At 68.8% G+C, this 55,437-nt stretch carries 52 protein-coding genes, 2 tRNA genes, 1 pseudogene and 1 riboswitch (2 of these 56 only partly in view); of the genes and pseudogenes, 30 read left to right on the top strand and 25 right to left on the bottom strand.

Features of this window, described 5'->3' with window-relative positions:
• A protein-coding gene (locus tag C8263_RS09215) for a phospholipase A2 (protein WP_107137817.1) crosses the window boundary here: on the top strand, window positions 1-149 show its 3' end. The gene continues 496 nt to the left of window position 1, outside the view; 149 of the gene's 645 nt are visible here — the last part of the coding sequence; the start codon falls outside the window, past its left edge; it ends in the stop codon at window positions 147-149.
• Between the two features lie 337 nt (window positions 150-486).
• On the opposite strand, the gene C8263_RS09210 is transcribed toward C8263_RS09215, so the two are convergent.
• A complete protein-coding gene (locus tag C8263_RS09210; protein ID WP_107137816.1) occupies window positions 487-1,251 on the bottom strand; it encodes a DUF4253 domain-containing protein in 765 nt (254 codons plus the stop codon).
• A gap of 47 nt (window positions 1,252-1,298) precedes the next feature.
• Here C8263_RS09210 and C8263_RS09205 point away from each other — a divergent pair, with 47 nt between their 5' ends.
• Complete coding sequence (locus C8263_RS09205; protein WP_107137815.1) at window positions 1,299-1,682, top strand: hypothetical protein; 384 nt, start codon at window positions 1,299-1,301, stop codon at window positions 1,680-1,682.
• Between the two features lie 295 nt (window positions 1,683-1,977).
• On the opposite strand, the gene C8263_RS09200 is transcribed toward C8263_RS09205, so the two are convergent.
• Window positions 1,978-2,391: a hypothetical protein gene (locus C8263_RS09200; protein WP_107137814.1), complete on the bottom strand. Its 414-nt coding sequence runs from the start codon at window positions 2,389-2,391 to the stop codon at window positions 1,978-1,980.
• Between the two features lie 165 nt (window positions 2,392-2,556).
• On the opposite strand from C8263_RS09200, the gene C8263_RS09195 reads away from it, so the two are divergent.
• Window positions 2,557-3,078, top strand: coding sequence for a hypothetical protein (locus C8263_RS09195; protein WP_146160642.1), 522 nt, complete (start codon window positions 2,557-2,559; stop codon window positions 3,076-3,078).
• A gap of 66 nt (window positions 3,079-3,144) precedes the next feature.
• Here the strand turns inward: C8263_RS09195 and lysA are convergent, their stop codons facing one another.
• Window positions 3,145-4,290 (bottom strand): diaminopimelate decarboxylase, encoded by a 1,146-nt coding sequence (lysA, locus tag C8263_RS09190; RefSeq protein WP_107137812.1) that lies wholly within the window; start codon window positions 4,288-4,290, stop codon window positions 3,145-3,147.
• 92 nt (window positions 4,291-4,382) lie between these two features.
• On the opposite strand from lysA, the gene C8263_RS09185 reads away from it, so the two are divergent.
• From C8263_RS09185 to mnmA, 6 genes are all read left to right on the top strand, one after another.
• Window positions 4,383-5,060, top strand: coding sequence for a GntR family transcriptional regulator (locus C8263_RS09185; RefSeq protein ID WP_107137811.1), 678 nt, complete (start codon window positions 4,383-4,385; stop codon window positions 5,058-5,060).
• Entirely contained in the window at window positions 5,057-5,905 is an 849-nt protein-coding gene (locus C8263_RS09180; RefSeq protein WP_107137858.1) for a sterol desaturase family protein, read from the top strand. The genes C8263_RS09185 and C8263_RS09180 overlap by 4 nt, the downstream gene beginning before the upstream one ends.
• A 481-nt stretch (window positions 5,906-6,386) precedes the next feature.
• Window positions 6,387-6,471, top strand: a riboswitch (cyclic di-GMP riboswitch).
• A 56-nt stretch (window positions 6,472-6,527) separates the two neighbouring features.
• On the top strand, window positions 6,528-7,055 hold the full coding sequence (locus tag C8263_RS09175) for a hypothetical protein (protein WP_107137810.1): 528 nt from the start codon (window positions 6,528-6,530) through the stop codon (window positions 7,053-7,055).
• Between the two features lie 68 nt (window positions 7,056-7,123).
• Window positions 7,124-7,906, top strand: a complete 783-nt coding sequence (locus C8263_RS09170; RefSeq protein WP_107137809.1) for a hypothetical protein — start codon at window positions 7,124-7,126, stop codon at window positions 7,904-7,906.
• Window positions 7,907-10,399 carry a hypothetical protein gene (locus tag C8263_RS09165; protein WP_107137808.1) on the top strand — a complete coding sequence of 831 codons (2,493 nt, stop codon included), beginning with the start codon at window positions 7,907-7,909 and terminating at the stop codon, window positions 10,397-10,399.
• Between the two features lie 223 nt (window positions 10,400-10,622).
• Window positions 10,623-11,801: a tRNA 2-thiouridine(34) synthase MnmA gene (gene mnmA, locus C8263_RS09160; protein ID WP_199188359.1), complete on the top strand. Its 1,179-nt coding sequence runs from the start codon at window positions 10,623-10,625 to the stop codon at window positions 11,799-11,801.
• Window positions 11,802-12,293: 492 nt separating this feature from the next.
• Here the strand turns inward: mnmA and C8263_RS09155 are convergent, their stop codons facing one another.
• From C8263_RS09155 to C8263_RS09130, 6 genes are all read right to left on the bottom strand, one after another.
• Entirely contained in the window at window positions 12,294-12,620 is a 327-nt protein-coding gene (locus C8263_RS09155; RefSeq protein ID WP_107137806.1) for a hypothetical protein, read from the bottom strand.
• Window positions 12,621-12,832: 212 nt separating this feature from the next.
• Window positions 12,833-13,756 (bottom strand): D-2-hydroxyacid dehydrogenase, encoded by a 924-nt coding sequence (locus C8263_RS09150; RefSeq protein ID WP_107137805.1) that lies wholly within the window; start codon window positions 13,754-13,756, stop codon window positions 12,833-12,835.
• Window positions 13,757-13,761: 5 nt separating this feature from the next.
• Entirely contained in the window at window positions 13,762-14,337 is a 576-nt protein-coding gene (locus tag C8263_RS09145; protein ID WP_107137804.1) for a GNAT family N-acetyltransferase, read from the bottom strand.
• On the bottom strand, window positions 14,334-15,407 hold the full coding sequence (locus C8263_RS09140; protein ID WP_107137803.1) for a 3'(2'),5'-bisphosphate nucleotidase CysQ family protein: 1,074 nt from the start codon (window positions 15,405-15,407) through the stop codon (window positions 14,334-14,336). The genes C8263_RS09145 and C8263_RS09140 overlap by 4 nt, the downstream gene beginning before the upstream one ends.
• Window positions 15,404-16,165, bottom strand: coding sequence for an endonuclease III domain-containing protein (locus C8263_RS09135; RefSeq protein WP_107137802.1), 762 nt, complete (start codon window positions 16,163-16,165; stop codon window positions 15,404-15,406). The genes C8263_RS09140 and C8263_RS09135 overlap by 4 nt, the downstream gene beginning before the upstream one ends.
• Before the next feature lie 51 nt (window positions 16,166-16,216).
• A complete protein-coding gene (locus C8263_RS09130; protein ID WP_107137801.1) occupies window positions 16,217-16,786 on the bottom strand; it encodes a hypothetical protein in 570 nt (189 codons plus the stop codon).
• Between the two features lie 222 nt (window positions 16,787-17,008).
• Here C8263_RS09130 and hisZ point away from each other — a divergent pair, with 222 nt between their 5' ends.
• Window positions 17,009-18,190 (top strand): ATP phosphoribosyltransferase regulatory subunit, encoded by a 1,182-nt coding sequence (gene hisZ, locus C8263_RS09125; protein ID WP_107137800.1) that lies wholly within the window; start codon window positions 17,009-17,011, stop codon window positions 18,188-18,190.
• Window positions 18,187-18,828, top strand: coding sequence for an ATP phosphoribosyltransferase (hisG, locus tag C8263_RS09120; protein WP_107137799.1), 642 nt, complete (start codon window positions 18,187-18,189; stop codon window positions 18,826-18,828). Before hisZ ends, hisG begins: the two co-directional genes overlap by 4 nt.
• Before the next feature lie 21 nt (window positions 18,829-18,849).
• On the opposite strand, the gene C8263_RS09115 is transcribed toward hisG, so the two are convergent.
• Window positions 18,850-20,046: a MalY/PatB family protein gene (locus tag C8263_RS09115; RefSeq protein ID WP_233218740.1), complete on the bottom strand. Its 1,197-nt coding sequence runs from the start codon at window positions 20,044-20,046 to the stop codon at window positions 18,850-18,852.
• Window positions 20,047-20,113: 67 nt separating this feature from the next.
• Here C8263_RS09115 and C8263_RS09110 point away from each other — a divergent pair, with 67 nt between their 5' ends.
• From C8263_RS09110 to C8263_RS09095, 4 genes are read left to right on the top strand one after another with little or no spacing between them, the layout of a single operon-like run.
• Window positions 20,114-20,815 carry a 5'-methylthioadenosine/adenosylhomocysteine nucleosidase gene (locus C8263_RS09110; protein WP_199188358.1) on the top strand — a complete coding sequence of 234 codons (702 nt, stop codon included), beginning with the start codon at window positions 20,114-20,116 and terminating at the stop codon, window positions 20,813-20,815.
• A 1-nt stretch (window position 20,816) separates the two neighbouring features.
• On the top strand, window positions 20,817-21,203 hold the full coding sequence (locus tag C8263_RS09105; RefSeq protein ID WP_107137796.1) for a CidA/LrgA family protein: 387 nt from the start codon (window positions 20,817-20,819) through the stop codon (window positions 21,201-21,203).
• A 3-nt stretch (window positions 21,204-21,206) separates the two neighbouring features.
• Window positions 21,207-21,878: an LrgB family protein gene (locus C8263_RS09100; protein ID WP_107137795.1), complete on the top strand. Its 672-nt coding sequence runs from the start codon at window positions 21,207-21,209 to the stop codon at window positions 21,876-21,878.
• 57 nt (window positions 21,879-21,935) lie between these two features.
• Window positions 21,936-22,544, top strand: a complete 609-nt coding sequence (locus tag C8263_RS09095) for a TetR/AcrR family transcriptional regulator (RefSeq protein ID WP_107137794.1) — start codon at window positions 21,936-21,938, stop codon at window positions 22,542-22,544.
• Between the two features lie 30 nt (window positions 22,545-22,574).
• Here the strand turns inward: C8263_RS09095 and C8263_RS09090 are convergent, their stop codons facing one another.
• The gene (locus tag C8263_RS09090) at window positions 22,575-23,366 is read right to left on the bottom strand and encodes a helical backbone metal receptor (RefSeq protein WP_107137793.1); all 792 of its coding nucleotides are present in this window, start codon (window positions 23,364-23,366) and stop codon (window positions 22,575-22,577) included.
• 197 nt (window positions 23,367-23,563) lie between these two features.
• On the opposite strand from C8263_RS09090, the gene C8263_RS09085 reads away from it, so the two are divergent.
• The 3 genes from C8263_RS09085 (at window position 23,564) to sppA (ending at window position 26,859) form a co-directional block, all read left to right on the top strand.
• Window positions 23,564-24,310: a c-type cytochrome gene (locus C8263_RS09085; RefSeq protein WP_107137792.1), complete on the top strand. Its 747-nt coding sequence runs from the start codon at window positions 23,564-23,566 to the stop codon at window positions 24,308-24,310.
• Window positions 24,311-24,382: 72 nt separating this feature from the next.
• Window positions 24,383-25,249 (top strand): group III truncated hemoglobin, encoded by an 867-nt coding sequence (locus tag C8263_RS09080; RefSeq protein WP_107137791.1) that lies wholly within the window; start codon window positions 24,383-24,385, stop codon window positions 25,247-25,249.
• Between the two features lie 8 nt (window positions 25,250-25,257).
• Window positions 25,258-26,859: a signal peptide peptidase SppA gene (gene sppA / locus C8263_RS09075; RefSeq protein ID WP_107137790.1), complete on the top strand. Its 1,602-nt coding sequence runs from the start codon at window positions 25,258-25,260 to the stop codon at window positions 26,857-26,859.
• 65 nt (window positions 26,860-26,924) lie between these two features.
• Here the strand turns inward: sppA and C8263_RS09070 are convergent, their stop codons facing one another.
• Entirely contained in the window at window positions 26,925-28,706 is a 1,782-nt protein-coding gene (locus C8263_RS09070) for a M3 family oligoendopeptidase (protein ID WP_332888936.1), read from the bottom strand.
• 411 nt (window positions 28,707-29,117) lie between these two features.
• On the opposite strand from C8263_RS09070, the gene C8263_RS09065 reads away from it, so the two are divergent.
• Window positions 29,118-30,245, top strand: coding sequence for an LLM class flavin-dependent oxidoreductase (locus C8263_RS09065; protein ID WP_107137788.1), 1,128 nt, complete (start codon window positions 29,118-29,120; stop codon window positions 30,243-30,245).
• 166 nt (window positions 30,246-30,411) lie between these two features.
• Here C8263_RS09065 and C8263_RS09060 read toward each other — a convergent pair whose 3' ends face one another.
• The gene (locus C8263_RS09060; protein ID WP_107137857.1) at window positions 30,412-31,002 is read right to left on the bottom strand and encodes a phosphate signaling complex PhoU family protein; all 591 of its coding nucleotides are present in this window, start codon (window positions 31,000-31,002) and stop codon (window positions 30,412-30,414) included.
• A 255-nt stretch (window positions 31,003-31,257) separates the two neighbouring features.
• Window positions 31,258-31,560, bottom strand: coding sequence for a hypothetical protein (locus tag C8263_RS09055; protein WP_146160641.1), 303 nt, complete (start codon window positions 31,558-31,560; stop codon window positions 31,258-31,260).
• Between C8263_RS09055 and C8263_RS09050 the strand changes: the two genes are divergently transcribed.
• The 4 genes from C8263_RS09050 (at window position 31,559) to C8263_RS09035 (ending at window position 35,683) form a co-directional block, all read left to right on the top strand.
• On the top strand, window positions 31,559-32,641 hold the full coding sequence (locus C8263_RS09050) for a LysR family transcriptional regulator (protein WP_233218739.1): 1,083 nt from the start codon (window positions 31,559-31,561) through the stop codon (window positions 32,639-32,641). The genes C8263_RS09055 and C8263_RS09050 overlap by 2 nt on opposite strands.
• A gap of 117 nt (window positions 32,642-32,758) precedes the next feature.
• Window positions 32,759-34,228: a cysteine--tRNA ligase gene (cysS, locus tag C8263_RS09045; protein ID WP_107137785.1), complete on the top strand. Its 1,470-nt coding sequence runs from the start codon at window positions 32,759-32,761 to the stop codon at window positions 34,226-34,228.
• Window positions 34,229-34,510: 282 nt separating this feature from the next.
• Entirely contained in the window at window positions 34,511-35,086 is a 576-nt protein-coding gene (locus tag C8263_RS09040) for a YcjF family protein (protein ID WP_199188357.1), read from the top strand.
• A gap of 330 nt (window positions 35,087-35,416) precedes the next feature.
• Window positions 35,417-35,683, top strand: a complete 267-nt coding sequence (locus C8263_RS09035; protein WP_107137855.1) for a hypothetical protein — start codon at window positions 35,417-35,419, stop codon at window positions 35,681-35,683.
• An 18-nt stretch (window positions 35,684-35,701) separates the two neighbouring features.
• On the opposite strand, the gene mqnC is transcribed toward C8263_RS09035, so the two are convergent.
• On the bottom strand, window positions 35,702-36,871 hold the full coding sequence (mqnC, locus tag C8263_RS09030; protein WP_107137784.1) for a cyclic dehypoxanthinyl futalosine synthase: 1,170 nt from the start codon (window positions 36,869-36,871) through the stop codon (window positions 35,702-35,704).
• Window positions 36,872-37,026: 155 nt separating this feature from the next.
• On the opposite strand from mqnC, the gene gnd reads away from it, so the two are divergent.
• The 6 genes from gnd (at window position 37,027) to C8263_RS09000 (ending at window position 44,630) form a co-directional block, all read left to right on the top strand.
• A complete protein-coding gene (gnd, locus tag C8263_RS09025; RefSeq protein WP_107137783.1) occupies window positions 37,027-38,094 on the top strand; it encodes a phosphogluconate dehydrogenase (NAD(+)-dependent, decarboxylating) in 1,068 nt (355 codons plus the stop codon).
• 101 nt (window positions 38,095-38,195) lie between these two features.
• Complete coding sequence (gene zwf, locus C8263_RS09020) at window positions 38,196-39,776, top strand: glucose-6-phosphate dehydrogenase (RefSeq protein ID WP_233218738.1); 1,581 nt, start codon at window positions 38,196-38,198, stop codon at window positions 39,774-39,776.
• A 25-nt stretch (window positions 39,777-39,801) separates the two neighbouring features.
• Window positions 39,802-40,743 carry a glucose-6-phosphate dehydrogenase assembly protein OpcA gene (locus C8263_RS09015; RefSeq protein ID WP_107137854.1) on the top strand — a complete coding sequence of 314 codons (942 nt, stop codon included), beginning with the start codon at window positions 39,802-39,804 and terminating at the stop codon, window positions 40,741-40,743.
• 176 nt (window positions 40,744-40,919) lie between these two features.
• Entirely contained in the window at window positions 40,920-42,380 is a 1,461-nt protein-coding gene (locus C8263_RS09010; RefSeq protein WP_233218737.1) for an arabinan endo-1,5-alpha-L-arabinosidase, read from the top strand.
• Window positions 42,381-42,597: 217 nt separating this feature from the next.
• Window positions 42,598-43,734 carry a tRNA epoxyqueuosine(34) reductase QueG gene (queG, locus tag C8263_RS09005; RefSeq protein ID WP_233218736.1) on the top strand — a complete coding sequence of 379 codons (1,137 nt, stop codon included), beginning with the start codon at window positions 42,598-42,600 and terminating at the stop codon, window positions 43,732-43,734.
• Window positions 43,735-43,790: 56 nt separating this feature from the next.
• Window positions 43,791-44,630, top strand: coding sequence for a glutaminyl-peptide cyclotransferase (locus C8263_RS09000; RefSeq protein WP_199188356.1), 840 nt, complete (start codon window positions 43,791-43,793; stop codon window positions 44,628-44,630).
• A 239-nt stretch (window positions 44,631-44,869) separates the two neighbouring features.
• Here the strand turns inward: C8263_RS09000 and tmk are convergent, their stop codons facing one another.
• From tmk to C8263_RS08985, 3 genes are all read right to left on the bottom strand, one after another.
• The gene (gene tmk / locus C8263_RS08995; protein ID WP_233218735.1) at window positions 44,870-45,493 is read right to left on the bottom strand and encodes a dTMP kinase; all 624 of its coding nucleotides are present in this window, start codon (window positions 45,491-45,493) and stop codon (window positions 44,870-44,872) included.
• Window positions 45,494-45,497: 4 nt separating this feature from the next.
• Complete coding sequence (locus C8263_RS08990; RefSeq protein ID WP_408608047.1) at window positions 45,498-46,286, bottom strand: Nif3-like dinuclear metal center hexameric protein; 789 nt, start codon at window positions 46,284-46,286, stop codon at window positions 45,498-45,500.
• Between the two features lie 474 nt (window positions 46,287-46,760).
• Entirely contained in the window at window positions 46,761-49,760 is a 3,000-nt protein-coding gene (locus C8263_RS08985) for a PAS domain S-box protein (RefSeq protein WP_107137777.1), read from the bottom strand.
• Between the two features lie 408 nt (window positions 49,761-50,168).
• Here C8263_RS08985 and C8263_RS08980 point away from each other — a divergent pair, with 408 nt between their 5' ends.
• Window positions 50,169-50,504 (top strand): DUF6301 family protein, encoded by a 336-nt coding sequence (locus C8263_RS08980; protein ID WP_146160640.1) that lies wholly within the window; start codon window positions 50,169-50,171, stop codon window positions 50,502-50,504.
• Window positions 50,505-50,618: 114 nt separating this feature from the next.
• Here C8263_RS08980 and C8263_RS08975 read toward each other — a convergent pair.
• The 7 genes and pseudogenes from C8263_RS08975 to C8263_RS08945 all read right to left on the bottom strand — a co-directional run.
• Window positions 50,619-51,172 (bottom strand): annotated as a pseudogene (locus C8263_RS08975) (IS5 family transposase); the annotation flags it as partial.
• A 173-nt stretch (window positions 51,173-51,345) separates the two neighbouring features.
• A tRNA-Met gene (locus C8263_RS08970) sits at window positions 51,346-51,422 on the bottom strand.
• A gap of 34 nt (window positions 51,423-51,456) precedes the next feature.
• Window positions 51,457-51,532, bottom strand: a tRNA-Ala gene (locus C8263_RS08965).
• Window positions 51,533-51,605: 73 nt separating this feature from the next.
• On the bottom strand, window positions 51,606-52,277 hold the full coding sequence (locus tag C8263_RS08960) for a TrmB family transcriptional regulator (protein WP_107137775.1): 672 nt from the start codon (window positions 52,275-52,277) through the stop codon (window positions 51,606-51,608).
• Between the two features lie 323 nt (window positions 52,278-52,600).
• Window positions 52,601-54,313, bottom strand: coding sequence for a GAF domain-containing sensor histidine kinase (locus C8263_RS08955; protein WP_408608049.1), 1,713 nt, complete (start codon window positions 54,311-54,313; stop codon window positions 52,601-52,603).
• A 62-nt stretch (window positions 54,314-54,375) separates the two neighbouring features.
• On the bottom strand, window positions 54,376-55,161 hold the full coding sequence (locus C8263_RS08950) for an RNA methyltransferase (protein ID WP_107137774.1): 786 nt from the start codon (window positions 55,159-55,161) through the stop codon (window positions 54,376-54,378).
• Window positions 55,158-55,437, bottom strand: the end of a protein-coding gene (locus tag C8263_RS08945) for a hypothetical protein (RefSeq protein ID WP_146160639.1). The gene runs 668 nt beyond the window's last position; 280 of the gene's 948 nt are visible here — the last part of the coding sequence; its start codon lies beyond the right edge, outside the window — the gene reads right to left on this strand; it ends in the stop codon at window positions 55,158-55,160. The genes C8263_RS08950 and C8263_RS08945 overlap by 4 nt, the downstream gene beginning before the upstream one ends.

Here is a 55,437-nt window from a genome sequence, read left to right as displayed (position 1 = left end):
ACGCCAACCGCAAAACCAGCGACGAGGTGTTCCACACGAACATGAAGGCCATCTGCGCCGCCAAGAGCTGGTACGCGCGCCCGGCGTGTTACAGCGCGGCTTACGCCTATTACCAGGGCGTGCGCGTGGGCGGCAGCAGCAGCTTCTAAGCAGGTCACTGCCAAGCCCCGGACCAACCGAGCAGAGCGAGTCTCGAAAAAAGGACGTTGCACCGGGCGTGGAGACTTTTCGGTACCCTCCTGAAAAGTCGCACCGTGAGGTGCAACGTCCTTCAGCAGGAGCGCTTTCAGGAGAGCGGGCGAGTCGAAAGTGACTCGCCCGCGGCCTGAGGAAGAGAGACGGCAAAAAATCTGTTGAGTCCCACCGTCTATAGCCACCATGAACGGACCTGGAGCCAAGAGCTTGAACGGGACAACCGGTACACCTGAAGACCAGTCACAACTCGGCAGACGGCGCTTAAGGGCGACACGAAGAAGGTGAACGCTCTCAATCCCACCAGAACGACCATGTGGGACTGCGCAGTAACCCTCCCGCCAGTTCAGTCACGCTCCCACAGCCTTGATGAACGAGGTCAGGGCAGTACGCAAACTGCTCGGTGGCGAGCACAAGCGCCTGGGCCGCTTCGGTCGGTGGGCGCTCCACCCGACATTCCACCATGTCTTCTGTGACGCACATGACCTGCAGGCTGTACTGGTCGTGCCAGTACTTCAGCACGGCGTGATGCTCGGCCGGGAGCGGACAGCCATTGAACCGCCCAAACCCCAACCAGGTGGGGGCGTCCCAGGTCGCCTGCGTGGGCACCAACGCCAGAAACACCTGGGGGTAAGGCTGCCGGGTCCGCCAGTCCTGGTTGCTGACGACCCCCTCCTGCCAGGACGCGGGGACCAGCGCGTCCTGCGCCACGCTGCCAGCATGCTGCTGCGCTTCCTCCAGGCTGAGGACCAGAGGTCCAATCTCCGTCACGAGCTCGGGATCCTCCTGTTCTCCCACGAGCCAATGGGCGATGAGGTCAGGACCCTGGAGGTTACCTGCAAAGGACACTGGCGTAACCCGGCTTGGAGCGAACGGCCGGGGTCCAGTGATGACGGGCCACAGCCCCGTGTCACCATGCTGCTCGGTCAGCTGCTGCCACACGGGCAGTGCTTCCTGACCCGCGACGCTGAACGTGAGCACGATGTGGCTCTGAAAGACGACCTCCTGCACGTTGCCAAGCGTCGGTTGGCCAGCGAGGACGGAAGGAAGCGGCTGCATACGTCAGCATAAATGGCACAAGAGGAGGCGCCTTATACACTGGCCATGTGAACGTCAGGCGACTTCTGGGGCTGCATCCTGAACAGCACGCCTACACTGGCTTTACAGCCCACGCCGCGGTGGCCGGCCTTCAGGGTGATGGCGAGGTCTTCGTGTCCCTGTGCGACGATCCCGGGAAAACCACCAGCCTGATTGAGCTCAGGAGCGTGCCCGCACTCCCGGGCCACGTGATCTACCGCCATACCAGCAGCGTCGAGTTTCTGGATGTGATTCAGTCCTACGAACTCAGCGGCACGGCGCTGTATCTGAACTACAGGCCTGCCATGGCCTCACTGATGCGGGCGAAAGGCTGCGCGGTGTCCTTTGGGCATTCTGAGCTCCCTTTGCCTGAGCTTGCCCGTGCATTGAGCGTCCTGTTCCCCACCCAGTGAGGTGGAGGGCTGCTACAGGTGGCCCTCTGCTCTGCCTGGCTCACGATCGCTTCAGGTGTTTATAACGCTCTCATACGAGTTCCGAACAATTCCGTCATGTGTTACGGAATTGTTCCGACCGGAGGAAGCAGGAAAAGAGACGAAGTTCCGGAAATTGGAGGAACATCCGGCTCTTTCCCGGATGTTACGGAAATGGACGGCACTCCGTATCAGACCCAGTGGGTCAGCGGCGAGACTTTCCCAGGTGGGACCTGACTCCCTTTCACGGTGCGCGGGTCAAGTCCACCATGTCATCTCACGGCGTCGTGTCAGGCCTTTCAAAAAGGCAGATGGTGGCGTCCTCGTCCGTGAACTGAGGCGCCACCAAGCGCACCACGTACCGCTGGTCTCCTCGGGTCCAGTCGGCTTCTTCTCCAGAGAGCGTGCCCAACGCCTGGGCTGGACGCCACACCGACAAAGTGGCCTGAAAGCGGGCCGCATTCTGGATCATGGCGCGCTTGATGTCAGCTGAAAAGCGAGATTGGGACGTCCCGGAGAACACCAGAGGGCCGGGGCCGTTGCTGCAGAGGACTTCACTTCCGCCGCGTTCAATCCCTAGGTCGTACAGGACAGAGTTCTGCTCACCTGATCGGAATGTCAGGAAGCCGCCAAGGATAACAGCAAGAAGAATCAGCCCAAGAATCCACAAGACCTTCTTCCGACCCGCCATGCCTCAGTGTAAGCGGCCCTTGAAGCTTGGCACCGCATGTGTGTCACAGAAACACCCTACAGGAGCTAACTTTTTCATGGGTACCAGAAGTTTTGACTGGTAGTCACCCGATACACATAACAAAATGTGCAGCGCAGACCGCACAGACTCATTACACTCTTTTCTGTGCGAACTCTTTTTTCCGTGGGGTTACTGACCCTTGGTTCTCTTGCATCGGCAGAGATTGTCCGTATTCCTGGAACTAATGTCTACTACTCCAGGTCCTTTGATGCCATGACTGACCAGAACCAGAGCCGAATTTTTGTGACTGAAGTGAATGATACAGCCGCAGAAACAATGATGATTTTCTACTGCCGTTCAGGACGTATTGATGCGTTTCTGGACACCAAAAACGTGCTGCTCAGCGATGATCAACTGGACACCGGCAAAGGCCCCAATCTGATGTACCGGGTGGACAGCCAGCAAGCCAAAACCATTCCAACCCAGGGCACGCTGGTAGATGACGAGCCCGATGCAACTGCCCTTGCTTTCGACATTGCCCGTGACGACATTGTGTTCGCCGCGTTCAAAAACGCCTCCTCAAAGATCGTGATGCGCGTGCTGCGTCGGGAAGCATCTTCGCTGGATTACACCTTTTCAACACGCGGCTTTAAAGACGCGCTGCGCGCAGTCAATAACTGTCAGTGAACGTGCGACGTTCAGCGGACGATGGCGCAGGAGTGACAGCACATCATTCGCTCGCTTCGCCGCGTTCTACTCTGCCTCCTCCAGCGCCCAGATCGCCTGCGGGGTCTCGCGGCGGCGAATGACGGTCCATTCGCCGGCCGCATACAGCACCTCGGCCGGGCGGGCGCGCGTGAGGTAGGTGCTGCTCATGGCGGCGCCGTAGGCCCCGGCTTCGCCAATGGCCAGCAGGTCGCCGCTCTGGGGCGCGGGCAACGGCACGTTCCGCGCCAGGATGTCGCCGCTTTCACACGCGGGCCCGGCCAGATCCCAGGGGCCCACGCCGGGGCGCTCCCACAGCGGTCGCACCGGGTGCTGCGCGCTGTAGAGCATGGGGCGCAGCAGTTCGGTCATGCCGGCGTCCACCAGCGCAAAGGGGCGGCCGGTGACCTTGGTGCCCACCACGCGCGTGAGCAGCGTGCCGGCCCCGGCCACCAGATAGCGGCCCGGTTCCACCCACAGCTGGGCGCCGTACGCCGCCGCTGCCGCGTGGGCTTCGCGCGCAATGCCGTGCAGATCGGCGTCCAGGCTCCAGCCGCCCCCAGCATCCAGCACGGCCAGGGGGCCAGTGTGCGCGCGCAGGTCGCGCAGCCGGGCAAAGGCGGCCGTGAAGTCCCCGGCGTTGCGGATGGCACTGCCGATATGCACGTGCAGGCCCAGCGCAGTGTGCCCCGCGCCGCGCAGCGCCGCCAGAATCCTGGGCGTCTGGTCGGGCGTGACTCCAAATTTGCTGCTGGCCGACCCGGTGGCAAGGTGGTCGTGGGTGCTGACCTTCAGGGCCGGATTGACCCGCACCAGCACGCGGGCGGCAGGCGGCAGCAACCCCACCTCCTCTTCGCGGTCCAGGATAAAGGTGGCGCCCAGTTCGCCGCCCAGCCGGTATTCAGCCTCGGTTTTGGCCGGACCATTGACCAGCACGTGCTCGCCCCGCGCCCCAATGTGGGCGGCGCGCGCCAGTTCGCCGGTGCTCACGCACTCGAAGCCTACCCCCGCCGCCTGCAGGCGCCGCAGCAGGGTCAGGTTGGGGTTGGCCTTCATGGCGTAGTGCACCCGGGCGTTCCCAAAGGCGGCGCGCACTCGGGCCAGCGCGGCGTCCAGTTCGGCGGCGTCGTAGACATACAGCGGCGTGCCGTAGGTTTGGGCGGCGGCGTGCAGGGCGGCGTCAGGCAGACTCATGGGGGCGAGTGTAGCGGGGCTTGACAGCCACGCGCCCACCACCCAAACTGGTCAGACCACTGACCACTTTGCCCGTCCCCCGGAGGCCCCGCATGACCCAGCCGCTGCGCCCCGCCCTGCACGCCGAAGAAACCCTGCTTTCGCGCTTGCTGGACGGCACCTACCCTCCCGGCAGCCTGCTGCCCGCCGAACGCGAACTGGCCGCCGGACTGGGCGTGACCCGCCCCACCCTGCGCGAGGCGCTGCAACGCCTGGCCCGCGACGGCCTGCTGGAGATTCGCCAGGGCAAGCCCACGCGCGTGTGCCACCCCGAGGAGGGCGGCCTGCGGGTGCTGGCGCACCTGTCACGTGCCGGACACCTGAGCGGGCTGGTGCCGCAACTGCTGGACCTGCGCGCGGCGCTGCTGCCGCACTGGATGGCGGCCTCGGCGCGCCTGGACCCGGGGCCGCTGCGCGCGCACCTGGGGGCCCCGCCCACGCCCGGCACCCCGGACGCCCCGCAGGCCTTTACCGCCTTTGACTGGACAGTGCAGATGCTGGCCGCCCAGGGCAGCGGCAACGCCCTGGCGCCGCTGCTGCTGGGCGCCTTTCACGAGGTCTATACCCAGGCCGGGCCCCTGTACTTCCAGGACACCGCGCGCCAGGCCCGCGCCCTGGAGCACTACCGCGCCCTGCACGCCGCGCTGGCCCTGGGCCCCGATACTGCCCGGCAGGCCGCGCTGACCACCGCCCTGGACAGCCTGCGCCTGTGGCCGGGGGCCCAGCCATGATGGACCTGCTGCAACGCGCCATTCCGGTGTTCGCGCTGTCGCTGCTGATTGAGTGGGCCGCCTACCGCTTTCTGGGCGACCACGATGAACGCGGTGAGCCGAAAATGGGCTACGCCGTGCGCGACACCCTGACCAGCCTGAGCATGGGCCTGGGCAACGTGCTGATCAACGTGTTCTGGAAGGCGGCGGTGCTGGGCATCTACACCGCCCTGTACCTGTGGACACCGCTGCGCCTGCCCTCCAGCGCGTGGTGGGTGTGGGTGCTGCTGTTCTTTCTGGACGACTTTGCGTATTACTGGTTTCACCGGATCAGCCACGAGGTGCGCCTGTTCTGGGCCAGCCATGTGGTGCACCATTCCAGCCAGCACTACAACCTGTCCACTGCCCTGCGCCAGACCTGGGTGCCCATGACGGCGCTGCCCTTCTGGCTGCCGCTGCCGCTGCTGGGCTTTGAACCCTGGACAGTGCTGCTGGCGCAGTCGTGGAACCTGCTGTACCAGTTTTTTGTGCACACCGAGCGCATTGGGCGCCTGCCCCGGCCCATTGAGTACGTGTTCAATACCCCCAGCCACCACCGCGCCCACCACGGCAGCAACGACGTGTACCTGGACAAGAATTATGCGGGCATCCTGATGATCTGGGACCGCCTGCTGGGCACCTTTCAGCCCGAAACCGAGCGGGTGCGCTACGGGCTGGTGCACAACATCAACACCCATCACCCTGTCGGCGTGGCCTTTCACGAATTCGCCGCCCTGTGGCGCGACGTGAAGGCGGCCCGCACCTGGCGCGAGCGGCTGAATTATCTGCTCCGGCCCCCAGGCTGGCGGCCCGGACAGGACGGCTAGGCCGTGAACGGTGGCGGCCAGGCCACCGTTTTTCCCGTCTCCCTGCGCGTGCCCGGGGGGCAGATCCAGCTTCCTGCCCTCTGGAGCCCTGCGCCGCATCAGGGCAGCGGCGCGCAGTCAGACGCCCCCCGCACCGGGTGCCGCCACAACGCAGAGGGTGCTCTTCGCTGCCCAGAGGCCCGCGGTGACTGGGCCCTGACAAAGCGCCTGTCAGACCCGGGGCACCTTCATGCAGCACCTTCAGGGGGAGCGCCATGGGAGTGTGTGACGCCTGCCACCGCCAGCTTTCCGTGAAGATTGGTCCGCCCAGAGCGCGTTCTGGCCGCAAAGCGGCTCAACGGGGCGCGGGGCCTGCCCCGGTGTGCTCCCACCCGGGGCTCTGGCCAGTCCAGGCCGACTTCATCCTCACCCAATCTGTCTCATGTCAGAGCGCTGTGAGCGCCCAGACGCCATCTTTCAGGCACTTCGTTCAGAGATGACTCAAACGAAGAGATGCGCTGATCTCTGTCCTGTAATCCGGGCACCTCGGGCAGAGGGAGCAAGTGGTGCGACCGACTCGGCGCGTTCTGGGTGGACCCTCCGTCCATCACGGACACCTTGTCTGCAAGAAAGGGAGATCATCATGAAAAAGATCAACGTGATTCTGGCGGCTCTGGCCCTGTGCTCCACCTCTCCTGTGCTGGCTGCCGCGACGGCAGCGACGCAGCAGACCACCGTGACCGCCACCAACAGCGGCACCGACACCCTGACAGTGACCGGGAACCTCTCGGTGGACTTCGTGAACGCCGAATTCGGCACCACCCCGCAGGCGGCCGGGACCGCCACCGTGGCCTATGAAACCCAGAACAACACCGCCGACGGTGACCGGTCCATCACGGTGTCGCTGGCGCTGGCCGCCAACGCCACCACCCTCCCCGATGGCCTGACCATCCGCCTGACGCCCACAGTGGGCACGGCCGCTGCGGGCAACGGCGGCACGGGCGCCACCGTGAACTTCACAGGCAACGATCTGGCCGCCAAGAACCTGATCACCGGGATTGCGCAGTTCACCACGGGCGGCAACGCGTCGGTGGCGTACTCGGTGATCGCCACGCGCGGCTTCGAGAACTTCACCGGCACGCTGACCTACACCATCGGCACGGGCCTGTAAACCCGGTTCAGCTCCAGCTTTGGGGAAAGAGTCTGTGGGCCCTTTCCCCTTCTTCTTGAGGTTCATCCATGAGACAGCTTGCCGTGATAGCCGCCTTCCTGAGCCTGGGCGTGGCCCGTGCCCAGGTTCAGGTGACCAGCTCCCTGGTGATGGAACATGCCGCTGCGGGCAGCGCCGTTCTGGAAGGCTCGGTGACCCTGAGCAACCCGGGCAGCGCCCCCGTTCAGACCCAGCTGTCGCTGGGTGACGTGCGTTCGGACGCCAAGGTGGGCACGGCGTATCTGAAACCCGGCACCCTGGAGCGCAGCAACACCAGCTGGATCAAATTCCCCAGCACCCTGGTCACGGTGCCGGCCCGGGGCAAACTGACGGTGCCCTACCGCGTGCAGGTGCCGCAGAACGCGGCAGCCGGCAGCCACTGGGGCGTCATCTTCGTGACCCCGGTGCCGGCCAGCACGGGCGCGGCGCCGGCCCGGCCCAACAGCCTGAGCCTGCAACAGGTCACCCGCTACGCCGTGCAGGTGGTGGTGCAGGTGCCCGGTGGACAGGCGCGGCTGAAGTTTCAGGACCCGCAACTGGGCCGGGGCACAGGTGGCCTGCAGCTGAGCGTGACCCTGGGCAACACAGGCACCCGGCTGGCGGTGCCCACCACCCGCGCCGAGATCTACGACGCCCGGGGCAAACTGGTGCAGAAACTGGCCGGCCGCCCGCGCCGCGTGTACCCCGGTATGAGCGTGCTGGAAACCTACGCCCTGACCGGGCTGCCCGCCGGCAAATACCAGATTCTGGTGCTGGCCGATGACCGGGGCGCAGACCTGATCGGCGCGCGCTACGCCTTCACGGTGGACTGAATGAACCGGCGAGGCGCGCTGGTGCTGACGGGTCTGTTGCTGGGCGCGGGCGCGCAGGCCGTGACCGTCACGGCCTCGCCCACCCCCCTGAGCGCCGAGGCACGCACGCCGCTGACCTTTGCCGTGGAGCTGCAGAACCCTTCCGCGCAGCCCCAGCGCGGCACCCTGACCCTGGCGTTGCCGCCCGGCTGGACCCTGCTGGCGGGCGACCCCAGCTATGAGCTGGCGCCCGGCGAAAGCCGCCTGGAACTGCTGACCCTTCTGCCGCCCGCCCGCCTGAACGCCGGGGCCCTGACCCTGCGCGTGGCCAGCCCGGAATCGGCTGTGAATGTGCAGGTGCAGGTGCCCGCCGCCCCCCGCCTGGAGATAGAGGTGCTGGACGCTCCGGTCGCCAGCGCCAGCGCCCAATACAGCGTGACGTGGCGAGTCACGAACACTGGAAATGTGGATCAGGAGCTGCAGCTTTCCGGCCAGGGCGACGGGACCCAGGTGCAGCTCAGCCGCACCCGCCTTCCGCTCGCTCCCGGTGAGGCGGCCGAGGTGCAGGCCCGGGTGCAGGTGCCGCCCGGGGGCCGGGCGCAGCCGCTGCAGGTGACCCTGAAGGTTCAGGGCCAGGGGGCCGCCGCGACCAGCCGGGCCAGCACCGACCGGGTGCTGCGCCGCCCTGCGCCCGCCCAGCTTTCACACGTCTTTCCGCTGCAGCTGACCGTGGGGGGGGGCACGGCTGCGCCGGGTCAGGTGGACTTTACCCTGACCGGGCAGGGCGCGCCGGTGCAGGGCGACCCGGGCACCCTGCACCTCTCGGCCAGCCGCACAGCCTTCCAGGTCACCTACGCCCGCCCGGACGCCGCCTGGAGCGCGGGGCACCTGAGCCCCCAGCAGCACCCGCTGCTGGCCGCGCCGCTGCTGGGCGCGGCGGGCACGCGGCGCCTGGGTCCAGTCACCTTCAGCGCCTACGCCGGGCAGCGCCAGGGGCAATTCAGTGTGGGCGGCGGCCTGCTGGCCCAGGGCGCGCAGGGCCAGCTGGGCCTGGAACTGGACCGCACCGGCCCCCACCTGAAGGCTGGGCTGTACGGTCAGGTGCAGGGTGGACTGGGCGCGGGGCGGGTGCAGGCCAGCGGCGCCCTGGCCCTGAACCTGAGCACCGGCGGCGCCGCTGCCGAGGCGAAGGGCCTCTACCAGATGGGCGGGGCCGAGCTGAGCCTGCAGTATGCCGGGGCCACGGCTGGGTGGAAAGGTGCGGCGGCCCCCACCCAGACACTGAGCGCCGGCCTGAACCTGCGGCCCCAGGCGGACCTGACGCTGGGTGTGCAACTGGGCCTTCAGGGCAGCGGGCCGCTGACCCCGCGCCTGAGTGCCTCGGCCTCGGTGCGGCGGCACTTTGGGCAACTCGGCGTGAGCGCCCTGCTAAGCCCCGCCGCCCAGAGCGTGGCAGGTACGCTGAACCACACCTGGGGAAGCACGCCCCTGCGCCATCAGGTCACCTGGACCGCCCCCACGGTGGACGCTGGCCCGCAGCTGAGTTATCAGGTGGGGGCCACCCGCCGCCAGGACACCCTGCAGCTGCTGCCCACCGCCGGCTTCAGCCACGACCTGCGCAGCGGGCAAACCGTGCTGTCGGGGGGCCTGCGCGCCGATTACCGGGCCAGCCCCCAGACCACCTACAGCGCCGCCGTGAACACCACGAACCTGCGCGCCGGGCAGTTCAGCGCCGAATTGAACGCCACCCATGCGCGCGCGGGCGGCGCCACTTCGGCCCTCAGCGCCAGGGTCTCGCACCAGGACGCCCGGTGGCGGGGCGAGCTGCGCGCGGCGGTGACTCTGGCTGTGGAGGTGCCGGTCCACCGCCGTGCGGACCTCGCGCGTGTGGAGGGCCGGATTCTGCTGCCCGGCGGCGCGGGGGCAGCGGGGCTGCTGCTGCGCGCAGGCGACCTGGCCACCGAAACCGACGCCGAGGGCCGGTTCGTGTTTGAGGCGCTGCCCGCCGGGAGCGTCACCCTCAGCCTGCTGGGCGGCACGCTGCCCCCAGGCACCCAGCTGGAACCTGCCCTGCCGCTGCTGCTGGACCTGCGGCCCCAGGAAACGCGGCGCCTGGAGGTGCGCGGCCTGCAGACCGCCACCCTCAGTGGCCGCGTGCAGCTGCAGCTGCCGGAGAACCCCGAGGTCCGCGAGCTGCTGAGTGCCGACCTGCCTCCGCTGGGTGGGCTGGACGTGCAGCTGAGCGCCCCGGGGCAGGCCCCCCTGACCGTGGCCCCCAACCCCGACGGCTCGTTCAGCTTTCCGGGGCTGCGGCCCGGCACGTACACGCTGCAGTTTGCACCCCAGGCCCAGGCGCTGCTGGCCGGGCATGGCGTGCCGGCCCCGCTGGAGGTGACCCTGCGCGGCGCCGAGCAGCGCGAAGTGGATCTGGCCGTGCAGTGGCGCCCCCGTGAGGTGCGCATAGACGACGTGCAGGAATTGACCCCGGCACCACTGCCGCCACAGACACCCTGAGACGGGATGCCAGCGATGCCAAAGCTTGTCAGAAGGGCGCGGGGGTGCTGTTCCCTCGCCGTAGTCCCGCATGCCCTCGTCTTCGCTCTGCGGTGCAGCGCTGCGAGTCGGCTCCCCTGAGTTCCCTATGCGGCGCCATGGCCCAGCCCGGTGTGCTCCGGCGGTTCAATTGCCGCGCGCCTCACCGCCGGCGCGGGCCCGCTCTGTTAAGCTGCCCGGCTGTATGAGCGCGCCTGTGCCCCAGCCCCAGCCCGTCCCCGCCCCTGCCCCTGGCACCGGGGAACGCGTGCTGTGCGCCATGTCTGGCGGCGTGGACAGCAGCGTTACGGCCGCGCTGCTCAAGGACCAGGGTTATCAGGTGGTGGGCGCCATGATGCGCTTCTGGCCCGACGACAAGCGGGTAGACACCTTCGACAGCTGCTGCTCGCCCGACGCCGCCTATGAAGCCCGCCGGGTGGCCGAACAGGTGGGGGTGCCCTTTTACCTGCTGGACTACCGCGAGCAGTTTCAGCGGCACATTGTGGGACCGTTTCTGGACGAATATGCCCGGGGCCGCACGCCCAACCCCTGCGTGAACTGCAACACCAAGGTCAAGTTCGACGAACTGGTGAAAAAGGCCAAGATGCTGGGCTGCCGCTACGTGGCCACCGGGCATTACGTGAAGCGGGTGGAAACGGAAACGGGCGAGGTGCAGTTCTGGCGCGGTGACGACCCCCGCAAGGACCAGACCTATTTCCTGTGGGGCACCCCGCAAGAGGCCCTGCCACACATCCTCTTTCCGGTGGGTGAACTGGAAAAGCCCCAGGTGCGCGCCATTGCCGAGGCGCGCGGCCTGCTGACTGCCCGCAAGCCCGAGAGCCAGAACATCTGCTTCGTGCCGGGCAAGGTGCAGGACTTCGTGGCCGAGCACCTGCCGCAGGCGGGGGGTTATATCCGCGAGATCGCCACGGGCGAGGTGGTGGGCGAGCACCTGGGCACGCAGTTCTACACGCTGGGACAGAAAAAGGGTCTGGGCCTGTACCAGAGCCACCGCGTGCGCCATGTGGTGCATCTGGAGCCGGCCACCAACACCGTCTGGGTGGGTGAGTACGAGGACTGTCTGTGGCGCGGCCTGCGGGCAGGCGGCGCAAACTACCTGCTGGACCTGTCCGCCCTGCCGCGTGACCTGGAGGTGCAGGTGCGCTACCGCACCGCCCCGGTGAAGGCGCGGGTGGTCCACGCCGACGAACACGGCTTCGAGCTGGCCTTTGCCGAGCCGCAGTTCGCCGTGGCCCCGGGCCAGAGCGCTGTGCTGTACGCCGGGCCCCGACTGCTGGGCGGCGGCCTGATTGAAGACCACGTGCGCGAGCTGCCTGCACCCCAGCCCCCGCCAAAACAGCGGCCTACCGTCAACCTGAGCTGATCGGCTGTCCGGATCATACGAACTCGGATTGATACGGACTGCCGTCCATTTCCGTACCATCCGGGAAGAAGGGGGATGTTCCCCGCCTTCGGCGCTGTTCCAGCCCAATTCCCGGAAATCCGCATTTGTTCCTTCTCTGCTCCGCAGCTCTTCGAGTCCCTTCGGTCGAAAAAATTCCGGAACACATTACGGAATTTTTCGGAAGCCGTATGAGTCGCTGACAAAAGCGATTCAATCCCAGCGGACTCACAGCGCTGCTTCGCAAAGCGAGCAGGAGGAGCATGAGCTGTCGGGCGTGGCGTCGGTACAGTGGCTCTTTTTCGATATGTGGGCGTTATAGACGGAATCCGCATCCGACAGATTCCGGACGGCCCCCTTTGCCCCGCTCCGGTGCTTCCACCCCTCTCCGTCACCTTTTTTCCTTCTCCCTGTGCTGGCGCAGCTCTACGAACCCGGTCGGGATTCACCGTGGCTCCAGTTCAGCTGGAATCCTTATCCCTTCAGGCGCGTGACGTTGCAGGTCTTCAGCTGGCCGGGCTCGCCTTCCAGCTGGGCCGTTGCGATCTGCTCCGGGCGGTTCTCGCTGGTCACGCCGGTGCGGGTCTGTCCAGGCAGGATCTTCTGCGTCACCCGCAAGAAACACGCGAACGGTTCGGCACCGCTGAAGGGAACGAAGGTGACGATCAAGGTGTTGATGTCGTACAGCAGGTCCTCGCTGCGGCCTGCGGTGTGGGTGCTGAAGAACACGCTTCCGGTGCGTCCCCTGAAGGTCACGGCGTTCTTCTGTTTCAGGGTGGCGCTCCACTCGAAAAATTGCATGCGGTCGTCCCCGGTCGTGAAGGGCGGGACGCGGACGGTGACCGTGCTGGCTTTGCTGGTCGTCCACTGGACGCGCCAGGTCTGTCCTGTCTGAACGCCGAGCGCGGCGGCCCTGGCCTGCGGCAAGGAGGAGGAGGTGGCCCGGCTGGGAAGGGCGGTGAGGGAGCCCAGGCAGAGCAGGAGAGGGAGCAGGAGGCGTGGAGCGGTTCGCATCAGTACAGGCTCCCCACCTCCACCCGGCCCTCGGGCTCGCCGCCCTGCTGCAGGTCAATCAGGAAGTTACGGGTCAGCTCGGCGCCTCGCGCCACCAGATCGGCGGTGGTGCTGGCGATGTGCGGGGTCAGGATGACGTTGGGCAGGGTCCACAGGACGTGGTCGGCCGGCAGGGGCTCGGGGTCGGTCACGTCCAGCACGGCGCCGCCCAGCGTGCCGTCCTGCAGGGCCCGGACCAGATCGTCAGTCACGATCAGCGGGCCCCGGCCCACGTTGCACAGCCACGCGCCGGGTTTCAGGCCCGAGAGGGTCTGGGCATTCACGGCGCCGCGCGTCTGTTCGGTGCCCGGCAGGAGCAGCACCACCCAGTCGGCCGCCGCCAGCAGTTCCTGGCGCTCGCCGGCCGGGGTGCCGCTGCGAATGCCACTCACCTGCGCGCCCAGTGGGCTCAGCATCCCTTCCAGCTGGCGGCCAATATGGCCGTGGCCCCACAGCACCACCCGCTGCCCGTCCAGCGTGGTCAGCGGGGCAGGGCCCGGCAGGGCGGGCGAGGCCCACTGGCGCCGGGCCTGGGCGTCCCGGAACAGGTGCAGCCCGCGCGAGGCCGCCAGCATGCCCGCCAGCACATGCGTGGCCACGGCGCGGTCGTGCAGGCGGCTGGCGTTGTACAGCGCGGCGCCCTCGGGCAACTGGCCCTGCACATGCTCAATACCGGCCGTCAGGGTCAGCACCCAGCGCAGCCCCGGGGTGGCCAGCAACTGCCGGCGGATGTCCGGGCCCACCAGCCACAGCACGGCGCCGTCGGCAGGCCCCTGGGGCACCTCGGTGCGGCTGTAAAACGCGAAGTCCACGCCGGGCACGCTGCCCTCGTCGTGGGCGGCCAGGGCACGGAATTCCGGGGCATCGGGCACAAGAACGCGCATGGGGTCTATTCTGCCGCGTTTTGGGCCCGGGGTTCCTGCGCAGCCAGCCACTGCGCGCGCGTGAGTTCCATGTGCACGTCGGTGCGCCCGGCGCGGGCGGTGCGGCCCACCTCCTGAAAGCCGCAGGCGGCAAAGGCCCGCTGCGCGCGGCGGTTGTGGGCAAAGGTGGTCAGGCGCACGCGCGACAGCGGTGTGTCGCCCCCAAAGGCCCAGGCCAGGACCGCCCCCACCGCCGCGCGCCCGTAGCCCTGGCCCCACAGCTCGGGCAGGCCGATCATCACGCCCAGGGTGGCGGCCGTGGGCGTCAGGGGAGGTGGCGGGCGCAGGTCGTACAGCTCGGCGCTGCCGATCAGGCGGCCCTGCTCGTCCAGCACGCCGAACCCTGCGCGCTCGCCGGTGCGCTCTTCTTCCTGCATGACCCGGCGAAACAGCCAGCCCGGCAGACGGATGGGCCGGGCGTCGTTCCAGTCGGCCAGTTCTCGGCTGCGAAAAAAGGCGTGCAGGGTGCGCCACTCGGCCGCCGTGAACTCCAGCACCGGCTTCAGGGTCACCCGGGCCCCGGAAGAAGGCCGCGCGGTCATGCCCCAGTGTCACCGGCCGCCTGGGCCAGGGTGCCCAGGGCGCGGGTCACGTCGCGGGTCAGGCGCTCCAGGTGAAAGGCGTCCCCCTGGGCGCGCAGGGTGGCCCCGGTTGCGGGGTCCACCACCAGCAGGGCCAGCGTCTGCCCGCCTGCATGGCGCACATTCACGCCCGGGTGACCGGCCAGCGCCACCTGATCCTCGGCGGGCAGCACCGTCCACGCCGGGTCGGCCGGGGTCAGGCCCAGGTGGGCCAGCGGCACGCGGTGCTCGGCCAGGGCCGCCTCCAGCCACGCCAGCGCCGCCGGGTGCCCGGCGATCAGGCCCTGCTCGATGTGGGGGCGTGGCCCGTTGTAGCGAATGGGGCGGCCGTCGCGGCGGCGCACCTCGCCCCCGGCGGCACGCAGCAGGGCGTGGCCGGCGGCCAGGTCCCACTCGCTGCGCGGCGACATGGAAAAGGTGGCGTCGGCCTGCCCGGCGGCGATGCGCGCCAGCTTCAGGGCGATGCTGCCGCTGGGCGCCATGCCGGGCAGCGGCACGGCGTGCAGTTCGCGGCCATATTCCGTGTCAGACACGGCCACGTGCCAGTCCGGGCCCGGGGAAGGCGGGGGCACGCTTTCCCCGTTCAGGGCCACGCCCCCCTCGCCCACCACGCCGCTGAACAGCTCATCGGTGGCGGGGGCATACACCACGCCCAGCACCGGTTCGCCGGCCACCGCCAGACCAATGCTCACACAGAAGTCAGGGCTGCCAGAGGCAAATTCCTTGGTGCCGTCGATGGGGTCCACGATCCACACCCGTTCGTGCGCCAGCCGGGCGGGGCTGTCGGCCGCCTCCTCGGACAGCAGGCCGTCGCCGGGAAACGACTGCGCCAGTCCGCGCAGAATGAGGACCGAGGCGTCGCGGTCGGCGGCCGTCACAGGGTCGTCGGGACCCGTCTTGTGTTCCACCGTGAAGCCCGCGCGCAGGTGGGTGCGCAGCAGGGCGCCGGCCTCGCGCGCCAGCCCTTCGGCCACCGCCTGTTCGCGGCCCAGGGATTGAGAAGCCAGGGATTGAGAAGAGGGCGCCGTCATGGCCCGAGGATAGCGGCTGTCTGCGGTGTCCGCGTCCCTGGCCCCAGCAGCGCCGCCGAGGGGCACAGATCGGCCAGCACGCAATGGTCGCAGCGCGGGTGGCGCGGGGTGCAGGTGGCGCGGCCGTGGCGCACCCCCCCCACATGCAGCGCCCAGCGGGCCCCGTGGGTGCGCGGGGTCACGCTGTCGTACCAGCGCTCCACGCGGGCGCCCGCCCAGCCGTCCGGTACCCAGCCCAGGCGGCGGGCCAGCCGGTCCAGGTGGCCCTCGACGGGCATGGCGGCGCGGCCCAGGTCGAACAGCAGCATCAGGTTGGCCGTGTGGCGCCCCACGCCGGGCAGCCGCTGCAGCGCGGCGCGGGCCCCCTCGTCGTCCAGCGTGGCCAGCCCGTCTAAGCCCAGGGCGCGGTCCTCGTCACCAGCCTGCCCGGCCAGGGCGCTCAGCAGGCCATGCAGGTGCGCGGCCTTGGCACGGTGCAGGCCCCCACCAGCAGCTTTCAGGGTGGCTTCTATGCCGTCGGGGCCGTCCAGCAGGGCGGCCTCCCAGCGTCCATACGCCGCCTTCAGGGCGCGGAACTGCCGGCCAGCGGCGTCGCGGGTGTTCTGCTGGCCCAGAATCGTGCGGATCAGTTCGTTCAGCAGCTCGGCGGGGCGGGTGCGCGGCCCGGGCCCGGCCTCGGGCAGGTATTCGGCCACCAGCCGGCGCGTGACCTCGGGCAGGCTCTCTGGAACGGCAAAGACTTCAGGCGGGCGGGGCATCCGGCGCAGGGTAGAGCGCGCCGGGGGCGGCAACCGTGGCCGGGACGCCGGTTAGCGGGCGCGCAGGGCGGCGCGGTTGCCGGCGGTGTCGGTCACCAGGATGTCGGCCCAGATGCCGGTGGTCTCGGCGTAGAACTCCACGCGCGGCCCCGGGGTGATGGTCAGGCGGTTGCCGTCCACCGCCACCTGCGCCACCCGCACATTGTCGGTGGCCACGCCAGACACCCGGATCACGCTGCCGCTGCGCTCAAAGCGCGTGACCTTGATCGCCGGGCGCGTGGGGTCCACGCTGACTGGCAGCACGAGGCTGGACTCGTTGCCCGCCGCGTCCCGCGCGGCAATGGTGTAGCGGCCCGTGGGCGTGCTGAGCACCGCCTGAAACTGAAAGCGCGCAATCTTGTTGCTGCCCGGCTGAACGGGAATGGGCTTGCCGTCCACGGTGATCTGCGTGACGCCCACATCGTCGAGCACATACCCCTGAATCAGAAAGCTGGGGCTGCGCCCGGCCCCGCCCTCGCCCGTGGTCACGGTGATGCGGGGCTTGAAGGTATCCGTGGTGCGGGCGCAGGCCCCCAGGGCCAGGGTCAGGGCGCCCAGCAGGGCAAGGGCGATGGGGCGCATACGGGGGGCAGTATAGGGGGTTGCTGGAAGATGGTTGATGGTCGATGGAGGGGGCCTGTGGGCCGGAGGGGTGAGGAGGCAGGATGATCTTCCCGCCGCTCTCCCTGAGACTGCCCGTTTCTCTCTACGTCCCCACTCCTCTTCTCGACTGCGCGGCGCTTTCCCCTGCCCTCCATCACCCATCTACCATCAACCATCTCCCCTCTCCGCCCCCGCCCTACAATGCCCAGCGTGAGTGCCGCTTTTTCCTCTGACCCCGCGCGCCTGTCGGCGTTCATTCCCGAGGGCACGCGCGACGTGCTGCCCCCGGAATGGGCGCAGCGCGAGGCGATTCGTGCCCAGCTGTCGGCGTGTTTTGGCCGCTGGGGCTACCGGGGCGTGGAGGTCCCGGCCCTGGAATATGCCAGCCCGCAGCATCCCCAGGACGCGCTGGCCTTCAAGCTGATTGATTCGGGCGGGCAGGTGCTGGCGCTGCGCAGCGAATTCACCACCGCCGTGGGCCGACTGGTGCGCGCCCGCTTTCCGCAGGGGCCCTTTCCGCTGCGGCTGCAGTACAGCGGGCGGCTGTGGCTGCGCGCCCTGAGCAGCGAACTGGGCCGCCTGCGCGAATTTAACCAGCTGGGCGTGGAACTGATTGGCGTGGAGACCCCCGCTGCCGACGCCGAACTGCTGCATCTGGCCGCCGCCGCCCTGCAGGCCGTGGGCGTGAGGGCGCAGGTGGAAGTGGGCTACCCCGGCTTCGTGGACGCCGTACTGGAAGACGCCGGCCTGCACGGCCCGGCCCGCGCCGCCCTGCACGACGCCGTGGATCGCAAGAGCGGCGCCGACGTGGACCTGCTGTGCGAGCGCTTTGGCCTGGGTCTGGACACCCGGCGCACCCTGCACGCCCTGACCGACCTGTACGGCGGCCCCGAGGTGCTGGACGCCGCGCAGGCCCTGGCCCAGGGGGGGCGGGCCCAGGAGGCCGTGGCGCACCTGCGCGCGGTGGCCTGCCTGTACGCGGGCCCGTTGCTGTTCGATCTGGGCGTCAGCCGCCGCTACGACTACTACACCGGGCTGACCTTCCGCGCCTACGCTGCTGGCCTGAACCAGCCGGTGCTGGGGGGCGGGCGCTACGCCCTGAGCGGCGGCGGCCCCGGGGGCGGCGCCCTGCCCGGGGCGGGGTTTGCCCTGGGCCTGGAGCGCCTGATGCGCGCCCTGGCCCCCATGCTGCCCCCGGAGCCAGAGGTGGTGCTGGCCCTGGACCTGAAGGCCGCCGAAGCCGCCCGCGCCCAGGGCCTGCACGCCGAACTGGCCTGGACCGACGACGAGGCGCAGCTGCGGGCCTTTTGCGCGGCGCGCGGCATTGAGCGCATGGTGGGCAGTGGCCCGGCGGGCGTAACCTTCACGGCGGTGGGCGCATGACCCACCCACCCACCCACGGCCAGGGGCACCTGACCCTGGCCCTGCCCAAGGGCCGCATTCTGGAAGAAGCGGTGGCGCTGCTGGCCCGCGCGGGGCTGCCGCTGCAGGTGCCGGAAAAATCGCGCGCTCTGCGCCACGAGTTCCCCGGCGTGACCGTGCTGGAGCTGCGCAATCAGGACGTGCCCACCTACGTGGACCTGGGCGTGGCCGACGCCGGCATTGTGGGCAAGGACGTGCTGATTGAATCGGGCCGGGCAGTGTACGAGCCGGTGGACCTGCACTTTGCCGGCTGCCGCCTGTCTCTCATCCGCGAGGTGGGGGCCTCGGGCGAGATCGCCCGGGTGGGCACCAAGTACCCCCGCGCCGCCCGCGCCTACCTGAATGCCCAGGGCATCCCTGCCGAGATCGTCAAGCTCAGCGGCAACATTGAGCTGGCCTGCCTGACCGGCCTTGCAGACGCGGTGGTGGACCTGGTGCAGACCGGGGGCACCCTGCGCGCCAACAACCTCGAAGAGGTGGACGTGCTGTTTCACTCCAGCGCCCGCCTGATTGTGAACCGCGCGGCCCTCAAGGTGCGCCGCGAGCGGCTCCGCCCCCTGATTGAAGCGCTGCGCGAGTTGACGGCAGGCGGGGTTTAGGGTGTAGGGGGTGGGATGTTCCTACATCCCCGCTTCCCCAAACGCCCGGTTCATTCGCGCCAGCGCCTCTTGCAGTAGCTCGCGGCTGGTGGCGAAATTCAGGCGGATAAAGCCCTGGTACTGCGCCTTGTGGGCCTCGTGGGCAAAGACGGGGCCGTCGTGCACGGCAACGCGGGCTTCGTCCAGCAGGAAGGCCTGCATGTCCCCGGCGCGGGGGTGGGCGCGCAGGTCCAGCCACGCGAGGTAGGTGGCCTGGGGCGTATGCAGCCGGGCCCAGGGCCAGTGTTCACGCACATACTCCAGCAGAAGGTCGCGGTTGCCGCGCAGGTAGGCCAGCGTGTCCTGCAGCCAGGGGCCGCCCTCCTGCAGGGCCGCGCGCCACATCGTCACGCTCAGGGCGCTCTCATGGCCCATCAGGCCGCCCGCTGCCGCCCGCACCCGGCCCACCAGCGCGGCGTTGTGGCTGATCATGGCGCCAATGCCCAGGCCGGCGGTGTTGTACGCCTTGCACGGTCCAGTCAGGGTCAGCGTGCGGCTCTGCACGCGGGGATCGGCGGCAAAGGCCTCAAAGGGTTCGGCGCTCAGGCGCAGGTCGGCGTGCAGTTCGTCACTCATCACAAACAGGTCGCGCGCCAGCACGAGGTCGCGCAGGCGGCGCAGTTCGTCCGCCGTCCACACGCGCCCAGTGGGGTTGTGGGGGTGGCACAGCAGCAGCAGCCGCGCGCCGCGTGACGCTGCGTCCAGCGCCGCCCAGTTGATCTCGTAGCCGCCTTCTGTGTCGCGCAGGGCCACGCCGGAGACCCGCCGCCCCTGGTCGGTGATGGCGAGGTGAAAGGGGTGGTACACCGGCGTCATGGTCACCACCAGTTCGCCGGGGCTGGTCAGGGCATGCACCGCCGCGTAGATGCCGGGCACCACGCCGGGCAGGAAGGTGATGCCCTCGGGCGGCAGGCCCGTCAGGCCCTGGCCAGCCAGCTTGGCGCTCAGGGCGGCTTTCAGCGCCGGGTCGCCCAGCAGCTGAGCGTAGCCCAGGCCGTGGGCCAGCCGGTCTTGCAGCGCCGCCACGATGGGCGGAGCCACCGGGTAATCCATATCGGCAATCCACAGCGGAATCACGTCTTCGGGGTACAGGGTCCACTTGAAGGAATCGGGGTGGCGCAGGGCCGCCGGGTCCAGCGTGTCGCGCGGGTTGGGGGCCTCAAAGCGGGCGTCCGTCATAGCGCCGAGCATACGCCCCGCTGCATGAGAGGCCCTGGACCGCCCAGCCCCCGGTATGCTGGTCGCCATGCTGGCGATCATTGGCGCAATGGACGAAGAAATCGAGGTGCTGCTGGCCGATCTGCAGGCCCGCGAGGATCTCACCTTTCCGGGCGTGACCCTGCACCGGGGCGCGCTGGACGGCGTGCCGGTGCTGCTCACCCGCGGCGGCATTGGCAAGGTGAACGCCGCCATGACCACCACCTACCTGCTGGGGCAGGGCGCCACCCGCGTGATCTTTACCGGCGTGGCGGGCGCGCTGCACCCAGAGCTGCGTGTGGGCGACATCGTGGTCAGCACCGACTGCGTGCAGCACGATGTGGACGTCACGGCCCTGAACTACCCGCTGGGCACGGTGCCGGGCGAGAGCGCCAGCTGGGCAGCCGACCCCATCCTGCGCGCGGTGGCCCTGGAAGCGGCGGCCGAGGTGCCGGGCGTGCAGGTGATGGAAGGCCGCGTGGCCAGCGGTGACCAGTTCATCGCCGCGCGCGAGGACGTGCAGCGCCTGTGGACCGCCTTTGGCGCCGCCTGCGCCGAGATGGAAGGCGCCGCTGTGGCCCAGGTGTGCGCCAAGGCCGAGGTGCCCTTTGTGGTGATCCGCTCGGTCAGCGACACCGCCGACCACAGCGCCGAGGTGGATTACCGCGAATTCATGCCGCAGGTGGCCCGCCACGCCAAGCAGGTGGTGCGCGGCATGCTCGCTCGCTTGAGTGGCAAAGCCAGCGCCTGAGGTGAGCACCCCCGCCCACCCGGCCCCGCCCTGGCCGCCCCCCGTGCGCTTCGTGCTGGGGCTGGGCGTGCTGCTGGGCTTTGCGGCGGCCGGCGAAGCCCTGGCAGGGACCCTGGGCCTGCCGCTGCCAGGGCCGGTAGTGGGGCTGGCGCTGCTGTGGGCGGCCCTGGGGCTGGGGGTGGTCAGGCTGGCCTGGATCGAGGGCGCCGCCGACAGCCTGCTGGGCGTGCTGGGGCTGCTGTTCGTGCCCGCCACCGCCGGGGCGGTGCAGTTCCTGAGCGCGGGAGCTGCCTGGGGCCTGTGGCTGCTGATCATGACCGCGGCGCTGCTGCTGGGCGCCGGCGCGGCCGGGCTGATCGCCCAGCGGCGGCTGCGTCCGGAGCCCTAGGAGATGGGCTGGCTGGCCCTGACGCTGCTGGCCTTTGCGCTGGGTGTGTGGGCGCAGGCACGCTGGCGCACGCCGCTGGCCAACCCCACCCTGATCGCCACCCTGGCCGTGGCGGGGACGCTGCTGGTTTCAGGCACTCCGTACGCCACCTATGCCGGGGCCGCCCGCCCCCTCACCAGCCTGCTGGCCCCGGCGGTGGTGGCGCTGGCTGCGCCGCTCTACCGGCACCGGGCGCTGCTGGCGCGGCAGTGGCGGGCCCTGGTGCTGGGTGGGCTGGCGGGCACCGCGCTGGCTGTGGCCGCCAATGCGCTGCTGGCCCACGCGCTGCGCCTCTCGCCCGGCGCCGCCCGCGCCCTGCTGACCGCGCCGGCCACCAGCCCCGTGGCCCTGCAACTGGCGCCCTTCACGCAGGCGCCGCCCGCCCTGGCGGCCACCCTGGCGGTGCTCTCGGGGCTACTGGGCGCCCTGCTGCTGCCCCCGGTGCTGACCCGGCTGGGGGTGCGCCATCCCCTGGCACGCGGGCTGGCCATGGGCGCCGTGGCCCACGGGATCGGCACTGCGCGGGCGCGGGAGGAGGGCGAGCAGACTGGCGCGGCGGCGTCCGTGGGCATGGGGCTGGCGGCGCTGCTGGTCACGGCCGTGGTGGGGACCCTGGCGGCGCTGGGGCACCGCTGACTGGGCGCCGGGCGCGCAGTTGACGCGCCCCCCTGGCAGCCGGGATGCTGGGGCCCTATGGCGCGAAAGGTCAATCCCATTCAGGACCGTCTGCGCCGCGCCGCCCTGGAACGCGCCGCGTACCTCGCCATCTATGAACGGGGCTACGCCGGGGTCACGCTGGCAGACATCGCCGCGCACGCCGGGGTCAGCCGGGGCACGCTGGTGTACCACTTCGGCAGCCGCGCGGGCCTGCTGGCAGCCGTGATGCGCCGCTTTTCGCGCACCATCGCCGTGGCCACCCGCCGCGCTGTGCGCCAGGCCCAGACCCCCGAGGGCAAGCTGCGTGCCTACGTGGACAACCAGTTTTACGGCATCGAGAACACCCGGCGCTTCTACACCGTCTCGCTGGACTTTCTGGCCGCCGCCACCCGCGACCCCGAACTGATGGCGGTGCAGCGCGCGGCCCTGCGCGAATCGCTGGGCGCCGATCTGGAACTGGCCCGGCTGGCGGGCGAGGGCGGCGCCGACGCCCGCGCCCGCTTGCTGCGCGCGATGGTCGAGGGCCTGAGCGTGCGCTTTCTGGCTGACCCCGCCCCCGATCTGGCGCAGTACCGCGCTGACTGTCTGGCGGGGCTGCGGGCGGTGCTGGGTGACGGGGAGTGGTCAGTGGTGAGTGGGGCGTAGGCAAAGCCACAGACCAGGGAGACCCGCCCCCTACCTTGTTCTTTCTGCATTCCGCCGCCCGCTCCCCGCCTCCCCCTCCAGCAGCCCGCCCCCCACCAGCCCATCTATCGCCGCGCGCAGTTGCCGGGCCCCTTCAAGGAGCCTCGGCCCCGGGCGGCCCAGGCCGCTTTCGGGAATCGCCACCACGGCCGCCCCCAGACCGCGCGCCTCGATCACCTCAGGGCGCAGTTTCTTCACGCCGCACCACGAACACACGATCAGGTCGGGTTGGGCCGCGCGCACCTGCTCCAGGGTCAGGGGGCGGCTGCGGCCTTCCAGCTCGCCCAGGGCGTTGACCGCGCCCAGCCGGTTCAGCAGGTCGGTCACCCAGGACTCGCGGGTGGCGGCAATGATGGGCCTTGGCCACCATTCCACCACCACGCGCGCCGGGCGTTCGGTGTCGCGGCACAACCCTGTCAGTTCGTCGTCCAGGGCCTGGGCCAGCGCCTCGCCCTGCGCCGCGCGGCCAATCAGGGCGCCCACCTGCCGGATGCTGGCCAGCGTCTGGTCCAGGCCCGTGGGGTCCAGCACCACCGTGTTCAGGCCGGCTGCCTGCACCTCGGCCACCACCCGCTCCATGCCCGGCACGCTCAGGCTGGCCAGCACCAGATCCGGGCGGGCGGCCACCAGCGCGGGCACGTCAATATTCAGGTCCGGGCCCAGGCGCGTGGCGTGCCCAATGCCGGGGGCGTCGCTGTGACTGTCCACAGCCACCAGCAGCCCGGTGGCGTTCAGGGCCTGCAGAATATCGGTGTTGCTGCACGTGAGGCTGGCAAGGCGCATGCGCCGAGTCTAGGGGGTCCTGGGCCGGGGCGGTGCCCGCGTGCTGCGCCCCTCCCCCCCGGCCCAGGGGGGCGCCCAGCGCAGCAGGCTTCACGGCGCGGCCCCTCTCCAGGAGGCCTCATCCCCAGAAGCAAAAAGACAACGAAATGCGCACTGGACGGGCAAACGCCCCCTGACCGTGTGGTAGGCTCGGGGGCATGAAGAACACGTTCGCCGTCACCATGACGCTGCTGCTGGCCCTGACGCTGGGCGGCTCTATTGCGGGCTACCGCATTGCAACCACCCCCCACCACGCCGAGAGCCACAGCGAAGGGGGCGAGAAGGGCGGCGAGAGCCACGGCGAGGGCAGCCACAGCGCCGCCGGCACTGAGACCCAGGCCGCAGCGGGTGAGGAGCAGAGCGGTGAAGGCCAGGACATCGGCACGCGGGGCAGCGAGGAGATGCCCAGCCCCCAGGAGGCGGCCACGGGCCCGGCCGGCGCCAGCGGGGCGCTGGGGAACGTGCGGGACGACAACGACGGCGGGACCCAGACCGGCGAGAACGGCGCTGTGCTGGAAAGCAGCGACCTGCGCACTGGCGACGATCCGGCCGCCAGCACCGAGGGCACGGCCGAGAATCCCCCTGCCCAGGAAGAGGCGGCCCAGACCGGCCAGCCCCCCGCCACCCGCGCCGCCACCGCCGAGCCCCAGGGCGACAACACTGCTGGTGGCGACCTGTACGCCAGCAAGGGCTGCGCCGGCTGCCACGGCCCGCAGGGTCAGGGCGGCGTGGGGCCCTCCATGGCCAAGGTGAAGGACTGGAGCCTGGAACAGTTCACCGCCACCCTGCGTGAGGGCAAGACGCCGGAGCGGGTGCTGTCGGCGGCCATGCCCCGCTTTACCGAGCAGCAGCTGACCGATTCGGACATTGCCAACCTGTTCAGCTACGTCAAGACCCTGAACTGAGTGTGCTGAGCGTGGGCGGCCTGCCAGAGTGGGGGCCGCCCCTTTTGTGTGGTGGAAAGCTATGCTGCGCCCATGACCGGGGAGGGCGAGGCGAAGGTGGGGCTGCTGACGACCACTGCCCGGCCGGACTGGCCTGGAACGGAGCCGGCCACGCCAGCTGCCTTGCCCGGCGCCCGCGCCCTGCTGCTGCCCCACGACGGCCTGCCCGTGGCCGATGTGCAGGGCCAGCCCGCGCGCTGGGCGGCCCTGAATCTGGTGGGCGGGGCCCTGCGGCGGGGCGTGCCTGTGCTGGGATGGGGCACGGGGGCTGCGCTGCTGGGCCGGGCGCTGGGCGCGGCAGTGACGGCCGCCGACCCCGACTGGTCGGCCGCGCCACGCGGGGCACAGGTGCTGGCCTGGGCTGGCTCCGTGCCGCTGCACTGGACCCTGGACCGCGCGGTGGCCTGGGCCGAACCTGAACTGTCCCCGGCGGTGCGCGCCGCCTTTCTGGCTGCCCTGCCCCGCTGGACTTCGCGCACCCCGGGGTCCCCGCTGGAGGAGGTGGGCGGCGAGGCCGCGGTCCGCGCCGTGGTGGCCGAGTTCTATGCGCGGGCGCAGGCGGACCCGCTGCTGGGGCCTGTGTTTGCCGCGCACGTTCACGACTGGCCGGCCCACCTGGGCCGAGTAACAGCCTTCTGGGTGACGGTGCTGGGCGGGCCAAGCGAGGGCGGCCCGGCCTCAACTGGTCCGCCCTGGCGCGGAAACCTGAACGTGGCGCACGCCGGGCTGGGCGTGCGCGGCGAGCACCTGACCCGCTGGCTGGGGCTGTGGACGGCCACGGCACATGACCTCCTGCCCGAGCCTGCCGCCGAAGTTATGGCCGCCCGCGCACAGGCCATGGGCGCCCGGCTGGGCCCACGACCCGGTTCACGGGGAACTTCTGGGCGCCCGGCCCCGTAGCCTGTGCCATGCCCAATATTCCGTTTCTGAAAAAGGACGACGCTTTGCCAGACGGCGTGACCCGCCCCACCTGGGTGGTGCTGGACCTCAGCGGCGCCTACCCCGAGCGTCAGCCGGGCAATCCGGTGCAGGCGCTGCTGAACCGCGCCGAGACGCTCGAAGCCCTGGCCGGCCGCATTGAGAAACTGAAGGGCGCCGGGTGGCTGCACGGCGTGCTGGTGCGCTTTGGCGAGTTCACGGCGGCGCCTGCGGCGGCCCACGCCATCCGGGGCCTGCTGCGTGAGCTGGCGGCAGACAAGCGCGTGGTGGCTTACGTGCCGCAGCTGAACATGGTGACCTTGATGGCCGCCAGCGGCGCCCGCGAAGTGGTAGCGCCGGAATCGGCGGAGGTCAACCTGAACGGCTTTGGCCTGGAAAGCACCTTCCTGGGTGAATTCCTCAAGAAACGCGGCATTGAGTTCGAGAACCTGCGCATTCGCGAATACAAGGCGGCCCTGACCCGCTTTTCGCAGGACCATATGGACGACCACAACCGCGAGCAGCTTCAGGCGTACTTAAGTGGCCTGGAAGCCGCCTGGGCCGCCGACCTGGCCGAGGCGCGCGGCGTGAGCCCCGAGCAGGCAGCCGCGTGGCTGGACGCCGACCTCACCAGTGCCCAGGGCGCCCAGGCGGCCGGCCTGATTGACCGCGTGGCGTACGAGGACGAGCTGATTGGCCCGGCCTCACGCCCTTTTGCCGCGGTGGTGGACTGGCTGACGCCCGGCAAACAGGGGGGCAAGAAGGGCCGGGTGGCCGTGGTGCCCCTGATTGGCACGATCATCACGGGCAAGAGCCGCAACAACCCTGTTCCGCTGCCGCTGCTGGGGGGGCCAATGGCCGGGTCAGAGACGGTGGTGGCCGCCCTGAAGCGGGCCAAGGACGACAAGACCACCAAAGCGATTGTCCTGTATGTCAACAGCGGCGGCGGCAGCGCCCTGGCCAGCGACCTGATCTGGCGCGAGGTGGCCACCAGTGAAAAGCCCGTGGTCGTGGTGATGGGCGAATACGCGGCCAGCGGCGGCTACTACGTGGCCGCGCACGCCAAGAAGATTGTGGCCTCGCCGTACACCCTCACCGGCTCGATTGGCGTGGTGAGCGGCAAACCCATTCTGGAAGAATTTAACCGCCGCCACGGCCTGAACCCCGAGCGCGTGGGCCGCGACCGCGCCCTGATGTTCTCGGCGGCCCGCCGCTACAGCGACGAGGAGCGCGAGCACATGCAAAAGGGCATTCTGGAGGTCTACGACCGCTTTACGGGCCGGGTGGCCGAGGGCCGGGGCCTGACCAGGGAGCGCGTGAACGAGCTGGGCCGCGGCCGCATCTGGAGTGGCCACGACGCCCTGGAGCGCGGTCTGGTAGACGAACTGGGCGACCTGAGAACCGGTCTGGCCCGCGCCCGCGAACTGGCCGGGCTGCCCGAAGATGCCCCCGCCTGGAACGTGACCCCCAAGGGCCACGGCCCCCTGCCGGAATTTGCCCAGGAGGCCGCCCGCGCCGCCCAGCTCAGCTTGTGGCCCTTTGGCGCCGAGCGTGTGCTGACGTGGTTTGATCAGGACATCAAGGTCAGGTAACGCAATAGGAGGTGGGGGTGGGCTCTGGGAAAAATCCAGAGCCCACCCCCACGTCTTGCAGGGGCTTACACCCCCTCGTAGGCCTCAATCTGGCGGCGAATCACGTTCAGGCTGCCCTCCCAGAAGGCGGAGTCGTGCAGGTCAATGCCAAAGCGGGCGGCCAGTTCCAGCGGCGTGGCCTGGCCGGTGGCGGCCAGCAGGGCGTCGTAGCGGGCCTGGAAGTCGGCCTCCTGGCCGCCAGCGCGGGCCTGCTCGTACTGGGCATACAGGCCCAGGCCAAACAGCAGACCAAAGGTATACGGGTAGTTGTAAAAGCTGCGGCCGTAATAGTGGGGCTTGACCGCCCACATGTAGGGGTGCGGCGTGTTCAGGGCGTCGCCGTAGGTTTCGCGCTGCGCCCAGACCATCAGGTCGTTCAGGTCGCTGGGGTTCAGGTCGCCGGCCAGGCGGCGCTCGAACACGGCCTTTTCAAAAAGAAAGCGGCTGTGAATGTCCACGACCACCTGCGCGTGGCCCATCAGCTGGGTTTCCAGCACGTACAGGCGCTCCTGACCCTGCGCAGTCTCCAGGGCGGCGTTCTGAATAATCGTCTCGCAGAAGATGCTGGCGGTTTCGGCCAGGGTCATGGGCGTTTCGCGTTGCAGAGGTGGCAGGTCACCCAGCTGGCGGTTGTGGTAGCCGTGCCCCAGTTCGTGGGCCAGAGTGCTGACCGAATCCAGGCTGGGGTCGTGGTTCATCAGGATGCGGCTGTCGCTTCCCTGCCAGCGCATGCAGAAGGCCCCGCTGCGCTTGCCGTCGCGGGGGCCCGCGTCAATCCAGTCTTCCCGGAACGCCTGCGCGGCAAAGTCGCCCAGCGCGGCGCTGTAGCCCCGGAACTGGCGCTCCACGAACTCGGCCCCTGCCTCGTAGCTCCAGTGGGTTTCGCTCTTTCCAGCGGGCGCAAACAGGTCCCACCAGTCCAGTTGCTCTTTCCCCAGCCGCGCGGCCTTGGCGCGGAAGTACCGGCGGAAGTCCGGCAGCGCGGCCACCACGGCCGCCTGCATGGCGTCCAGGGTGCCCTGGTCAATGCCGTTGTCCAGCAGGCTGGGGGCCACCACATCAGCAAAGCCCCGGCGCACGGCCAGGGTCCCAGACTCACCCTTGACGCCGTTCATGCAGGCGGCAAACACCACCTCCTGGCTTTTCCAGGCCGCAATCTCGGCGTGGTAAGCGTCCTCGCGCACGCTGGCGTCGGGGTCGCTGGCCAGGGCGCGCAGGGCCGTGACCGGCAGGGACTGACCCCGGAACTCGCCGCGCAGAGTGGACGACACGTTGCCGTGCAGTTTGCCCCAGCCGCCGCCGCTGGCCGGGTGCAGCCGGGCGGCCAGGTCCTCTTCGGGCGGGGACATCTGGTGCTGGGCCTCGCGCACGGCGTCGCGCAGGGTGTGGGCGTGGGCGCGGGCCACCTCGCTCTGGTTCAGCAGGGCGTCCAGCTCGGCCTCGCTCAGGCCACCGACCCAGGCCGTCAGGCGCGAGCGCAGCGGCCCCAGAGGCAGAACGAGGGTGGTAAACGCCGCCATCTGCGACTGCGCCGCCTCGTTGCGGCTGTCGGTGGTCACGAACGCTGAGATGTAGGCCCGCAGGATGCTGCCACGCCGCACCACATCGTTCATGCCGTTCAGCGCGGCGTCCAGCGCCCCTGCCGTCACGGGCGCCCCGGCGCCGATGGCGTGCTCGTCAAACAGCGCTTCCAGAGCGTGCACTTCATCACGCAGGGCGTCCAGATCGCGCGCCAGAGCGGGGTCTTGCAGACCGGCGTACAGGTCGTCGGTGCGCCAGCGGGGCATTTCAGCTTGAATTGTGGTCACGGTTCAGAGTCTAAGGCGAGCGCCACACCGAACGAGTAGGCGAGAACGCTTAGAGGGTGCAGTCCGCCTGGCCCCAGACTGTGCCCAACTCGACCGTTTCAGGAAAAGTTGATAAAACAAGTTACTTTGTTGCCCTGGGTTTGCTGTTCGTTCGGGCCTGCCGTGAATTCGCCTGGCCCTCCTCACCCAGCGCGGCGGTGTGGGCGACGCGGCCTGTGCCGCTGATTGCTGCGCTCCGGCGCCGCTTCGTGGCAGGTGGCACAGGCCGCGTTCAGCGCACGGCTCTGCGTGGCCTCCCCTCACGCTGCGAGCACTCCTCCTGTGGCCCGCTTTGAGTCACCTGAGACGCAGCGTGGCCAGGACGCCGTCCTTACACCTCAATTCGTTCATCTTCCAGGAGGCTGTTTCTCCGTGACCCACTCTTCGCAGTCCGAATTTCTCTGGTTCTTGCAGCTCTCGCGGGACGGCGAGTTTATTGGCACCAAAGACAAGCCGCCGCGCAGGCCCACGCTGGCGTACCTGCAAAGCCTCATCAGCACGGCGGGCGAGGCGGGCTTTGACGCCCTGCTGACGGCCACGAACTACCACAGCGAACACGAGAACTACACGGCGGCGGTGGCGGCCCTGGCCCGCAGCGCCCCCACCGACCCAGGGCTGCTGATCGCTGTGCGGCCGGGCATGTTTCACCCGGCCATGTACGCCAAGATGCTGGCCACCCTGCAAAACCTGTTTCCAGGCCGGGTGCGCCTGAACATCGTGACGGGCAGCAGCCCCGCCGAAAATGCCATGTACGGCGATTTCGAGGACCACGCCCGCCGCTATGAACGCACCCGCGACTTCATGACCATTCTGCGCCAGCTGTGGACTGCGCCGCCCCCCCAGTCCCACCGCAGCGACCTGTACGCCTTTGAGGACGCCGTGCTGGACCCGCCCCCGGTCGCCCCCATTCCGCTGTACTTTGGCGGCGCCTCGCCCGCCGCGCAGACCATCGCCGCCGACCTGGCCGACGTCTACCTGATGTGGGGCGAGCGCGAGGACATGCTACAGGAGCGCCTGACCCAGATGCGGGCATTGGAAGCCCAGACAGGCCGACCCCTGCGCTACGGCCTGCGCACCCACGTGATCGTGCGCGAGACTGAAGCCGAGGCCCGCGCCGCCGCCGAGCGCCTGATTTCGCGGGTGGACCCGGCGGTGCGCGCCGCCTTCGTGGCCAGCCACGCCCACATTGACGGGGTCGGCCAGCAGCGCCAGATTGACCTGCTGCGCGGCGTGGGCGAGGACCTGATGGTCGAGCCGAACCTGTGGGCCGGGGTGGGCATGGCCCGCAGCGGCGTGGGCGTGGCGATTGTGGGCGACCCAGCCCAGGTGGCCGCCAAGATTCGCCGCTACGAGGCCATGGGCTTCAGCTCGTTTATTTTCAGCGGCTACCCGCACCTCGAAGAAGCGCGCCGCTTTGGCGAACTGGTGATGCCGCTGCTGCGGGGCGGCCAGCAGGAAGAACGCGCCCTGCACACCAACCGCGTGGCCCCGGTGGTGTAGAGCCGTTGCGGGTGAGCGCCCTGCCGCCACGGCACTGAACGAACAGGCGCCCTCCCGCATTTTCAAAACAAAGCGGCCAGAGCAGTCCAGCTCTGGCCACTTCGCATTCGCCCCCTACCGCTTGAAAAGGCTGTCTGATAGGGTCAGCCGCACCAGTTCCTGCCCCTTATTCCGGGCCCTGGAGAATCAGCACTTCCAGGCGCTCGGCCACGTTCACCAGATGGTCACCCAGACGCTCCAGATTGCGGGCCATGCGCCCGGCGGTCAGGGCCACGTCGGTGTCGTCGGGGCGTTCCAGCAGCCGGGTCAGGCTGGCGCGCTGCATCTGCTCGTACAGGGCGTCCACCTGCTCGTAGTCCAGGCGCATCACGTCGCGGGCAGCGCTCAGGTCGCGCTCGGCAAAGGCGTAGGACAGCCGCTCAACCATGGTGCTCAGCAGGCGCACCAGCGGCAGCAGGTCCTGCAGGGTGGCGCTGCGGGCGCGCGGGGCGAAGGTTTCCAGATCCCGCGCCACAGACAAGGCGTAGTCGCCCACCCGTTCCAGATTGGTCAGGCTGCGAAAGACCATCAGAAAAAAGGCCAGGTCCTGCCCACTGGGCCCGTGGCCAAAGGCCGTCAGGCACAGGTCCTCGATTTCGCGTTCCAGGGCGTCGGTCTCGGTTTCCAGCGCGCGGGCCTGCCGGGTCAGCCCGGCAAATTCGGCGCGGGCGTTGGCGTCTTTCATGGCGTCCAGCTGTGCCAGCGTCAGGCTCAGCATGCGCAGAAAGCGCGCCGTGACCACCGCCACGCCCTCCCCACCCGGGCCGGGGGGCGCGGGCAGGGAAGCAGAAGGACGCAGACCGTTCGTCATGCGGCCAGTATCGTGCCGCCTTGTGATGGGCGGGTCAAGCACCTCCGCTGGGGGCCTCTGGGACCGTGGACCCTCTTTCCCTGTGCCAGGACGGCGTGGCGGCCTTATCGTGGGGTCGCCCCATCCGCACAGGCGTTCCGCCTGAAGAGACGGCCCCCACGTTCAGGCGCGGCGGCGCACCGGGCCCAGCGGGCTGAACCCGGCAGCCTGCAGGGCAAGGCGCAGGTCATCCGGACTGGCGTCGCCCTGCGGGGTGGCCTGCAGCGTCAGGTCGCCCAGGCGGGCCACGGGCCACGCCTGCAGGGTCCAGCCCGGCACCGGGGGCAGGGGAAGGAGCGGGGCCAGCACCTCCAGCACATAAACCGGGCGCCGGGGCGGGGACAACGTGGGCCCGGACACGGCAGGCAGGGCAGCAGGAACAGTGGGCAGGGCAAACGGGGGCTGAGCGCGCAGGCTGGCGGTCATGAACATCACCTCTGCCCTCAGGGTGCGCCCGCCGCCCCCGGAGCGCCATCGGCGGGGGCCGGGCCCCGGCATGCCGCCCATCGGCAAACCCGATCCCGGGGCTGGGCGGCCGGGTCTACACTGGGGCATGTTGCCGGACCGCCTGCCCCCACTGCCCACCCTGGCCCAGTTGCGGGCCCTGCTGGTGGTGGCCGAAGCCGGCGGATTCAGCGAGGCGGCGGCCCGCACGGGGGCGTCCCAGTCCTCGCTGAGTGAGGCGGTGGCCAAGCTGGAGGCGCTGACCGGGCGGCCGCTGCTGCGCCGGGGACGGGGAGGCGCCGTGCCCACCCCGGCAGGCGAGCGGCTGCTGACCTACGCCCGCCTGAGCCTGCAGGCCGCCGAGGACGCGCTGCACGCCGCGCAGGAGGGTGAACCCCTGGCCGGTACGGTGCGGGTGGCCTCGTTCCGCTCCACCGCCACCCACCTGCTGCCGCCCGCGCTGGCGGCCTTCCGCGCCCGCTATCCCGGCGTGCGCGTTCACCTGCTGGACGGCGAAACCGAGGGCGGCGGCGAGGCCCTGGTGCGCGGCGGACAGGCCGACGCCGCCTTTGTGATTGGCGAGCACAGCCCGGATCTGCGCCTGACGCCACTGATGGTGGATGAGTACCTGTTCGTGGCCCCGGCGGCGCGCGGCGCGCACCCGGTGGCGCTGTTCGAACTGGCGCAGGGCCCGCTGCTGCTGCCCAGCGGCCTGAATTCCTGCCACCGCCGCGTCATGGCCTACCTGCGCCGCCACGGCCTGCAGGCCGAACAGATCACCGAACTGGGCGAGGACAGCGTGATTCTGGGCATGGTGGCGCACAGCCTGGGGGTCAGCGTGATGCCCCGGCTGGCCCTGACCCCGCTGCCCGGCGGCGTGGTGGCCTTGCCACTGCCCGAACCGCTGGCCCGGCCCCTGGCGCTGGCCACCCTCCCCCACCGCGCCGGGCTGCCGCTGCTGCGCGCCTTCAGCGCCACGCTGCTGGGCACCCTGCACCAGCTGGCCGCCCAGGGGCCACTGCCCGCCCCGGCCGCCGCGCCCGCCTCGCCTTTGCTACATTAGGGGCATGTTGACCCTGTGTTGCCCTGCCTAGCGGCCCGCAGCCCTGGTCTGCTGCGCCCGCGCCCCCTCTGCTGTGGCGCGGCTTTTTTTTGTTCCCTCTTTCCCACAGGAGCCCCCATGACCCAGTCCATTCCCGATCCCCTTATCGTGCTGTACGACACGCTGCAACGCCAGAAGGTTCCCTTTGTGCCGGGCACGCCGGGCCGGGTGGGCATGTACCTGTGCGGACCCACCGTGTACAGCGACGCCCACCTGGGGCACGCCAAGAAAGAGGTGGCCTTTGACGTGATCCGCCGCGCCTTCATGCACTTCGGCTATCAGGTGCGCTACGTGGCCAACATCACCGATGTGGGGCACCTGCAAAACGACTCGGACGACGGCGAGGACAAGATGCTGGCCCGCGCCCGCCTGGAGCAGTTAGAGCCCATGGAAGTGGCCGACAAATACCTGTGGTCGTTCGTCAAGGACATGGAGGCGCTGAACGTCCTCAAGCCTTCGATCAATCCGCGCGCCACCGGGCACATCACCGAGCAGATTGCGCTGATTGAGGAGCTGATGGAAAAGGGCCACGCCTACGAGTCGGGGGGCAGCGTGTACTTCGACGTGCGGTCCTGGCCCGGGTACGGCAAACTCTCGGGCCGCAAGCTGGACGACCAGGAGGAAGGCACCCGCGAGGCCGTGCGCGAGGACAAACGCGATCCGCGCGACTTCGCCCTGTGGAAGCGCGCCGAGGCCGGGCACATCATGCGCTGGGACTCGCCGTGGGGTACAGGCTTTCCGGGCTGGCACATTGAATGCAGCGCCATGAGCCTGAAGTATCTGGGCGAGGGCTTCGACATTCACGGCGGCGGCCTGGACCTGCAGTTTCCCCACCACGAGGCCGAGATCGCCCAGGCCGAGGCTGCCGGGCACGCCTTTGCGCGCTACTGGATGCACAACAACATGCTGACCATTGGCGGCGAGAAGATGAGCAAGAGCAAGGGCAACTTTCTGACCATTCAGGACGTGCTCTCTCAGCACGACCCCATGGTGGTGCGCTTCCTGCTGGTGGGCAGCCACTACCGCTCGGTAACCGAATTCAGCGACGCCGCCTTTGAAAGCGCGCGCAGTGGCTACCGCCGCCTGACCGAGGCCCTGCACGAGGTCGAGCGCCGCCTGCCGGGCGCCCCCGCCGGGCAGGACAGCGCACTGGACGCCCGGATTGCGGCCCACAGCGCCGCTTTCGAAGACGCCCTGCGTGACGACTTCAACACCCCCAAGGCAGTGGCGGCCCTGTTTGGCCTGACCACCGACCTGAACGCGGCGCTGAACGCAGGGCCGGTGCCGCAGAGCACCCTGACGCGGGCCCGCGGTGCCTACCGGGACCTGGGCGGCGGCGTGCTGGGCCTGTTCGCCGAGGCGGGGGCCCCCGCCGCAGGGCGCGACGACAGCGAGGTGGTGGGGGCCCTGATGGACCTGGTGCTGAAAGCACGGCAGAATTACCGCCTGAACAAGCAGTACGCCGAGGCCGACGAGCTGCGCGCCACCCTCACCCGTGTGGGCGTGACCGTGGAGGACACCAAGGACGGGCCCCGCTGGAAACGCTGAGCGGGCCCCGTGCGGGCACAGTCTAAAGAGCGCCGGGACTGCATGAGCCCGGAGTGACAGGAAAGGCCCCCCCCGAATGAATCCGCTGTCAGCAACATGTCAGGGTGGCCGTGTAGCATCAGAAGCGAGCGGTGGTTTCACCCTCATCCTTCCCTCCTTAAGGACACGCCACCTCCCCCCTGGGCGTGTCCTTTTTTCGTGTGGCGCTTCCGTGGGGAAGCGGGCAGGAACCTAAACAATTTGGTGGTGGGCGCCCTGTGAGGGCAGGGGTACACTCCACGTATGCTGCCCCCACTGGTCAAACAGGTGCTCGACAACTTCAACCTGGACGTGGACCCCTCGCTCTCGCGCGAGGAGAACGCCGAGGAGGTCATCAAGAGCGCGGCGCTGCTGTCGGGGGCCATTGCCGTGGAGCCCATTCCCTTTGCCGACATGCTGCTGATTACCCCGGTGCAGGGCAAGATGGTGCTGCACATCGGCAAGATCTACGGCTTTGACATCACGCCGGAGCGCTCGCTGGAAATCGCGCGGGAAATCGGGGTGACCATCGCCTATGGCATGGCGGCCCGGCAGGTCATGCGCGGGCTGGCCAAGCTGGCCCTGCCGGTGATCGGCGGCCTCATCACGGCCCCGGCGGTGTACGGCTGGACCTTTGCCCTGGGGCGCCTGGCCCAGAACTACTTTCAGCGCCGCGCCCTGGGCCTGCCGGATTCCCGGCGCGATCAGGTGAAGGTGGTACAGGAGGCCAAACGTGACTCGCGCCGCGTGCTGCCCGGCGCCCAGGACTTCTCGGATCTGGCCTCGGAACTGCGCCGCCGCGCCGAGCAGAAAAACCCCGGTGGGCCGCCCCGCCACTGAGCCGGGCTTCATTCTGTCTGCCTGGAGCACGTTCGCCGGGGCACAACAGAGAAAGCAAACGGTATGGGTGCCCCCGCTGGCTGGTCGTCTCTGGCCCGGCGGGGGCCCTTCGCTGGCCCCCTTCAGCTGGAGCCGATGGTGCCGCAGCCTTGAGCCACTTCCCCCAGCCCGGGAGAGGTGACCCATGCGCCAGAAAGTTAAAAGAGCCGGCCAGACCGCCCTTTCCAGCCCCTCCTCTCTCCTGTCCAGTCTGACTGAACCTGACCGAAAGTTGAGAACTCATCATAATGGCGTATGAAATTCGTCATACAGCGGGCGTATGCTGACCCCATGAGTATTACCCGTCACTTCAGCGACACGCGGACGGACACGGGCCGCGTTCGGATCCTGATCCGCGCCGGTCTGGTGCTGCTGCACGCTGAAGGAGCGGGGTGGCACCACAGCAGCCAGCACGGCTCGCTGCAAGACGCCGCGCTGGAACTGGCCATGCTGCCCGAAGTGGGCCCCGAACTGTACGCACGCGCCCTGAGCGATCTGGAACGGCAACTGGAACGCGACGGCCAGGCCCCCGACGAACCTTACTCCGGCGCGGCGTAGCCCAGCGCGGCGGCCAGCCTAACCTGCGCCCACGGCCCGCGCCGCTTCCGGGTTGTCTTCGGCGCGGCTCAGTACCGCTTCCGCATCCGGCCACTCAATAATCTGAAAGCGGCTGTTGCGGATCGCCGGGGTAAAGCCGGCGTCCACGGCAATACGAATCAGCTCGCGCACGGTGGCGCGGTGGCGGCCATGCCCGCCAGCGGCCGATACCACGTTCTCTTCCAGCATGGTGCTGCCCAGGTCGTTGGCCCCGTAGTACAGCGCGGCCTGCGCCACCTTGAAGCCCTGCGCAGGCCACGACGCCTGAATATTCTCTATGTTGTCCAGCGCAATGCGGGCAATGGCCAGTTGCTGCAGGTACTCGTGGGCAGTGGCGCCCGGCGCCTTGCCGTGCAGGCGGGTGTGCTCGGTCTGCAGGGTCCACATGGCAAAGCCCGAAAACCCGTTGCCGCCGTAGTCACGCCGCGCCCGGTCCTGCTGGTCGCGGATCTTGACGAGGTGCGCGGCGCGCTGGGCATACGTTTCCCCGAAGCCAATCACCATGGTGGCAATGGTGTACAGCCCCTTGCGCTGCGCCGCGTCAATGATGCGGAACCAGTCGTCGCTGCGAATGCGGGCAGGCGCCGCTCCCGCGCGCACGTCGTCTTCCAGAATCTCGCCGCCCGCGCCGGGCAGACCGTCCAGGCCCGCCTCAATCAAGGTATCGAGCAGCGCGTCCAGGTTCAGGCCAAAGGTCTTTTCCATGAACAGTACTTCTTCGGGCGAGAAAGCGTCTATGCGGATGGTGGGGTGGTTGGCTTTGACGTGGCGCAGCAGCCCGGTGTAGTAGTCCAGGTCCAGCTCGGGGTTCACGCCGCCCTGCAGCAGAATGCGGGTGCCGCCCACCGCTTCCAGCTCGCGGATCTTGGCGCTGATCGTCTCAAAATCCAGGGTGTAACTGTCTTTCTGACGGCGGGTGCGGTAGAAGGCGCAGAAGTTGCAGCCCACGTTACAGATGTTGGTGTAGTTGATGTTGCGGTCAATCAGGAACGTCACCGTGTGGGGGTCACGGCGCGTCAGGCGCAGGTGGTGCGCGGCGGCGGCCACCTCGGGCAGCGGCAGATGATAGAGCGCTTCAATCTCGCCGGGCGTCAGGCGCTCGTGCGTGGCCCTGTCCAGCAGGGCGGTCCCGGGCAGGGGCGCGGTCATGGCGTCAGCGTAGCACTGCCCCTGGTGGACGAATGCCCGCCCTTTCACGTCAAGAGAAGGCCAGTGCCGCCTGCCAGACACGGCACGTATAGTGCGAAAGGCAAACGTGGTCTGAGGCACTGGAAGCGCTTCTAGGACCGCTGGGAGGTCGCGTTATGAAGATCGGCATGATTGGGCTGGGCAAGATGGGCGGCAACATGGTGCTGCGGCTGACCGGCGGCGGCATTGAGGTGACCGGCTACGACCGGAGCGCCGAGAGCGTGGCGCAGATTGAGGCCCAGGGCGCGCGCGGCGCCCGCACCCTGGACGAGCTGATTGCGGCCCTGGGCCAGCCCGGGCAGCGGGCCGTGTGGGTGATGGTGCCGGCCGGGCCCATCACGCAGGCGGTGATTGACGATCTGGCGGGGCGCCTCGCCCCCGGCGACATCATCATTGACGGCGGCAACAGCAACTACAAGGACTCCATGAAACGCGCCGAGGAACTGGCGGCCCGGGGCCTGCATTTTGTGGATGTGGGCACCTCGGGCGGGGTATGGGGCCTGAAAGAAGGCTACGCCATGATGATTGGGGGCCCTGAAGAAGCTGTGGAGCGCCTGCGTCCGGTCTTTGAGGTGCTGGCGCCCGCCGCCGACCGGGGCTGGGGCCGCATGGGTCCGGCCGGCAGCGGCCACTACGTCAAGATGGTCCACAACGGCATTGAGTACGGCATGATGCAGGCCTACGCCGAGGGCTTTGAGCTGATGAAGGCCCACAAGGACTTTGGCCTGGACATGGCCCAGATTGCCGAACTGTGGCGCCACGGCAGCGTGGTGCGCAGCTGGCTGCTGGACCTGACCGCCGAGGCCCTGAAGAACAAGGCCGATTTCGAGCAGCTCTCGGACTACGTGGCCGACAGCGGCGAGGGGCGCTGGACCATTATTGATTCGGTGGAACTGGGCGTGCCCACCCCGATCATCACGCTGGCCACCCAGATGCGCTTTCGCAGCCAGCAGGAGGTCAGCTACGCCGGGCAGATGCTCTCGGCCATGCGCCGGGCCTTTGGCGGGCACGCGGTCAAGACCATCGAGTCGCCCCGGCAGGAGGGCCTGGTGCCCGAGGTGGCCCCGGGCGACCACCCCAAGGCGGCGGCCCCCGAGAACATTGGGCACAGCAGCACCGGCGAGGGCAGCGCCGCCGAGCAACTGGGCGAAACCGGCCACCAGCGCGTGAAGGGTGACGAGTGAGCCCCCGCAAGGCAACCGCAGCACAAGCTGGAAGTCCAAAGCCCACCCAGGAGAAAAAGGCCAGCCGGGCCAGGAAGAGCAGCGGGCCGCAGGCCGCAGCCGTGGACGCTCCGGCCGCGCCGCGCCGTGCCCGGGGCGCCCAGGCCCCCGGCGCGGACGGCACCAATCCCTTCCGCGCCCTGATGCGCCGCAGCCGCGCGCCCGAGCCCGCCACCCTGGTGATCTTCGGGGCCACCGGGGACCTGGCCCGGCGCAAACTGCTGCCGGCCGTGTTTGGGCTGTGGCAGGACGGGCTGCTGGGCAGCGCCTTTAACATCGTGGGCATCGGCCGTCAGGAGATGAACGACGAGCAGTTCAAGGACTTTGTCCTGGCGGCCCTGAAGGAAAGCAAGGAAACCGACACGCCCCAGCCCGGCAGCCTGGAGAAATTCCGGGAGCTGCTGTACTACGAGTTCGGGGACTTCGGCGGCGACGAGGTGTACAGCCTGATTGACAAGGAGCTGCGCCGCGCCCAGGCCGACCACGGCGGGCGCAAGAACGCCCTGTTCTACCTCTCCACGCCGCCCAGCCTCTTTGAGCCCATCAGCAACGGCCTGGGCCGCCTGGGCCTGGCCGACGAATCCGAGGGCTGGCGGCGGCTGGTCATTGAGAAGCCCTTCGGGCACGACCTGAAGAGTGCGCGCGAACTGAACGACGCCATTCACCGTGTCTGGGACGAGTCCCAGGTGTACCGCATTGACCACTACCTGGGCAAGGAAACGGTGCAGAACCTCATGGCGATCCGCTTCGGGAACGCCATTTTCGAGCCGCTATGGAACCGGGGCTTCGTGGACCACGTGCAGATCACGGCCGCCGAGGACCTGGGCTTAGAGGGCCGCGCCGGTTACTACGAGGAAGCCGGCGTGGTGCGCGACATGCTGCAAAACCACCTGATGCAGCTGTTCGCGCTGACCGCCATGGAGCCGCCGGCCGCCTTTGACGCCAACGCCATCCGCGACGAGAAGGTGAAGGTGCTGCGCGCGGTCAAGGAAATTCCTTCGGGGCGCGTGAACGAGGTGGCCGTGCGCGGACAGTACGGCCCCGGCACCCTGTACGGCGAGGACGTGCCCGGCTACCGCGAGGAACCCAAGGTCCGGGAAGGCAGCGCCACGCCCACCTACGTGGCCCTGAAGCTGGAAGTGGACAACTGGCGCTGGCAGGGCGTGCCGTTTTTCCTGCGCACGGGCAAGAGATTGCCCAAGAAGGTCACGGAAATTGCCGTGGTGTTCAAGCGCCCGCCGCTGGGAATTTTCCCGGGTGGCCTGGAGCGCAACGTGCTGGCCTTCCGTATTCAGCCTGACGAGGGCGTGAGCCTGAAGTTTTCCAGCAAGACCCCGGGCCAGGAGATGGTGCTGCGTGAAGTGGTGATGGATTTCCGCTATGACGCCTTTGGTGCGCAGCTCGAAAGCCCCTATTCCCGCCTGCTGCTGGACGCCATGGTGGGCGACGCTACCCTGTTTCCCCGCGAGGACGAGGTGGATCTGGCGTGGCAGATTGTCTCTGGCATTCTGGACACCTGGGACACCCCGGCCGGGCGGCGCCCGCGCAAGGGCCCCGACTTTCCCAACTATGTGGCCGGCACCTGGGGCCCCGACGAGGCTGACGAGTTGATGGGCCCCGACCGCCGCTGGCGGCGGCTGTGAGGGGGTGAGGCAACCTGTGACCCGGATGACCCAGACCCACGGCGAGCTGGGGCCAGTGGACACCACCGTGCGCGGGGCCCAGGGCACGCTGGATGAGCTGTGGGCCCGCACCAACGTGGAAACGCGCGCCTACACCGGCAACATGATTGCCCTGACGGTCAGAAAGCACCTGTCGCGGGTGCAAGAAGCGCTGGCGGGCCTGGAGGGCCGCTATGCCGGGCGGCAGATTATTGGCGTGATGGACGGAGTGGGCGACCTGAGGGTCCACGCCAGCCTCGTGCCGCAGCAGGGCGGGCTGTACGTGGAACGCCTGACGCTGGAAGCCAGCCCGGCGCAGCTTCAGGGCGCCATTCTGCCGCTCATCCGCCCGGCCACCGTCAACCACGTGTGGTGGGGCGCCGACAGCCGCCCTGAAGGCCCACTGCTGAGCGAACTAACCGAGATTGCCGATCAGGTGATCGTGGACAGCCTGACGCTGGACGTGCCGCCCTCGCGTCACTTTGCCCTGGCCGACCTGGGCTGGAGCCGTTCGGCCGGGTGGCGCGAAGCGCTGGCGCAGGTGTTCGACGTGCCCGAAGCGGCCCGGCAGCTGCCCCGCGTGAGTGCCCTGACGGTGCGTCACGCCGGTAAAAAAGACCTGCCCGCGCGGCTGTTTGCGGGTTTTGTGGCCGACACGCTGGGCTGGCGCGACCTGCGCACCGTGGCGTTCCGCAGCGCCCGGTGCGGCCGTGAAAACGGCGATCTGTGCGGTGCCGAGCTGCGCGGCGAGGGGGGGCTGCACATTGCCCTGCACGCCCAGAGCGGCGATCTGGTGCGGGTGGAAGCGCACTGGGACGACGTGACGCGCGTCTCTGAGGTGACGGTGCCGCAGATGACCCTGGCCCAGGGCCTGGCCCGCGTGATGGCCCGCCCCGAACGCGGCGAGGTGTTCGAGCGCGCCTGGAATCTGGCCAAAGACACGCTGTAGCTCGCGGTCCTTTCTCCCGCCCACCCACGAAGGCGAGCGCAGTCCGGCTCGCCTTCGTTCGGGCTGGCCCCTCTGCGGTCCATTCGCGTGCCAGCGGCTGCTACACTGACCCGGTTTTCAATTCACCGTGTACAGCGGCGCTGGCCCAGATAGAGCCAGGGCTGCCGGAGGTCTTCATGCGATTCCCTGTCCTTCTGGCCTGCACGCTTATGCTGGCCGCCTGTGCTCCCCAGCGGGTCCCCGACTCTGCGGCGTCCGCCGCCTCCCTGGCTGCCCAGGCCGTCGTGCCGCAGACCGGCGAGCTGGGCGCGCACGACCCGGTGCTGTTCAGGGCGGGCAGCACTTACTGCGTCATGTCCACGGGCGTGGAGCAGACAGGTCAGCCGGGCGGCGTGCTGGTTCACCGCTCAGACGGTGGGCTGGGGGGGCCGTGGCGCACGCTGGGCGCCATTCCTGCCCCGGCCTGGGCCGCACGAGACTACGGCGCGAAGAATATCTGGGCGCCAGAGGTGGTCTACAACGGCCAGGAACGCCGCTATTACCTGTACTACGCCGTATCGCAGTTCGGCACCCGCAATTCCGCGATTGGGGTGGCCAGCAGCACCAACCCGTGCGCCACGACCACCTGGACCGACCATGGGCCCATGCTGCGTTCGGGCAGTGGCACGACCTACAACGCCATTGACCCCAGCGTGCACTGGGACCCGGCCAGCGGCTGGTGGCTGGCCTGGGGCTCGTTTTTCAGCGGCCTGAAGGTGCAGCGCCTGAGTTCCATGACCACCCTGACAGGCCCTGTCACCACCATTGCCTCGCGGCCCGGGGTGCCCCACAACCCGGTCGAAGCCCCCACGATCTTCAAGCGGGGCAACTTCTATTACCTGCTGGCGTCCTGGGACAGCTGCTGCAAGGGCCTGGACAGCACCTACAAGACCGTGATGGGCCGCGCCACCACCATCACCGGGCCATACCTGGACCAGCAGGGCGTGCGGCTGGACCAGGGCGGGGGCACCGTGCTGCTTGGCCACCGCGCGAACAAGCTGGGCCAGGGCGGCGGCGATATCTACCAGGAGGGCGGCACCGTCTACTTTGCCCACCACTTCTACGACGCCAGGACCGGCGGCAGCCCCAAGCTGGACCTCAAGGCGCTGGAATGGAACGGCGACTGGCCCTTTTCCAGCGAGGCCACCCCCGGCTACCAACGGACCAATGGCGCGGTCTACCGACTGGTCAACCAGACCAGCGGCCTGTGCCTGGACGTGCAAAACGGTGTCTCCAGCCCGGCGGCGCAACTGCAGCAGTGGGGCTGCAACGGACAGGCGGCCCAGAATTTCCGCCTGGAAGCAGCGGGCGACGGCGTGTACCGCCTGCGCAGCCTGCTGGGCGCCCAGGACCACTGCCTGGACGTGGCCAACGGGGGCAGCACCCCGGGCACCGACGTGCGCCTGTGGCCCTGCAACGGCCTGGGCGCCCAGCAGTGGATGCTGGAGGATATGGGCGGCGGCTTTCACCGCCTCATGGGACCGCAGACGCGCCTCGCCCTGGACAATGTGAATGGCAGCGTGAACGCCGGCAGCGAGGTCCGTACCTGGACCCCCAACGGCGCTGCAGCGCAGAACTGGCGACTGGAACAGCGGTAAGAGCGGGGCTTCAGGGCCCCTGGACAGGGAGGTAGGCCGGAGATGGTCTGCGCTTCCTGCCCAGGGGCCCGCCCTGTGCAGGGCTCGTCCCGTCCGTACCCAAGGTGCTCATCCGGCTAAAAAGGCTGCCCCGATCAGCCAGGACTCTTCCATGCCTTCTGCCCCTCCGTGCCATGCCTCTCGTTTGGGCGGGTGCAGGCGCGGCATACTGCCCCGCGTGACCGCGACCGAGACCCTGGCCGACCTCGCCCACGCGCTGGGCGCCGACGCCGTGGGCTGGGCACCGGCCGCTGTTCCGGCAACAGCGGCCGCCGAATACGCAGACTGGCTGGAGGCCGGGCGCCACGCGGGCATGACCTACCTGGAGCGGCAGCTGCCGGTGCGCGCCGACCCCACCCAGCGCCTGAGCGGGGCGCTGAGTGTGCTGGTGCTGGGGGTCTCTCACGCATTTGAGCCGCCGCCCGTGCCCACCGGGGGGGTCCGGGTGGGCCGGGTGGCCCGCTACGCCTGGACCCCCGATTACCACGACCAGTTACAGCCTCTGCTGAGCCGGCTGGAAGAGGAGGCGGCGCGGCTGGGCGTGCGGGCACGCGGCTACGTGGACCACGGCCCGGTGATGGAGCGCCTGTTCGCCGCCTCGGGCTTTCTGGGGTGGCGCGGCAAGTCCGGGATGCTGGTCAGCACCACGCTCGGCGCCTTTGTGACGCTGGCGGTGCTGCTGACCGACCTGCCGCTACAGACCTCTTCCCTGCTCCACCCCGACCGCTGTGGGCGCTGCACCCGCTGCGTGGCTGCCTGTCCCACCGCCGCCATTGGCCCGGACCGCGCCATAGACGCGCGGCGCTGCGTCTCCTACCTGACCATTGAGCACCGGGGGCCGGTGCCGCTGGCCCTGCGCCCCGGTGTGGGCGAGTGGCTGTTCGGCTGCGACGTCTGCAGCGAGGTGTGCCCCTGGAGCGCCAGGGTGGGGCCCCTGGCCCGGCACCTGACCCCCCGGCCCGAGCTGGCGTGGCCGGACCTGGGCACCTTTTTCGGCGTGGGTGAGCGGCAATTCGAGCGACAGTACGCGGGCACAGCCTTTCTGCGGCCCCGGCGCAAGGGCATGGCCCGCAACGCCCTGACCGTGCTGGGCAACACCCGGGATCCGGCCGGCTGGCCGCTGCTGCGTGCTGGTATGACCGACCCCGCGTGGGAGGTCCGCGACGCCGCTGCCTGGGCGCTGGCGCAGTGGGGCGAGTGGGCGCAGGTGGAAGCGCTGCGCCGTGACCCGGACGAGCGGGTGCAGGCCACCGCTGGTCAGCTGCTGGCAGGCGGCGCCCCGGGGACTGCCACACCCGGCGCTGGCCCCCCATGAAGGGGGGATAGAGGTCTGAGCATCCAGGGCTGGGCGCGTCCCTCTACCATGGAGCCGTGCGCGCTTCCCGCCTTCTGCCCCTGCTGCTCTGTCTGTCCGCCCTGCCGGCCACCCACGCCCAGACTGTGCCCACCCTGAACCCGGCGATTACCGCCCGCTATCCGCATGACCGGGCGGCCTTTACCCAGGGCCTGCAGTACCTGGGGAGCGGCGTGTACATGGAAAGCACCGGGCAGGTGGGGCAGTCCGGGGTGCGGCGCGTGGACCTGAAAACCGGCCGGGTGCTGGCCCAGGTCCCCACCCCGCTGGCCAGCGCCTTTGGTGAAGGCGTGGCGGTGCTGGGGGGCGCGGCCTATCACCTGACGTGGCAAAACGGCCTGGCGTTTTCGTTTGACGCCCAGACACTCAAGGAGACGGGACGCCACCGCTATGCCGGCGAGGGCTGGGGCCTGACCACCGACGGCCGCAGCCTGATCATGAGCAGCGGCAGCGCCACACTGGTCTGGCGCGATCCGCGCACCTTCGCCGCGCGGCGCACCCTGCAGGTAACGGACCAGGGCCAGCCGGTGCGCCACCTGAACGAACTGGAATGGGTGCAGGGCGCGATCTACGCCAACGTGTGGCTGACCGACCGCATTGCCCGCATTGACCCGCAAACCGGCAAGGTGACGGCCTGGATCAACGTGGCCGAGCTGACCCGGGAAGCCAGCAGCGCGGCGGCGCGCACCGGGCAGCCCCTGACCTTTGACGACGTGCCCAACGGCATTGCCTACGTGCCTGAACGCGGCACCCTGCTGCTGACCGGCAAGCGCTGGCCCACCCTGTTTGAAGTGAAGCTGCCGGGCCTGAAGCCCGAGGGCAGCGGTGCAGGTGGCCGCGCGGCGCCGCGCCAGTAATACGGCTTCCGAACAATTGCGTCATGTGTGACGGAATGTCTCCGACCGGAGGGACTGGCAGAACTGCGGCGCAGAGCAGGAAAGGAGACGGCTACCCGGGCATTGGACCGCTCCCAGCCAAAGGCGGGGAACATCCCTCTTCTTTCTGGAGGTGACAGACCTGGACGGCCGTCCGTCTCACCGGCGTGGGGTCCTGAAGCGGCGTGGGCAGCACACTTTTTCTGGCGGCAAGGCCCGCCCTAAGCCCTGTCCAGCAGCGGCGTCACCGCCGCCCAGATCTCTTCGGCCAGCGCTTCTTCGGGGTGGGTGGCGTCCAGCACCAGAAAGCGGGCTGGTTCGGCCTCAGCCAGGGCCAGAAAGCCGGCCCGCACCCGGGCGTGAAAGGCCAGGTCGGCCTGTTCCAGGCGGTCGGGCTGCCCCCGGCGCGCCGCCCGGGCCAGGCCCAGTGCCGGGTCCAGGTCCAGCAGCAGGGTCAGGTGGGGGCTCAGGCCCCCCGTGGCCGCGTGCGTGATCTGGCGCAGTAGCGCTTCGGGCAGGGCCCGCCCCGCGCCCTGGTAGGCCAGAGTGGAATCTGCGTAGCGGTCACACACCACCACCTCGCCGCGCGCCAGGGCCGGACGAATCACGTTCGCCACAAGCTGGGCGCGGCTGGCGGAGTACAGCAGGAATTCCGGCAGCGGATCAATGCTCAGCGCCGGGTCCAGCAGTACCTCGCGCACGCGGGTGCCCAGCGGCGTGCCCCCAGGCTCCCGCGTGACGGTGCAGGGCGCGCCCAGCTGCGCCAGCCGGGCCGTCAGCCGCGACAGCTGCGTGCTCTTGCCCGCGCCCTCAGGGCCCTCAAAGGTCAGAAACAGGCCATGCACGTGCTTACAGGCCGGTGGGATGGTGCAGAAACTGCCAGGACAGGCCAAAGCGGTCTTCCAGGTGCGCGGCCAGGGCGCGCACGCCAAACACCTCGGTTTCGTAGTGCCCGGCATACACCACATTCACGCCGTACTCGAAGGCGTCGTGGAAATGCTTGTGCTCGGGCTCGCCGGTCAGCAGGGTGTCCAGCCCAAGGGCCGCGGCCTCGGGGATGCTGCCCGCGCCGCTGCCACTCAGCACCCCCAGCCGCCCCACCGTGGGCGAGCGCCCGCCGCCGTGCACGAGGCAGATCTCGCCAGTGAGTTTCTGCACGCGGTCGGCAAAGTCCTGCAGGGACTGCTCGAACGGCAGTTCGCCGGCCAGCCCAATCTTCGTGCCCGCCCATTCACCGAAAGGCACCGGGTTCTGCAAGCTCAGCGCGCGGGCAATCATGGCGTTATTCCCCACCTCGGGGTGGGCGTCCAGGGGAATATGGGCGGCATACACGTTCAGGTCGGCCATCAGGGCCGTGCGCACCCGCTCGCGGTGGGGGCCGGTGACGGGCAGCGGCTGGCCCCAGAACAGGCCGTGGTGGGCGATCAGCAGGTCCGCGCCGCTGTCGGCCGCGTGCTGCAGGGTTTTAAGGCTGGTGTCCACACTCACAGCCACCCGGCGCACCGTGGGCGTGCCCTCGATTTGCAGGCCGTTCAGGCTGGGGTCCTTGAAGGCACCCAGATTCAGGTACTCGCCCAGATAGCGCACGAGCTGGTCGCGCGGCACCTCACCACGCGCAGGCAAAGACAGATCCGACATGGCCGGCATTGTACGGCGCGGGGCTGCACAGGCCACCCGGGCCGGAGGTCGCCGGGCCAGTGTGCCGCCCTGGGCAGCACGGCAACAGGCACAGAGGCACAGTCACAGCCGGATGCTTTCTATCTAAGTCGCTCGCTGTTGATCTTGAGATCAACCGAGCGGGCTGGAACAGCTGCGCCGCAGAGCGAGTCTCGAAAAAAGGACGTTGCACCGGGCGTGGAGACTTTGCGGTGCTCTCCTGCAAAGTCGTAACGTGAGGTGCAACGTCCTTAAGTCCCTCGCTGCCAAGCCCCCGATCAACCGAGCGGGCTGGAACAGCTGCGCCGCAGGCCATGCGCCGTCGGGTCCAGGCAGAGAAAGCTCCCTATGGGATAGGCGGTCCCGGTCAGGCCCGAACCCGAGATGCTGAGCGGCACAGCCGCGCAAGCAGAAGGCAACGCAAAGAAGTCATGTTGCCCACTTCTTCAAAGCTGCTCAGATCCTGAATTCATTCTCAAGGAGTTGGAAGAAGGCTTCAACGACCCGCGGATCGAAGTGGGTGCCGGCACCGCTTCGGATATGCTCCAGGGCCCTCTTCCGTGTCCAGGCCGGCCGGTACGGTCGGTCACTGGTGAGTGCGTCATATACGTCCACCACCGCGAACGCCCGGGCCGTCAGAGGAATGGCCTCGCCCTTGAGGCCCACCGGATAGCCCGTACCATCCCACTTCTCATGGTGGTACTGCGGAATATCCAGGGCTGGGCGCAGAAATTTGATTGGCGAGAGCAGATCCACGGCGTGACCCGGATGTTCCTTCATCAGCACCCACTCCTCGTCGGTCAGCTTGCCGGGCTTCAGCAGCACCGCATCCGGAATTGCCATCTTCCCGATGTCATGCAACAGCGCACCCCGGCGCACTTCCACCAGCTGATCCGAGGAGAGTCCCAGGTGCCGGCACAGCTCAACGGTCGTTTCCGTCACGCGCCGCGAATGGCCCTCGGTCTCCTTATCGCGCAGGTCCAGCGCCCGTGCCCACCCCTCAATGGTCTCATCGTACGCCAGCCTCAATTCAAGGTTCTTGCGCTCCAACTCGGCGAACAGTCGCGCGTTGTCTACCGCAATCACTGCCTGAGCCGTGAGCATCTCAAAGGTTGCCAACCAGGTTGCAGATGGCTCGAACGGTTGCCGGTGTAACACCTCCATCACGCCCACCACCTTCCCTTTAGCCAGCAGCGGCGCACCGTAATAGTTCATCAGTTGCTCTCTCGTCAGTACGTCGCGCCAGGCCGGTGAGATTGGAGCATTTTGAAGGTCGGGCACGCTCAGGGCCTTGCGGCTCAATGCCACTTCGCCTGCCAGACCATGGCCGACACGCACGGTCGAGCCCTGGAGCGGCGTCGTGAATCCCCGGGTGCTGGCGTACTCCAGGTTCAGGGTATAAGGGTCAACCAGCAGCAAGGTCACCGCGTCCGCCCCCAGTTCCTGCGCGACATTGTCCAGAATCATGCCCAGGGTGATGGAAAGATCCTGGGTCGAGGCGATGGCCTGATCAATCTCACGCAGGCCCGTGACATGACGCAGCTGCTGCCGAAGGTGTTCGTTGAGGCGCTGAATCTCAGCTCTTGCCGTGTGGCGTTCCGTAATGTCCTGGGCAATCTTCGACACGCCAATGACCCGGCCGGTGACATCGCGAATCGGTGAGGCCGTCACGCACACCGCAATCCGGCGGCCGTCCTTCGCCAGGCGCACAGACTCGAAGGGACTGGGTGACTCCCCCCGCCCGGCCCGGTCCAGCATCCCCACTGCCTCACCATGAAGTTCCGGCGGGACGATCAATGTCATGGGCTGACCCACCGCTTCTGTCATCGAGTACCCGTAGAGCTGCTCGGCCCCAGCGTTCCATGAGCGGATGGTGCCGTCCAGCGACACGCCGAGAATGGCGTCCTGACTGGCCTGCACGATGGCCGCCAGGTAAGCCTGGTCTTCTTCGGCCGCCCGGCGCGCGGTGATGTCACGGGCCACGCAGTACATCACTGGGTCCCCGGGCAAGACAACTGCCGCCCATTCAAGCCACACCACCGCGCCGCTCCGGTGGAGATAGCGGTTCTGAAAGGCGACCGTCGCTACTCCCGCCGTGATACTGGTGTCCTCCCGCGCCGTCATGGCCCGGTCATCTGGGTGGACCAAATCGATATAGCGGCGGCCAAGCAGTTCTTCGGGAGCGTAGCCGAGAATCTTCTGGCAAGCCGCGCTGACGGTCACGAACCGACCTTCAGCGTCGAAGGACGTGATCATGTCCAGGGACAGATCCAGCGTCCGCTGCAAATCGGCAGCAATGCGCCGGTAACGCTGCTCGCTGTCCTCCAGGACCCGCTGAGCTGCCTTCTCGCTGGTGATGTCGCGGGCCAGACTCACGACGCAGGGTTCACCATCAAGTTCGACCCTTACCATCGAGATGATCAGGTCAAGTGCCCTCCCAGACCTGGTACGCAGGCGGACCTCATGGCTGCGCACCGAATCCACGTCCTGCAAGCTGCTGGAAAGCCTGTCGTGATCAGGGTTGTCATCCCAGATGCCTGACTCCTGAAAAGTTCGACCAATCACCTCTTCCCGGAGGCAGCCGACCTGCTGCAGGAACGCCTCATTAACATCGATCAACCGCTGATCACTCGAGCGAGTAATGACGATAGGCATGGGGCTGGCCTGAAAGACTTTCGAGAAGCGTTCCTCGCTGACCCGGAGCTCTTTTTGCATCTGATGATGCCGCGTGACGTCCCGGGTGAAGACTGAGATGCCGTCCTCGGCTGGGTAGACGGTCGCGTCAATCGTGCCGAACGGCTCCATATGGCTGACTGCGCTTTGAACAGTACCCGTCTCGGCGGCCCGCGCAATGGCCTGGAACACGGCCGTGTCTGCCAGTTCCGGGAAGGTGGTCAGCAGGTTGTGCCCGGCAAGGTCAGCTGGGCGCTTACCAGAGATGCGGGCCGCCGCCGCATTGAGGTAGATGAAGTTCAGATCCCGGTCCAACGAGACGAAGCCGTCGGTCATCCGTTCCAGGGTGGAGACCAGCTGCTGGTGCACCTGGGCCTCATGGAGTCTCGCTTCCTCGCGCGCCGTCACGTCGTTCTGGAATCCCACGAAATGCGTGACGGTCCCAGCTGCATTCCGAACTGGACTGAGCGTGAATTCGTTGTAGAACAGCGTGCCGTCCCGGCGGTAATTGCGCAGGGTGACCGTCACGCTCTGCTGCTGCTCGATCGCCTGCCGGATCTCGTGAACCCCAGGCTGATCGTGGTCGTCCCCCTGCAGGAGGCGGCAGTTCCGACCAAGAAGCTCGGCAGCCGAGTACCCGCTCAGACGCTCGAAGGCTGGGTTGACATACACAATCGGTTGGTCGCCATGGAGAGCATCGGTGATAACAGTCCCGACAGCCGATGATTCAATGACCTGGCGTAAGAGCTGAAGGTCGGATAAAAGAACAGGCAGCTCTGACATCAGGGATCCCTCTGGATTGGATTGGTGTGCTTCCCGACGCAAATGCGGAGAAAGAAGAGCAGACCCTCTGAAGAACAGAGTGGCACATCTGGCCCTCCATGAATGTCACACCGTGTTGTGGGCAATCTATTGGCCAACCCTGCCGTCCAGTTGGCATATCTCTCAAGGAAATGTCAGAAGACCCGGCAGCAAGCGGTCCGACACGGCCAAGGGATTGAGCCTGTCGGACCGTCATGTAGGCGGCACACCGTAGGCTGCGGTGATGATCGACGTCGTCGTCTCTTCCACGGAACGCGCGGCCCTGTGGTCCGCTCTCCCGACCCTGGCCGTCGCCTGAAACGCGGCGCCCCCTCGGCGACGTTGCCCAGGGGCACCCGTCTCAGCCACAGCAACGCACCGGACGGCGACGTGGACCATCTGGTGGCCACGCTTCACGAGTCCGGGCACCTCGAAGACCTGACCTACGGCACCGGCGACTACACCGAAGAGCTGGCCGGTCCGTACGCCGTTATCGACCGGTACCACCAGCAGGCACACGACCTGGTGCGGGACATGGTTGCCGAGGCGGCGCGTGCCCTGGGCGAGCCCACGGAGCGCACGCCGGACGCGCGCGTCCAGGCGAGTTGGCTGCTGCCCGACCGGACCATCTCGGTGCGGGTCACGCAGGCCGACAAGGAGTGCCCGATCGAGGTGTGTGTGTGGCTGCTGCCGCCGGGCATCACGGCGTATGCCCTGGGGCTCTGAGAGGCGCTTCTTTCCAACAGGACGGGACCGCACGGACGGGCGGGCAGCACGCGCCGCGTCGTCCAGTGAGCCCTCCATCTTTGCCTGCAGGCCTGAGGTCTGTCGGACTGAAGCTCAAAGCCACAGAAGGATACAGGCGACGTGGACACCGGCTAAAAACTGGTGCCCACGTTTCTCGTACCGCGTTGTCAGTGCGCGACAATCTTTGAAGCGATTGATGCTGCGTTCCATAACCTGACGGCCTTTGTAGACTTGTGCGTCAAATGTCGGCGGTCGTCCCCCACGTCGCCCTCGCCGGCGTCGAGTCCTGCGCGCATCCTGACGCTCTGGACACACAATGAATGTTCCGCGCACGCAGGACTTGTCGGTATTTCCGCGCACCGTACGCGCGGTCCATCCGTATGGTCGTCTGACGTTCCCTGGGGCGTTCCGGTCCGGGACGCCTCACCCGAACCGCATCGAGGAGTGGCACAAGGAAGGTTGGATCACTGGCTTGCCCGGCAGAGACCAGGACGTGAAGCGGGCGACCGTGACCGCCGCTCAGGACATGGATTTTGCTGGTACGGCCGCCGTGACTGATCCCGAGCCATTCTCCCGGGATGGCCCCCTTTTTTCGTGGCTGGCTGTTTTAGAGCCCCTACCGCACTACGGTGGGCTTTGACAGCAGTCCGTATCAGGTGAAGTTCTCGTGGCTTCACGGCTCTCGCCGCAGCGAACGATTGGCGGTCTGATCAGGTGCCTGATGGGGGAATCTAAGGACGACCAGCCCGTGCGGGAAAATGCAAAAAGACCCGTGCTGTACGCGCACGGGCCCTTTGCTGAGGCCATCTCTTGACCTTGGTGGTGGCGATGCCCGGACTTGAACCGGGGACCTAACGATTATGAGTCGTTCGCTCTAACCAGCTGAGCTACATCGCCTTGAAAAACCCCGCCAAACCGGCGGGGCCACTTCTGGTGGAGCTGAGGGGATTCGAACCCCTGACCTTCTGAATGCCATTCAGACGCGCTCCCAACTGCGCCACAGCCCCGTTGTTGTACCTACCTCGTTTGAGGCTCAGATAGATTAACAGCGACCCCCGGTACTGTCAACACGGCCCGCGCTCAGGCGGGGGCCGCCTGCTGCGCGCTGAGCTGCACGTAGCCTTCAATCAGGTGAATAATCACCGGGTTGTGCGTGTGTACGCCGTGGGCCTCGCCGCTGCCGCCCTCCTCGATAAAGTGGGCGATCAGGGCGGCCTCGCCGTCCCGGGCCAGCAGAAAAGCGCGCTGACCGGGCGCGGCAATGCTGGGCAGGCCCACCAGCCCGGCGCGGTGCAGGGCCACGCCCCGGGGGGTCAGGCGTTCCAGGCGCTCGGCCAGGGCCGCTTCGCCCGCCATATACAGGCTGCGCCGGGCATTCAGGGTCAAGTCCTCGCACAGGCTGCGGATGGCGGCCTCGCCGTACAGGTGGTACACGGCTTCCGGCGCCGGGTCCGGGGTCAGGCGGGACAGGTCGCGGTCCAGGGCGCCCAGGCGGTCATCGAAGGCGCGCCGGGCGCGGGCCAGGTATTCCCGGGCGCTCAGGGGCGCGTATTCCAGAGGGTTCTGGCCCACCTTGGCGGCCAGCCCCCGGCCCTCCAGGCGCTCCAGAGTTTCATAGATCTTGGGGCGGGGAATGCCGGCCTGCCGGGCCACCCGGGCGGGGACCGCGCGGCCCAGGGCCAGCAGGGCGGTGTAGGCCCGGGCCTCGTACTCGGTCAGTCCCAGGGCTTGCAGGTGAATCACGGCGCTCATCTGCTCCCCAGCATACGGGACCCGGGGGCCCGCGCAGCGGCGCGTCTCCTCTGGCCGCCCCCGGGGCAACAGCGGTTTGGTCTGGGGGAGCGGGGGGCTCCTCCGGATGTGGCGCGGAGAAACCGGAACAGCCGGCAGCCCGTCTCATACGGATTCCGAAAAATTCCGTAACGTGTTACGGAATTTTTCCGACCAGAGGGACTCGAAGAGCTGCGCAGCAGAGAAGGAAAAATACGGAGTTCCGGGAATTGGACCTGAAAGGCTCCGTAGGAGCGGAACATCCGGCTCTTTCCCGGATGTTACGGAAATGGACGGAATCCGTCTCAGCCCTGGGGGAGTTCGGCTTCCACCAGGGTGCCGTGACCAGGGCTGGAGAGCACGCGGTAGGTGCCGCCGCGCGCCTCTACCCGCTCGCGCATCTGCAGCAGGCCCAGGCCGCCCGCGCTGCTCACCCGCCCGGTGATGGTGGCCGGATCAAAGCCGGCGCCGTCGTCCTGCACCCGCAGGGTCACCTGCTCGCCGCCGTGCAGGGTTACCTTGACCTCCTGGGCGCGGGCATGCTTGGCGACGTTGTTCAGGCTTTCTTGCAAGATGCGGAACACCACGGCCTCGTCGCCGGGCGAGAGTTGCACGTCGCCGCTGATGTTCAGCTGGGCGCGGATGTTGTTCTGCTCGCCGAAATCCAGCACGTAGCGCCGCACAGTTTCCAGCAGGCCGTAGCGTTCCAGGTCAATGGGGCGCAGCGCGAAAATCGAGCGGCGCACTTCGCGGATCTGCTCGCGCAGCAGCTGGGTGGCGGCGCGCACCTCGGCCTCGGCCTTGGCGGGGTCGGCGTGCAGTTGCCGGGCCACTATGTCCAGCTTCAGGGCGGCAAAGGCCAGCGACTGCGCCACCCCGTCGTGAATCTCGCGGGCAATGCGGGCGCGCTCGTCGCTGATCGCCAGTTCCTCGGAATAGAGGTAGGCGCGGGCGTTGCGCACGGCCAGGGTGGCCTGCCCCGCCATCAGGGCCAGCAGCGACACCCGGGCGTCATCAAAGGCGCGGTCCCGGGCGTCGCCCAGCACGATCACGCCCACCAGCCCTTCCTCATCGCGCATGGGAATGCCCAGCACGCTGTGCGCCCCCGGAAAGACCCCAGCGGCGCCCTCATCGGCGGCGGTCAGGGGGGCGCCCGCCTGCGCCACCTGCTGCGCAAAGGGCGGGGCAGGCAGGCCACCGGGCTTCTCGCCCTGGCGGTCCTGGGCATATTCCAGGCGCAGCACGCCGTCCTGGTCGCTGAGAAAGACCGCGCGGGCCTCGGCACCGGCGCGCTCGGCCATGGTGCGGGTCACGCGCGAGAGCAGGCGGCGCATGTTGCGCTCGGCGCGGATGCTCTGATCCACCGAGTACAGCGTCATCAGGTCCAGGGTGCGCTGGCGCACCGCCTCCACGCCGCGCGCCACCTCGGCGGCCAGGGCCTGGGCCAGGGCCTCGGTGGCTTCGGCCGGCGGCTGGGCAAAGCCCAGGGCCAGGGCGCCGCCGCCGGGCACGGGCACCTTCAGCAGATACGTGCCGGCCTCGCCCTCAACAGGCCCCGCCTCGCCGGAGCCACCTGGGCCGGCGCCCGCCGAGGCGCTCAGGCCCCCGGGCACCGTCAGGGTGGCGTGGGCCGCACCCGTGACGCGCAGGGCGCCCCGGGCAGCCACCTCCAGCACCGCGCCCATGTCCGGGGCGTCAGTCAGGTCGCGCATCAGGGCCTGCACTGCCCCCAGCTGGGCGTGGCTGGCGTGCAGCTGGCCGTAGAGGTCACGCAGTTCGCGCTCGGCCCGTTCACGCGCCCGGGTGCCCTGGGCAATCCACTCCACGCTGAAATAGGTCACGGCCGGGCCCACCAGCCCGTAGAACAGCAGGTGCGCCCACAGCTCCTGGCGGGGCACTGGCAGGCGAGAAATCAGGAACTCCACCACGCCCACCACCAGCACAATCAGGGGCGGCAGCACATTGCGCACCACCCGCACCCGGTCCGAGAGGCGAAAGCCCCGTTCCTCCGGGTGCACGGTGTCCGGGGCCAGCGGCGCGGGCAGAGCGGGCGGCTCGTCGGCAGGCCCGGTGGGGGCCCTCACGGGGTGTGGCCGTCGCCCGCGCCCGCGTCGCTCGCCCCGCCGCCCACGTCGCCACTGGCCGGGCGGGACTCGGCGCTGCCCCGGCGCGCGGCGTCCTCGACCTTCCAGGCCACCTGCCGCAGCAGGCCCCGGAACAGGCGGCTCTCGGGGCTGGTCATCAGGGCGCGGTCCAGCATGGCCCGCCACAGGCGCAGGGTGTGGCGGGCGCGCACGGCGTCGGTGTAGCCAATCAGGTGCATGGTCTCGCGCAGGTGACCGTACAGGGCTTCCATTTCCTCGCGGGTGGCGGTCTTGCGGGTGCGCTCGGGCAGTTCGTCCTGGCCCTGCAGGAACTCGTAGCACACCAGCAGCACCGCCTGGGCCAGGTTCAGGCTGGCGTAGTCCCCGGTGGGCACGCGCACCGCCACCTGGCACTGCTCCAGATCACTGTTGATCAGCCCCGTTTCTTCGGGGCCAAACACCAGGGCGGGCGCGGCAGCGGCGCGCACCAACGGGCGCACATAGGCCGGGTGCTGCGGCGGGGGCAGGTCGGCGCGCAGCCGGGCCGTGGTGCCCACACTCAGGTCGCGGTCGGCCAGGGCCTCGCGCAGCGTGGGGTACACGCGCGCCCCCCGCAGCAGATCGGCCGCGTGAACGGCCATGGCCACCGCCCCGGAGTCCAGGTGGTCGCAGCGCGGCGCGACCAGTCGCAGGTCGCGCGCGCCCATATTCAGCATCGCGCGCGCCGCCGCGCCGATGTTGCCAGGGGTTTTGGGAGACACAAGCACGACGGCCAGATTCACGCCCCGGATGCTACCGCGCCGCCCTCCCCTGCCCCCAGGGGCAGAGGGCCCTCCGGCGAGGCCAGGATGGGCGTCTCGTCGCCCACATGCAGGCCCCAGCCCAGGTCGTGGGCCAGTTCCTCGGGGGTGTCGCCCCAGGAATCCATGCTCAGGTGCGCCGCGCCCTGCGCCCGCAGGCGCGCGCAGACCTCGGCCAGCAGGGCGGCGCGCAGGGACGTGTGGCGCCAGGCCAAGGCGACCCCCGGGGCGTCCAGACGGGCCAGGGGCGGCCCGTCC

The sequence above is a fragment of the Deinococcus arcticus genome (genome assembly GCF_003028415.1).
Lineage (GTDB): Bacteria > Deinococcota > Deinococci > Deinococcales > Deinococcaceae > Deinococcus > Deinococcus arcticus.
Note: the sequence above shows the minus strand (reverse complement) of the source record. Positions and strands in the feature narration are given on the sequence as shown.

Excerpts from the sequence above, each read along its gene's own strand:
- C8263_RS09050 (WP_233218739.1), top strand. The coding sequence starts at position 31,559 with ATGAACATCACCTCTGCCCTCAGGGTGCGCCCGCCGCCCCCGGAGCGC.
- C8263_RS09100 (WP_107137795.1), top strand. The coding sequence starts at position 21,207 with ATGGGCTGGCTGGCCCTGACGCTGCTGGCCTTTGCGCTGGGTGTGTGG.
- C8263_RS09090 (WP_107137793.1), bottom strand. The coding sequence starts at position 23,366 with ATGCGCCTTGCCAGCCTCACGTGCAGCAACACCGATATTCTGCAGGCC.
- hisZ (WP_107137800.1), top strand. The coding sequence starts at position 17,009 with ATGCCCAGCGTGAGTGCCGCTTTTTCCTCTGACCCCGCGCGCCTGTCG.
- C8263_RS09095 (WP_107137794.1), top strand. The coding sequence starts at position 21,936 with ATGGCGCGAAAGGTCAATCCCATTCAGGACCGTCTGCGCCGCGCCGCC.
- C8263_RS09080 (WP_107137791.1), top strand. The coding sequence starts at position 24,383 with ATGACCGGGGAGGGCGAGGCGAAGGTGGGGCTGCTGACGACCACTGCC.
- C8263_RS09150 (WP_107137805.1), bottom strand. The coding sequence starts at position 13,756 with ATGCGCGTTCTTGTGCCCGATGCCCCGGAATTCCGTGCCCTGGCCGCC.
- C8263_RS09145 (WP_107137804.1), bottom strand. The coding sequence starts at position 14,337 with ATGACCGCGCGGCCTTCTTCCGGGGCCCGGGTGACCCTGAAGCCGGTG.
- C8263_RS08960 (WP_107137775.1), bottom strand. The coding sequence starts at position 52,277 with ATGAGCGCCGTGATTCACCTGCAAGCCCTGGGACTGACCGAGTACGAG.
- C8263_RS09085 (WP_107137792.1), top strand. The coding sequence starts at position 23,564 with ATGAAGAACACGTTCGCCGTCACCATGACGCTGCTGCTGGCCCTGACG.
- C8263_RS09210 (WP_107137816.1), bottom strand. The coding sequence starts at position 1,251 with ATGCAGCCGCTTCCTTCCGTCCTCGCTGGCCAACCGACGCTTGGCAAC.
- C8263_RS09180 (WP_107137858.1), top strand. The coding sequence starts at position 5,057 with ATGATGGACCTGCTGCAACGCGCCATTCCGGTGTTCGCGCTGTCGCTG.
- C8263_RS09110 (WP_199188358.1), top strand. The coding sequence starts at position 20,114 with ATGCTGGCGATCATTGGCGCAATGGACGAAGAAATCGAGGTGCTGCTG.
- C8263_RS08990 (WP_408608047.1), bottom strand. The coding sequence starts at position 46,286 with ATGTCGGATCTGTCTTTGCCTGCGCGTGGTGAGGTGCCGCGCGACCAG.
- C8263_RS09155 (WP_107137806.1), bottom strand. The coding sequence starts at position 12,620 with ATGCAATTTTTCGAGTGGAGCGCCACCCTGAAACAGAAGAACGCCGTG.
- C8263_RS09170 (WP_107137809.1), top strand. The coding sequence starts at position 7,124 with ATGAGACAGCTTGCCGTGATAGCCGCCTTCCTGAGCCTGGGCGTGGCC.
- C8263_RS09040 (WP_199188357.1), top strand. The coding sequence starts at position 34,511 with ATGCTGCCCCCACTGGTCAAACAGGTGCTCGACAACTTCAACCTGGAC.
- C8263_RS09140 (WP_107137803.1), bottom strand. The coding sequence starts at position 15,407 with ATGACGGCGCCCTCTTCTCAATCCCTGGCTTCTCAATCCCTGGGCCGC.
- cysS (WP_107137785.1), top strand. The coding sequence starts at position 32,759 with ATGACCCAGTCCATTCCCGATCCCCTTATCGTGCTGTACGACACGCTG.
- C8263_RS09185 (WP_107137811.1), top strand. The coding sequence starts at position 4,383 with ATGACCCAGCCGCTGCGCCCCGCCCTGCACGCCGAAGAAACCCTGCTT.
- C8263_RS09200 (WP_107137814.1), bottom strand. The coding sequence starts at position 2,391 with ATGGCGGGTCGGAAGAAGGTCTTGTGGATTCTTGGGCTGATTCTTCTT.
- lysA (WP_107137812.1), bottom strand. The coding sequence starts at position 4,290 with ATGAGTCTGCCTGACGCCGCCCTGCACGCCGCCGCCCAAACCTACGGC.
- C8263_RS09015 (WP_107137854.1), top strand. The coding sequence starts at position 39,802 with ATGACCCAGACCCACGGCGAGCTGGGGCCAGTGGACACCACCGTGCGC.
- C8263_RS09175 (WP_107137810.1), top strand. The coding sequence starts at position 6,528 with ATGAAAAAGATCAACGTGATTCTGGCGGCTCTGGCCCTGTGCTCCACC.
- gnd (WP_107137783.1), top strand. The coding sequence starts at position 37,027 with ATGAAGATCGGCATGATTGGGCTGGGCAAGATGGGCGGCAACATGGTG.
- mnmA (WP_199188359.1), top strand. The coding sequence starts at position 10,623 with ATGAGCGCGCCTGTGCCCCAGCCCCAGCCCGTCCCCGCCCCTGCCCCT.
- C8263_RS09130 (WP_107137801.1), bottom strand. The coding sequence starts at position 16,786 with ATGCGCCCCATCGCCCTTGCCCTGCTGGGCGCCCTGACCCTGGCCCTG.
- C8263_RS09165 (WP_107137808.1), top strand. The coding sequence starts at position 7,907 with ATGAACCGGCGAGGCGCGCTGGTGCTGACGGGTCTGTTGCTGGGCGCG.
- C8263_RS09060 (WP_107137857.1), bottom strand. The coding sequence starts at position 31,002 with ATGCTGAGCCTGACGCTGGCACAGCTGGACGCCATGAAAGACGCCAAC.
- C8263_RS09010 (WP_233218737.1), top strand. The coding sequence starts at position 40,920 with ATGCGATTCCCTGTCCTTCTGGCCTGCACGCTTATGCTGGCCGCCTGT.
- hisG (WP_107137799.1), top strand. The coding sequence starts at position 18,187 with ATGACCCACCCACCCACCCACGGCCAGGGGCACCTGACCCTGGCCCTG.
- C8263_RS09035 (WP_107137855.1), top strand. The coding sequence starts at position 35,417 with ATGAGTATTACCCGTCACTTCAGCGACACGCGGACGGACACGGGCCGC.
- C8263_RS08985 (WP_107137777.1), bottom strand. The coding sequence starts at position 49,760 with ATGTCAGAGCTGCCTGTTCTTTTATCCGACCTTCAGCTCTTACGCCAG.
- C8263_RS09115 (WP_233218740.1), bottom strand. The coding sequence starts at position 20,046 with ATGACGGACGCCCGCTTTGAGGCCCCCAACCCGCGCGACACGCTGGAC.
- mqnC (WP_107137784.1), bottom strand. The coding sequence starts at position 36,871 with ATGACCGCGCCCCTGCCCGGGACCGCCCTGCTGGACAGGGCCACGCAC.
- sppA (WP_107137790.1), top strand. The coding sequence starts at position 25,258 with ATGCCCAATATTCCGTTTCTGAAAAAGGACGACGCTTTGCCAGACGGC.
- C8263_RS09135 (WP_107137802.1), bottom strand. The coding sequence starts at position 16,165 with ATGCCCCGCCCGCCTGAAGTCTTTGCCGTTCCAGAGAGCCTGCCCGAG.
- C8263_RS09055 (WP_146160641.1), bottom strand. The coding sequence starts at position 31,560 with ATGACCGCCAGCCTGCGCGCTCAGCCCCCGTTTGCCCTGCCCACTGTT.